Raw genomic sequence first — 48951 nt, 5'->3', positions numbered from 1 at the left:
CTTAATGAATAGTCGGGATCGAAATTTAATTTACGCGGGTCCGCAGCGTAAAATTTTAAAATCTTACTCTTTGAAATTAGATCCGCACCGGATTTAAAATTTAATATATCGCGTAAGCTTATATTTCACGCGAGCCGCTTTTTAAAATTTGCATCCAAAGCTTGCAATCACAGTATCCTGAGGGTGTCTGAGATGAAATACATAAAAACTCCGAGCCCAAACATCACGAAAAGCCCCGCGAATTCGATGTAAAGCTTCAAGCTTACGAGCCGCTTCGAGCTTAGCTCGTTTGCTTTCGCGCCGAAAAGCGCGGCTAAAAATATCACGACGCTCATCCCAAAACCGATGAAAAGCGCACTTGCGACGCTAAGCGCGAAGCTGCCGAGGCTGAAGGCAAGCACGAAAATAAGGATCGTGCCTGGGCAGGGCACGAGCGCCGCAGCAAGCGCGATAAGCCACTCCCGCCCTTTTTCGCCACTGCCACTCTCGCCATTTTGCAGCGAGCGAGATGAAGTTTGGTTTTTTAAATTTGCAGAATTTAAGGACTTTTTTTGCTCGTTTTGGCTAGACGAGTTTTCTTCTAGGCTTGCGATTAAATTTGAATTCGAATTTATCTCTGCTGTTGCGACGCCTAAATTTTGAGTATCTAAATACTGCGCGGATTCGCCGCTTTGGATATTAAATTTAGAAAATTTATAGCTCTTTGACGCTGCGCCAGCGGAATCCCCGGCGTTTGCAAACGCCGTATTTTTTAAGTGCGCGTCCGTTTCTGCGGTGTTTGCGGCGGAAGCGCAGGCGGCGCAGGAGCAGCCCACATCGTGGCGGGAGCCCGATCTTACGCGGCGAGCTTTGTCGTAGATGATGAGCGCGGTTATGACGATGATCAGAAGTGCCGAAATTTTCGTTGTGATCGAGGCGGAGTTTGCAGAAACTATGCCTGCGACATTTTGCAACACAAACATGCTCGCGCTTACCAAAACGAGCGCTCCTAGGACGTGTAGAAGCCCGATTTTAAGGGCAAATCCAAAAGCCTTGATGTAGCTGCCGCCATGGGCTAAGAAATAGCTCGCCGTTAGCAGCTTCGCGTGCCCTGGGCCTGCCGCGTGGAAAAAACCGTATATGAAAGAAAGCGCCAAGACCCATAGGATCGTGCTCGCGCTTGCATGTTCGCTGCTTGCGCGAAACGCCGTTTTGAGACTTTTCATAAAATCCACCGTCTTTTGCGCGACAAATCCCAGCGTAGCCTCTTTTTGTGGCTCGCTTGAAATATTGTCACTGTCGGATGCGGCGCCGTTTTTGCTCGCGCTATTTTGCGCTAAATTTAAAGAACTCTCCACGGGCGGCGTCGCAAAATTTTGCGTAGAATGCGCGGAATTTAAAGAGTTGCCTCGTCCCGCCGCAAAATTTTCGCTCACGCCTTTATCTGCAGGCGCCGTAGAATTTACGGAACCGCCTTTTGCCTGCGCGTCTTTTTTGGCGGCTTTATTAATCTGCGCGAGAGTATCCGAAGCGGCGATATTTTTTTGCGCCTCTGCAGCCGCTTCCGAAACAATATCGCCGACCGATCTTTGGTTTGATCTGCGTGCTGAGCTGGCATCAGGTTTAGCTTGACTGCCTTGCGCAAGCTTATCCTCTGAGCCCGCAAGGCTCTGCTCGCTAGATACAAGACCATCCTGCGCTAAATCGGAGTTCGGCGCGCTTGAAATTGGCGATTTTTTATCTGCGATTTTTGGCTTTTCGCCGCTAAATTCTATAAAAGTGGTGGCTAAATTTGAATTGGGCTTCGCTACAAAGCCCTCGCCTAGATTAATGGGCTTATCGTCAAGCATTTTGAAATTGAAAAATCCCTGATCGTCGTTAATGGAAATTTTAAGAACGCGGTTGTTTCGTAGCTCGAAGCCGACCTTTTGATCGAACTCAAACACGAGTCTGCCCTTTTTGACGAGGCTTATTGCGTTTTTAAAATTTCCCTTGATCTGCGTGCCTACGAGGTTGCTAAGCGCAGGCTTTGCGTTTTTTGGCGCTTGATCGTAGAATTCCGCCTCGCAAAGATAGTTTTTGGGGGTTAGGTAATCGGTCATCGCCTTAGTTATCTCGGCAAGCTCGCTATTTTCAAGCTTGCCGTTGGAATTTATATCGTAGGTCTGCATTATGACGTCGGTAAAATTTTGAGAGAAAAGCCACGAAAAATGCAGACTCACGATCTTGCCGTCTTGTGCGACGGGGGTAATACTAACGTGCGCAGTGGGCGTGTATAGGGCGCACAGAGCGCACGCAAATATCCGCGAGCTAAAGATCGCGGATAAAAGTAAAATTTTAATAAATTTCATCAACTACAAATTTTCTCCGAAAACGTCGATCGTCTTTTTCATCGTCTCGTACCAATCTAGCGGCAGCTGATCAATCTCTATCACCTTTGCGCCCGTTTGCGCGGCGATGGTTTGCGCTGCCTTTTTGGAAAACTGCGGTGCGACGAAAATCACCTTGATCTTTTCCTCTTTGGCTTCCTCGATTAGCTCGGCTAAATCCGCAGGCTTAGGCTCTTTGCCCTCTACTTCGACTGCGATCTGCTCCAAATCGTATCGGTGTGCGAAATAGCCCCAAGACGGATGATAAACCATAAATTTCTTTCCTTTTACGCCCGCTAATTTCTGCTTTGCGTAAGCGTCCAGCTCGTCCAGCTTTTTAGCAAATTTATCGAAATTTGCTTCGTAAATTTTAGCATCCTTAGGATACTGTTTGGTTAATGCGTCTTTAATATTTTTAGCTTGAATTTTTACAAGCTGCGGATCGAGCCAGATATGTGGGTCTAAGCCGCCGTGATGATGATGGTGCTCGTGCGCCTCGTGGTCTTTGTCGCCATGCTCATGATGCGCGTCATGATCGTGGTCATCGTGATGTGCGCTATGATCGTGTTCGTCGTGATGGTGGTGCTCTGCCATAGCCATTTTGGTGATGCCATCTTCTGTGCGGATTATCTTCATCTTCGGATACGATGCGGCAAGCTTTGGTAGCCAGACTTCATCAAATTCTATACCGACTGCAAAATACAGATCGCTATTTTCTAGCATTTTCATCTCTGAAGGCTTAGGCTCGTATGTGTGCGGATCAGCGCCTTTACCAACCATCGTATTTACCTGCAGGGTATCACCTGCGATCTGTTCAACAAAATACTTCGTAGGAAGTATGGTCGTGGTGACCGTAGGTTTGGCGAATGCTACGCAACTAGCTGCTAAAAGCGTGAAAACAAGCTTTTTCATAAAATTCCTTTCCAAAAAAAATTGCGGAAGTATATCAAAAGCAACTTAGTTGCAACTTAATATAAATTTATCTAAATTTCGCTATCATCGCTTAAATTTTAAAAAAGGCGTAAAATGGATCCCAAAGATTTTTTAGCGAGTCACGATATCGCTCCTACTGCGCTTAGAGTGCAGATCGTGCAGATCCTAAGCGAGAAAAAATGCCCGGTAAGCTACGATGAACTAGTAGAACAAACGGGTGCTAATAAAACCACGATATATCGCAATATAGCGCTTTTGGAAGAGAAAAATTTGATAATTACCAGCGAAAATAATCATAAAAGCTTTTATGAGCTCACTGACGGCGCCAAAGCGTATTTTGTCTGCGAAAACTGCCATAAAATGGAGGAGATTTCGATGCCTACTTTGCCACAAAAAAATGTCAAAAGTGTGCTTGTGCGAGGATTGTGCGAGAAGTGCGGCGGCTGAGGCGGGAAATTTAATCAAAAGCGCTCAAAAAAGCTTAGCTAAAACGCTAGGGCAAAATTTAACCGATTTTTAACGGATTTTTATAAAACAAACGATATAATCCGAGCGTTTCATATTTTAAAAGGGAAAAATTCAGTGAATAAAAACGATACGATAAAAGCAATAGAGAAGTTTGTAAGTTCTCAAGAAATGACGATGTTCCGCCTGAAAAAGGGTATCTACGGCGATGCGATGAAAAACCTGGATCAGGTTTTTACGCCGTATAAGGAGTTCGCCGAGTTTTTCAAAAATCCCGCAAATAGGCTGCAGGAGCTGTTGGGCAACATCGCGTACGAATCGATTTTAAACTACACTGAAGCAGGGCTATCGCATTGCGAGAAGATCCACTCGATCTATTTTGTGGAATCTAAAGGATTTTTCAAAAGTGGGCTAAAATATATCGAGCCTGATGCGACCGCGAGAGAAAGAGCCAAGAGCTATTACGACAAATTGCTGGAAAATAATGAGAAGCTTAACGAATATATCGATATCGGCTTGCAAAGGCTACATGGCTTAGAAGCAAAGGTTTTCGAGTAGGCTAGGCTAGCTTTGGGATTTGATTTGCGCGACGAAATTCTATCGCAAATCCTTAGCGCTTAAAATTCTATGATTAAATTTCATACCTTTTGCAGATCCGCTTATATTATTTAATTCCGCGTTAGCGCCGCTTTTAATTGTGTATATAGCAAATAGGGTGGCTTGAGTAATTTCGTGCCGGCAGGCATTATCCGATACGATCAAAGAAATAATCTAAATTTTTAAAGCTCAACGAAGCGGGTTTGAAACAAGCAAGCTTGGCTAAATTCTTTGAAGAGATTAAAGTAGGCTTTAACATAAACTATCGCTTAGTTGGAGGTATGAATTTAAAATTTCGCGGTTAGCGCGAAACGGGAATCTAAAATTCTAGCGCCAACTTTAGATTTCTACGAAATGCGGAATTTTAAAGTAGGTATTACGCCTGAAACAAGCAAAACGCAAGATTTGAAATTTACTAGAAAATGCTCGCTGCAAAGTAAAATTTAAGAGCCAGGCTGCAGGGCGACACAGCGTAAATTTTAATTTACTCTGTAGCGCAAAACGCATTCAGCAAGAGATATTTTCGGAAGCGGAAAGGGCGATAGAGAGCCGTAACGAATTATATTTTATTGCGCTAATACCGCATTGTTGGTACATGCAGTGATGTAGCCGATACGTAAAAATTATTTAGCGGTGTCAATATGGTAAAGCGTGCGGTGTAAATTTTAACTCATTTTGGCGCGCTGTTTTTATTTATCGCGCGCGGCAAATTTAAGCGGTTAAACTTATTACGATTAAAAAATTCTAAACGCGGATTAAAGCTTAGCGGCGAAATCAGCCTTGCTAGCACTCTGCTGCATCTTAATTTCGCCGCAAGCAACTTTATTTATCTGCCTTTTCGGCTTTATATTGCGCTAGCAGGGTGCCTAGCTCATCTTTTATGCGAAGCTTTTCTTTCTTCATCGCATCGATCTCCAGATCGCTCATATGCACTCTGCCGGCTTGTGCATCGGCGATTTTGTGATCTAGCTCGTCGTGCTTCTCAAAAAGCGAATCAAATCGCGCGTTTTTGCCTTTTAACTCAGTGATTAAATCTCTGTATTCATGAAACATGCCTACTCCTTTAAAAAATTTATTCAAGTATATCAATAAAGCGCTTAAAACCTAATTTCAGCTATCAAATTTAGACTGAATTTAGCGGATGAAATTCTAAATTTTAAGAGATGAAATTTTAGTCTTTAAAAATTTAAAACAGGCAATTTTAAATGATAAAATCTTAAGAGCATAGCTTTAAAGCCCTGCTGCTATCGCTATTTTCGAGACGAAATTTTTATTATGAAGCAAGCTGTGAATCTTTATGATCTATAATCGGCGTTGATTTTTACGTAGTCGTAGCTAAGATCGCAGCCGTATGCGCTAAACTCGCCCTCTCCGAGCCCTAAATCGCACCAGATCGTAAAGCTTTTTTGCTGCATTACGGCGTGAGCCGCAGCCTCGCGTGCGGCGTCCAGCTCGCGATTTTGCGCGTCATAGAGCAGCACATCGTCGTATTTAATACGCAGCTTTTCTTCGTCGCATTCGATACCGCAGGCGCCTATGGTCGAGGCTATGCGACCCCAATTCGGATCTTCGCCGAAGATCGCCGTTTTAACAAGCGGCGAATTGCTTAGCGCCTTTGCCGCCGTGCGGGCATCCCCAGCATTTGCGGCACCGCTTACCCTAAATCGCACCAGCTTAGTTGCGCCTTCGCCGTCTTTTACCAGCATCAGCGCAAGCTCATGCGTAAGGGCGTTTAGCGCGGATGCGAAGGCATCCTTTTCGTAAGCGCATTTAGCGCTGCTGCAGAGCATAATCGTATCATTAGTGGAGGTATCGCCGTCGACGCTTACGGTGTTGAAACTCTGTTCAGTCGCCTTTTGTAGCAGCTCGTCCATATCAGCGCGCGGGATTTTTGCATCGGTTAGAACGAAGCAGAGCATGGTTGCAAGCGCAGGATTGATCATACCTGCGCCCTTGCAAACGGCTGCGATGTGAAATTTCTCGCCGTTTTCTAAAGAAATTTCATACGCAAGCTCCTTTTTTATCCTATCCGTCGTCATGATGGCGGTGGCTAGGGCATCTGAGTTTCGCGCCGAGAGGTTAAAATTTTGCGCGGCGGCGATAATTTTTTCCTTTTTGAGGCGGTAGCCGATTACGCCGGTGGAGCTCATAACGGGGTTTGTCAGAGCGATTTTTTTGCCAAGCTCGCTAAAAATTTCATCGATATCGGCGATGCCTTGCTCCCCGGTCATCGAGTTTGCGTTTTTGGAATTTACGAGGATAAAATTTGTTTTAAGCTCTCCACCCGCGCCTTCTTGCGCCCTTTTGAAATGCCTAATCGGCGCGGCTTGAAATTTATTGCTCGTAAAGATCGCACTTACGGCAAAGGGTTCGTCCGCGCGGATAAATCCCAGATCGTTACCCTCTTTTTTAAAGCCCGAATTTACGCCGTCAAAATAAAAGCCCTCGACGTTTTGCAAACCGCCCTCAAGCTTAGCGATTTTAAACATATCTCATCTCCTGCGGCTTGTATTTGCTGCGGATGAGCTTTTTGGTATTGCGGATGCCCTCTGCCGTACCGATTACTAAAAATTTTACCCCAGTACCGATGAGGTAGTCGCCATCCGGCATCGGGATAAAGCGGCTGTTGGGCTCTTTGATTCCCACGACGTCGGCGTTTGTAAAATCGCGCAGGCGAGTTTCTTTTAAGCGTTTGAAGCGGATCCATGAAAAATCGGGCACCGTGATCTCCTCGATATCGATAAGCGAGTCTTTTTTATACAAAAACCGCTCCAAAATGTTTTCCATATCGGGGCGCACGCTGATCGCAGAGAGCCTTTGTGCAGCGAGTTTGGATGGCGAGACGATAGAATTTGCGCCGAGTTTTTTTAGCCTCTCGGTGTCGCTGTCATCATCGCTATTTGCCATGATGAAGTAGGGGGTGATGCGGCCAAGCTCCTTTTCGTATAGGCGCACTAGCGAGATTATCGCGATATTATCGGCTAAATTTGGACTTAGCGTGATGACAGATTTCGCAGATGACAGATGCGCTTTTAGCATCGTGGTTTCTACGTGCGGCTCGCCTACGATGAAATATGGATAGCGGTTTTCCTCGGCGATTTTGGCTAGAGCGGGATCGGGGTCGATCACGACAAAAGGCAGATGATTTTCGCGAAACTGCTTGGCAAGCTCGGCGCAATAGATGTTGTTGTAACAGATAATGTAGTGGTTTTTGAGCCTTGCGATGTTATTGATCATTCGTTGCTCCCTAAGTAAATTTTGAAGTTTGCCGTTTTTTATGACCTCGACGACGACGCCCAGGCAAAACGAAAAGGTTCCAAAGCCCATGAGGATGAATAAGACGGTAAAAATTCTACCCGCGGGCGATATCGGCGCTACTTCGGTAAAACCTACCGTCGTAAAGGTCATACCCGCCTGATAAAAGGCGTCTACTAGCGAAAAGCCCGCTATAAAGACATAGCCTAATGTGCCGATTAGCATCATCAGCACGATGGTTATCAGTGGTAAGCGAAACGGGCGTAGCTGGTCGTAAATTTCTGTGTAGAGGTTGATGTCCGGCTTAGTCGAGCCGGACCAGTCGAGGAATCGCTTGATCTTGTCCAAAACAGACATAAATTCCTCTTTAAGAGGTTATTTTGATTGTTTTTTCATAGTTCGTAGAGTTGAGGCGGCTACTTTGATTCGTCTGGTTGAGCCGTCTTCTAGCTGAACGCGGATGGTGCGTAGATTGACCTGGAATTTCTTTTTGGTTCTGTTATTTGCGTGGCTGACGTTGTTTCCTACCATCGCACCTTTGCCGGTGATTGCGCATCTTCTTGCCATAATAAATCCTTGATGATTAAAATAAATGGCAATTATAGCGAAAAAATTTCAAATTATGCTTAAAATCCGCTGCGGTTTAAATTTAGCGAAATTTATGACAAAACTAAGTAAAATTCCGCATCTTGAAATTTTAAAAGGAATCTTAATGTATGTCGCACCCAGCATTTTATCGGCGGATTTTGGAAGGCTTGCGGAGGAAATTCGCGCAGTCTGCGAGGCGGGCGCTGATCTCATCCACGTGGACGTGATGGACGGGCATTTCGTACCCAATCTCACGATCGGACCGCTCGTAGCAAGCGCCGCGGCAAAGGCGAGCAGCAAGCCTTTGGACATCCATCTGATGGTTAAAAACGTGCCGTTTTTCGTCGATCTTTTTTTGCCGCTAAAGCCGAAATTTCTTAGCTTTCACATCGAGGAGGAGATCCATCCGCTGCGCCTCATAGATCATATCCGCCGCAGCGGCGTCTCGCCTGCCGTCGTGCTAAATCCGCACACTCCGCTTAGCACGCTGGAGTTTATCTTAGGCGAGGTCGATATGGTGCTTTTAATGAGCGTCAATCCGGGCTTTGGAGGGCAGAAATTTATCCCCTCGGCGCTTGAGAAAATTAAGCAGCTACGCGAGCTGATCGATCGCAAAGGCGCAAAATGCCTCATCGAGGTCGACGGCGGCGTAAACGGGCTGAATATCGCAGATATCGACGAAGCAGGCGCCGACGTCGTGGTAGCGGGCAATTACATATTTTCTTCAAACGACTACGCGGAGGCGATCCGTGCGCTTAAAATTTAGGCGCGGCACAGGGGTAAAATTTTGACGCATAGAATCGAAAATTTAATAAATTTACTGGCTCAAAAGAGCATAAATTATTACGACTTTATCTCAAAAGCAAGCGATATTGCCGAAATTACCGAGCTTTTTGAGCCCAAAGACCTCTCGATGTGGCGCGCGCTCGGCATAGAGATAATAAAACTCGACAACGGCAAAATCACGCTCAAGACCCGCGAGACGGACATTTCAGATGAAATTTTTTGCTTTGTGGACATCGAGACGAACGGCGGGCTCTCAAACGGTCAGATCATCGAAATCGGCGCGATAAAAACGCGCGGCACGCAGGAGCTTGATCGCTTCGAGAGCTTCGTTTATGCGCCCGTCGTGCCCGAAAATATCACGGAGCTTACAGGGATCTGCGCGGACGATCTGGTGGGCGCGCCGCCGCTAGCTAGCGTGCTGGAGCAGTTCAGACTGTTTTTAGGCGATAGCGTTTTTGTGGCGCACAACGTCAAATTTGACTACGGCTTCATCGACGCAAGCCTGCAAAAATGCGGCTTTGGGATGCTTTTAAATCGCAGGCTCTGCACCGTCGAGCTCGCGCGCCGCACGATCGAGGCGCAAAGATACGGGCTCGGCTCGCTAAAAGAGCTTTTAGGCGTGCAAAACGTCCACCACCGCGCATTTAGCGACGCCGTTTCCTGCTTTGAAATTTTCAAATTCGCGCTCTCGCGGCTGCCGTGGAGCGTGCAAAGTACCGAGGATCTGATACTTTTTAGCAAAACCGCAAAAAGCCTGGCTTTGCCTAAGCCGCAGATTTCGGAGCGCGGCGAGGGCGAAATTTTATAAACCGCGCGCCGAATTGAGAGATGAAATTTTAGCGAAATTTCTCGCCGCCGTTTGAGAGGTAAAATTTGCGCTTTTAAGCGGCGGCGCTTTAATCTGCTCAGATTATGGTAGCGTAAATTCGATCCGAGCGATTTTGGCGGGCAAATCGGCGCGTATGGACCTAGATTTTAAAATTTTACCCTTGCCGTAGCGATTGAATGCACACAAATCGCGGCGGTGCAAATTTAAAGCGCTACTGCGGCGAGATGTGGTTGCGAGCGAACCGAAACGGCGCGAATTTAAGCAGACGCGGTTTTAAATCGCATTGCGATCGCACCGGATTTAAGTGCAAATGCCCGCAGCAGCACCCTCCGCGTATGCCAACCAGGCGGATCATGCGATTTTAATTTACTCGGGCGGGTGCGGCAGCGAGCGCTCGCGGAGCCTTTTTGCTTTCGCGGCTTTGATTTTTGCGGAGATAAATTTTGTGCCTGCCCGCGGTTTTACAACCTTGCTTCGGGCGAATTTTATGAGCGCTCGCAGTCGCGCGGATACGTCCGAAGCGTCGCGCGCCTTAAATTTTAAAATTTAGCCTAGACGCGCGAATTCGATGCTTTAAACTCTAAAATCAATAAATTTTGCCCGCGCCTGCGCGTCTTTTGCGTCCTAAAAGCGATAAATTTAGCGTGTCCGCACCGCCGCCGCAGATACGCTAGGCACGAGGGGCTTCTGCATTCGCCGCTTGGAATTTTGATTTTAGCTTGAACCTGGTCGGTATGCGCCCGTGCCGCAAATTTTAAAATGGAGCTTTATAAAATTTTTTGGCGCCGACCGAAAATAAAATTTCATAAATTTTTATCGCAAAACATAGCGCGATCGGAGCAAATTTAACGCAAGCCCGGCCCTATCGTAGCGGCATACGGCGGCCGCATCCGCACTAAATTTAGCGATAAGCAAATCCGCGATCTTAATAATACAAATTTACGCAGACGCGACTCACCTCTCATCAAAGCGTCATCGGAAGGCTGATGGGCTTTGTGGGCGGGCGAAGTAGTGCGCCGCCGCCGGCCGCCGTCATCTTTGCAGGAAGCGCGATCTTGCGATTGAGCAGCCTTTCTTACCTCAAAATGAACATATCGCGGGCTAAAATTTAAACGGAATTTTATAAAGAGGATCGCTGCTTTTAAATTTACGTTGCAAATTCCATAGACTGCGAATACAGCGGTTAAATTTTAAAATTCTGTCTGTCTTAATCATGCCTTGAGGTTATGTATTGCGAGGGTTCGCGAACCACTTGATTGGAAATGAGTTTTAAAGCCCGCCTTGCGTTTGTATCGCGCGTAGTAAAGTAGAATTTCACGCCGCCCGTCGCTGCGCCGCCGCTTAACCGCCTCCGCCTTTTTAAACGCGCTAAAATTTCAAACAAAGCTCCTCTCTAATTTTACTTTAATGCAAAATTTATCCGCTTGCCGCAGACTGCGGCGGATGAAATTCTGTTGCCCGTCGCAAGCTGCGTATAGTATTTGCTTGCCGCGCATGCACGTCATAGCCCGTATCCTCTTGCCGCAAGCCGCCGCTTTACTAACGTCCATCGTTGTAGGCTCTCGCCTGCTTCTTCGCGTATATTTTTGCGCCTTGTAAGCTGCGCGTCACCGCATCTGCGTCAATATCACGCCGTGCCTTTAAAGCACGCAAATAATTTCGTTTCTTCGCTGTTCTCGCCTCCTGCCGCACTTTGTCGTGCTTATATGTTGCGATCCGCCGCCGCCTTATTTCGCAACCGCACCTGTCACGCATACATACCGCGCTCGCTGCAAGTTTTAGCGCCCGCGCCTTAAAATTTCAGCCCAAAAGCTCTATTTCGCGCCGCGTCCGAGCATAAACAATCTCACCGCTTGTTCGGCGACGCGGGCTAAATTTTGTGTTGCGGTCTCTTTTTCCATCGCGCGCTCAAGGCTCATCGGTTCGTTTAGGATGCAAAAAAATGCTCCTATGCCTCGCTCGTTACAGCCACCGGCACAGGGCGAGATACCGCCTGCTAGCGCGATTACGGGCACGCCGTAGGAAGCGGCGATCTTCGCGACGCCGCAAGGGGTTTTGCCCATCGAGCTTTGAAAATCGAGCCTTCCTTCGCCTGTGATGACGAGCTCGGCGTCTTTCATATCGCGATCCAGTCCGATCTCTTCGGTAATGATGTCGATGCCCGGCTTAAGCGTCGCGTTTAGAAAGCTTACGAAGCCAAAGCCTAGCCCGCCGGCAGCTCCTGCTCCGGGGCTATTCCAAAGCTCGCGTCCAAGATGTTTGCTTACGACGCTTGCAAAATTTATAAGTCCTGCATCGAGCTGCTTTACCATCGCTGCATCCGCACCCTTTTGCGGAGCGTAAATATATGCCGCGCCGTTTTCGCCAAAAAGCGGATTATCTACGTCGCAGGCGATAAGAAACTCACACTCTTTAAGATGTGGTAGCACCGAAGTGCAATCTATCGTGGCGAGTTTAATCAGATCCTCGCCTGCTCCCGCAAGCTCTGCGCCATTTGCATCTTTAAATTTAAAGCCGAGCGCGCGCAGCATCCCCATGCCCGCGTCATTCGTAGCACTTCCGCCGATGCCGATGATAAACTTTCGCGCTCCGTGCGCAATCGCATGCGCTATCATCTCGCCAAAGCCGTAGGTGCTCGTTTTTAGCGGATTGCGGCGCGATTTTTCGATGAGCGGCAGACCCGATGCGGACGCCATTTCTAAGATACCTAGCTCGCCTTTTAAGGCGTAGCGCGCGGGCGTTTTTTCGCCTAACGGATTTGCTACGATGACGTCCATGAACCTAGCTTTTAGCGCGTCGGCAAGGGCTTCAACGCTTCCTTCGCCGCCATCTGCGATAGGTTTGACGAGCACCTCGCAGCCTAGCTTCTCGATGCCTGATTTTACGGCGTTGCCCGCCTCAAGCGAACTAAGCGAGCCCTTAAACGAGTCGATCGCGACTAAAACTTTCATATTTTTCCTTTAGCTGGTATTTTAAAATTTTGGAATTTTACAGCGCATAGGCTAAATTTACGATGACAAGATCGAAGCAAGAGTAGAATTTTAAAATCTCGTCGCCAAATTTATGGGGCAAATTTTAAAATTTCATGTCGTGGAATTTTAAAATTCTGTAAGCCACAAAATTTCGGCTAAATTTTAAAATTCCGTAGCGATAGAATTTTAAAATTTTGCTCCTTGAGGCTTTGTGTGTAAATTTAAAACTCCGCTATACGAAATTTTAATACTAGGGCATTTACGCGGTGGCTAGCTACGTAAATTTAAAGAATTTAATGTAGCTAGCCGCTGGTAGATGCCGCGTATTGCACTCCGCACTGATTTAGCGCTGTAGCGGCTAAATAAGCTAGCCTATATCAAAAACAGCGACAAAATCCACACGCTGATCATACCCGTAATGCCCATAATTAGGGTTAGCATAGTCTGTGTGCGGTAGCCTTGCTGCGGATTCATCTTGCTGAAATTCGTAACGACCCAAAAGTAGCTGTCGTTAGCGTGCGAAACCGTCATCGCGCCCGCTGCGATCGCCATTACGACGAGTGCGCCGGACATTTCGGAGGTGAATCCCAACACCTGCATCAGCGAGCCGTCCGCGTTAAACGCCCCCATAATCGAAGCTGTAGTGATGATCGCCACGGTGGAGCTTCCTTGTGCGGTTTTTAAGACGGCTGAGATTAAGAACGGGAAGAAAATCCCCGCGGCTTTAATGGCAGTCGCATTGTCCTTGATGTAGGTTACGAAGCCGGCGTCGGTGATGACCTTGCCTAGCACTCCGCCCGCTGCGGTGATGAAGAGGATCGGGCCTACGATTTTTAAGGATTCGTTGGTGATCTCGCTAAATTCACCTAATTTGCCGGTTTGCATGAGTAAAAATACCGCAAAAACTACGCCCAAGGCTAGCGCGATGATAGGATTTCCTAAAAATTGCGAAATTTCACCCGCAAACCCGCCTACTTTTAGGATCTTGGCGACGGAACCCAGCGCCATAAATAGGATCGGCACCAAAATAGGGGTTAAGCTTAAAAATCCGCCCGGCAATTTGCCGTATTGTTTAAGCAGATCGTCGTAGCTTTTAGCGATGACTTCATTCGCTTCAGCCTCGCTTATATGCACGCTCTTGGCGACCTTTTTAGAAAAAAAGTATGTAGCGATCAGCACCGGCAATGATACTACCGCGCCCATTGCGATTACGAGTAGCAGATTGCCGCCTAGACCCACGGCGCCTGCTGCGGCGATCGGTCCCGGAGTCGGCGGGATGAATACGTGCGAGGCGTAAAGTCCGCCGGAAAGCGCTACTGCAAGAGCGACCGGATTTTCGCCGATTTTTTTGCTGATCGCTTCTCGGATCGGGTTTAAAACGACGAAGCCGCTGTCGCAAAATACGGGGATACCCACGATCCAGCCCATTATGAGCATCGCAAGCTCGGGGCGCTTTTGTCCGACTACGTTTACGACCATATCGGCGAGTTTGAGCGCCGCGCCGGTCTTTTCGAGTACGGTGCCGATGAGCGCGCCGAAGATTATGACGATACCGATACTCTTAAACGTGCCGCTGAATCCGTCGCCGATAATCGCAGGGATCTTGGCTAGCGGTATGCCCGCGACAATCGCGAGCGCCAGGGAGATAAGCATTAGCGCCAAAAATGGGTGAACGCCTGCTTTGGAGATCAAAAAAATCATCACGACGACCGCTATGGCGAAGCAGATGATTAACGCAACACCGCTCATAAAAGCTCCTTGAATGGATTTAATTTGCCCGCAAGCGGTTTAAACTTAAGCTCCGTTTGCGCCTCAAATTTAATGCGGTAATTTTAGCGAAATTTTAATATAAAGCAAGAAAGGCGGCGTTAAATTTATGGAAATTTATGATTTATGCGGAAATGATGGACTAGCTAGCGGAGTTTATCGGTTGGAGCTTATCGGTGCCGCGCGGCGAGAGGCGGTTTAAATTTTAAAATTTGCGGCGTTTGACTTGACACACGTTGCGCGGCGGCGGAAATTTTATCGCGGATCGGTCGTCGTCTTGGTGCGGCAATGGAGACCGCTTGCGCTTTACGCACAGCTTTGGCGGCTTGGGGGCGTGAGCGACGCGGACGGCTTTGCGGCGCTTGCTGCGGCGGAAGCAGTGAAGATAGAGCGCAATAGCCGCGGCGGCGATAGCGGCGATGAAAGGCGATAGTATCGGCGGCGGCGGGACTTTTGATATACAATCGGCGATGATAGAATTTTGATCGAAATTTACTCCCGCGGTGATGAAATTTTAATTAAAACTATCGGCAGAAGCGGCGGCCGAATTTTATTAAAACTATTGGTACAGCGGCGAAATTTTGATTTTGGCGGCGTCAGAGAAGCTGTTTTCACAAGATGGAATTTTAATCAAAGGCAGAAGCGGCGTCGGTAGGGCTGCGATAAAACGGCGCGTAGCGGCTAGGATAAAAACCAGCGGCAATGCCCGATCTTTAAAATTTTAATCGAAAATGCTCGGGATGCAAGAATTTATAGCGACAATCTTAGCTCGCCTGAGTTGAAATTTTGATCGAGAGTATTTGACGATAGAATTTCATTCAAAAGCTAGCAATAGCGAAATTTTACGGCTTCGAGAATGGCAGAAATTTTACTATTTGAAGGCAACGGGAAGTGGGGGGGGGGGGTTACAGCTTTTTATATGATTTTTCTGAGAGTTTTTCGTGAACTTTTCGTAATTTTTTAAAATTTCAGACATATTTTATGCGGTTTATATGTGACGAAATTTCACGGCTCGGCTAAATTTACAGAGCCATTTTAAATTTAGAAGGCCGTTTTAAATTGTGCAGAGGACAAAGTAGCCGAAACGAGGTATCCGGTTTTAAATTTGCAAAGCCGTTTAAATTTGTAAAGTTACTTCCCGCTGCGCCTCTTTTTTATGTGCTCTTTGCGCGTGTAAATTTTAATCGGCAGCTCTATCTAATCCGCAAAATTTTAGTTTTTGAAATTTTATAAATTTTCGAGCTTGCATTTTGGCTGAAATTTTGATCCACTACCTCGTCTGCCGCCGCTTTCGCCCAGGCTTCATCGAAGTTTTTCCCGTTTAAATTTGCGCTGCTAGAGTAAAGCCAGTCAAATTTACGCAAAAACTCCTCGTGAGCGCACTCTTTTACGACGCGCACGGCCTTGGCGTTCGGATACAAAAACGTCTTTTTTCTCGCGCGGCGCACTAAATTTTTAAATTTAGCGGGCACGCGAGCTAGATTTTTTAGCTCGCTAAGCTTTGCCGTCGTTATGAGGCAGGGTTTATCCGCGGCTCGGCGTTTGAGCGAGTTTATCTCGCGAAAATCCTTACTCAAAAATCCCGCCGTCGTATCGGTCTGCGCCAAATAGATCATCTCTTCTCCAAATTTACGCCTTTTTCCTATCTTTAGCCAGCAAAAATATGCACGAGATAATGAGCGTAAAGCCCGCAAAATCAAGAAACACGAACTCCGTCCCCAGCCAAAAATAGGCAAACGCCGCGGCGCTCACCGGCTCGATGCACGCGATCATGCTCGCCCTGCTCGCGCCTATTATCTTTAGTCCCGTCATGTAAAAACTAAACGCACATATCGTGCCAAGTACCACTACTGCGGCAAGCGCCGCAAAGCCCTGCGCGTCGCTCACGCCGCCTAGCTGCCAAACCCGCGTGTAAAGCGCGAGCGCGCCGCCGCCGATGACCATCCCCCAGCCTAAATTTAACGCGACGGGGTTTTTTGATTTAGCTTCGTGGGAATGAGGCTGTATATCACGACGCCAAGCGCGCTAATCAGGCACCAAACCAGCGCCTCCGCGCTGATAACCAGCGAGCCAAGATCGCCGTGGGTGGCGAGCAGCACGACGCCCAGCACCGCGAAAATGAGCGCGATGAGCTCGACCTTTTTAGGCGCGCGCCGCTGTAAAAAGCAAACGACGGCGAGGATGAGCGCGGGCGCGGAGTACTGGATCACGGTCGCGACGGCGGCGTTTGAGAGCTCGACACCGCAAAAGTACGAATACTGCGTCATCATAAGCCCAAAAAACGCGTAGATGAGCAGCTGCGGCAAAAGCACGCGATCTTTTAGCGGCGCAAAGGCTAGGCGCGGCGAGCAAGCGATGTAATACGCTACCATCGCAAGCCCGGCGAGGCCTAGGCGGTAGGGCACGAGCCAGTCGGCGCTGACGCCTTTTTGCGTGAACAGATACTGCCCGCAAACACTGCTAAATCCCCATAATACGCCGCCAAGAAGAGTGATGAAAACGCCAAAAAATTCGCTCTGTGATCTCATTTGCCGCCTTAAATTTAAAGCCAAAGTATACAAGCTTATGCTTAAGCTGGGGTTAAATTTGGGCGAGAGCTAGCAGGGTAAAGCTAAATTTGATTAAGTCAAATTAAATGGCGAAAAACCTAAAATTTAAAAACAAAAAGGAGAAAATTTGGGCGAAACGACTTTTATGATTATATTTTACTGCGCTTGCGCACTGTTTTTGGCAGCGGTAGGATACTTCGCTTTGGGCGTTTTGGCGAAATTTTACGCTTTTATCAAATTTGCCACGCGCCTTTGCTTGCAAGACCCTAAATTTAGCCCCGCCATGTTTGTGCCTGCGTGCATTTTATCGCTTTATATCGCGCTGGTTTCGACGAAAATTTTTAGCATTATCTCGCCTGCACATAGATTTTATTCGTATTTTGCGTATGTTTTGACTTTTTGTGTTTGAGCACGGCGAAAGCAAATGCAAAACTGCTAGAAGGGCTAAGCGCGAAAAAGGATTTAAGAGAATCCGAAAAACTCGCCAAAGAGGCGCTAGAGTGGCTCACAAACTCGCCGAATAAAGAAGAAGCGCTACTGCAAGCAAATTTTATCAGAATAAAACTAAAGCAAATACGCCGTGCGGCTTAAATTTATGGTTTTAGCCGTTTAAATTTAGCGTTTCACGCGTCAAATTTGAGCTAAATTTGCGCTCATTTATCGACGAGTACGGTCAAATTTAAACAAGCTTTAACGAGTCGGCTAGTGTTGCCTAAATATCCGTCCGAAAAACACAGCCGTTTGGTGAGCCCTAAGCAAAATGAACGCCCGCAGCTGCCTACAAATCTGCACAATAAGATACGCCGACATCATCACGCAAAAATTTGCAATGCCAAAGCCTATCATTTCATAGTATAAAAATAATTCTAGCCTCACCTGTGCTATGAACTCTCGCGTCGGGCGATAAGAGTGCCATATGCTATAACCCGAGAAAAAATCATCAAGTCCGCCGAATACCAAAAAGCATACGATAAGCGCAAGCAAAATAATACCTTGCGAAAGCGCCTGGGCGTTGTTTTTGTTTTCCTCAAGCCTGCCGGTAGCTCCTTTTGCCACGCCGTAAAGCCCCGCAAACAGCAAACAAACGGGCATAAAAAAGCATAAATAGCTAAGATGAAACGCCGCCACGTCGCCAAAGGCGGTTTTTGTCTGTGCCGCGTTTATAGCAGGATAAAAATCCGCCATAAACGCCGTAAAGCCTCTAAAAACCGCATGAGCAGACAAAATTTCTTCGGGTATGACAAAGAGGCTAAGAGCTGCCAAAGCATAAGCGATCAGGCTAATAAAAAAAGGCGGTTTTAAGCTTCACTGCGGCTAATCTTAATCTTGCTTTTAGTCTTATCATTTTATTGCTTTATATTTTGATCGCAAACGGCACAAGCGGGAATCTAAAGAGTTTTTAAATTCCGTACGCCATGCGGTAGGATTTTAAAATTTCAGAGTCTACGGTAGCGCTCAGCCAAATTTAGAATGCGAATTTAACCTATAAATTTGGCTGAATTTACGGACGTCAAATTTACGGACTAAATTTGACGTCCGAATTTACGGTTTTAGTTTCTTAACCTCACCCGCCGCTCAGATACTCCTGCAGACTCTTAACCTCCAGCGCGCGGCTAAAGCGGCGCTTTAAATTTAGACTAGCGCCAGCTTTAGAACCTCTTCGATCCGATCTACCGGCGTTATTTTCAGATCGTTTTTGACCTCGCCCGGGATCTCCGCTAGGTCGCGCTCGTAGTTTTTGCGCGGGATCAGCACTTCGGCGATTTTGGCTTTGTGCGCGGCGATGAGCTTCTCCTTAAGCCCACCGATCGGCAGCACCTTGCCGCTTAGCGTGATCTCGCCCGTCATCGCCAGATCGGCGCGCACCTCGCGCTCGCTTAAAATCGACGCGATCGCCGTGCTCATCGTGATGCCCGCGCTCGGTCCGTCCTTGGGCGTCGCGCCCTCGGGGACGTGGATGTGAAGGTCGAATTTATTATAAATCTGCTCCGAGCTTTCGGAATTCTCCTCCTCGCCTAAATTTCGTGCCGCCGAGCTTTTAGACGCACCGCCGTTTGCGCGCAATGCGGAGTTTTTGCCCGCGCGTGAGGCTTTTGTCGCGCCGCTCTCAGCGTCTTGAGCCGCTTGTAGCTTGCCCTCGTCGATAAGCACCTTTACGACGCTAAAGGCGATCTGCGCGGATTCTTTCATCACGTCGCCGAGCTGGCCCGTGATCGTCATCGCGCCCTTGCCTTTGATCTTGACCGCTTCGATCTTTAGCACGTCGCCGCCTACCGCGGTCCACGCAAGCCCGTTTACGATGCCGATTTGATCACACTTTTCGACCTCATCGATCTCAAAAATCTTTTTATTTAGAAATTCGCTTAAATTTTTCGTCGTTACGACGATTTTTTTAAACTCTTTGTCTTTTAAAATTTTAACCGCGACCTTGCGGAAGATCGCAGCGATCTGGCGGCGCAGGTTTCGCACGCCGCTTTCGCGCGTGTACTCTTCGATGATCTCGGCAAGGGCTGCTGGGTTGATCGCTACGTCGGCTGATTTTAAGCCGTGGCGTTGCAGCTCCTGAGGGATCAGATAGTCTTTAGCGATCTGAAATTTTTCCTGCGGCGTGTATGAGCTAAGCTCGATAAACTCCATCCTATCGCGCAGCGGCGCGGGTATGAGAGATACGTCGTTTGCCGTGGCGATAAAGATAATCTTGCTAAGATCGATGTTGAAATTTAGATAGTAATCCCTAAAGCTCGAGTTTTGCTCGGGGTCTAAAATTTCAAGCAGAACCGCCGTCGGATCGCCCTTGTATGAGCTTGAAATTTTATCGATCTCATCAAGCACGATGACGGGGTTCATCTGATTTGCCTCGATGAGCCCTTGCACGATGCGGCCGGGCATCGCGCCGATATAGGTGCGGCGGTGTCCGCGCAGCTCGTTTACGTCCTCAAGCCCGCCCAAAGCGATGCGGATGAGTTTGCGCTTAAGCGCGGTCGCTATAGAGTTTGCAAGGCTCGTCTTGCCCACGCCCGGAGGGCCGTAGAAACACAGAATCGCGCCGCCGTTTTTGCCGTCCTCTTTGCTTTTCTTACCGCTTGTGCCGCGAAGCTCTAAAAGCTGCTTTAGCGCAAAATACTCCTCTATACGCGCCTTGGGCTTTTTTAGGGAGTGGTGGTCTTTGTTTAGCTGCGCCGTAACGCCTTCGATGGACATCTTATGCTTGGCAGTCTTTTCAAAAGGCACCTCCAAAACCCAGTCCAGATAGCTCTGCACTAGCCCCGCATCGGCGCTGTCGGGATGAAGGCGGGCAAATTTATCGATCTGCTTTTTGATCTCTTTGTAGGCATCCTCGCCCAAATAGGGCTTTTTGGCTTCCAGCTTTTTGCGGTATTCCTCGATCTCGACGTCGCGATCGGCATCGCCGCCTAGCTCCTTTTGGATCTGTTTGAGCTGCTCTTTTAAAAAATACTCTTTGTTCGTCTTATCGATCTTAGAATGAACCTTGCTTTTGATCTCCTTTTCGAGCCTCTGCGCTTCGATCTCGTCGGAGATGTAGTTGATGAGGTTGAAAAGGCGCTTTTGCAAATTGCTCTCGGTAAAAAATGAGTAGGCTACCTGCTTTTTTAGCCGCAGTGCGCTTAAAATCAGATCGCAGACGCGTGCGGCGTCGGTGCCGTCGTCGATGGTCTTTAGCAGATCGTTCGGGAAAAAATGCGTAAGCGTGCTAAGCGTCTTAGTTTTTTCCTTTAGCACGCTTACCAGCGCGTCTAATTTCTGGTCGTTGCCGCGCTCGTCGTGGATGATATCGATGGTAGCGACCAGCGGATCTTGCGAAATTTCTTTTACGATTTTGCCTTTTAGTGCGCCTTGGAATAAAATTTTAACCCGACCGTCGGGAAGCGGCACGGTTCTCATCACAGAGCCCACGACGCCTGCGTTGTAGATACCGCCGAAGCTTCTATCGCCGCTAAATTCCGACTTTGAGCTTACGACCATTATCATAGATTCGTTTTTGGCGGCTAGATCGAGGGCTTTTTTGTTATGTTCGTCGCCGATGAAAAGGGGCGCTATCATAAACGGATATAAAAATAGCTCGTCCTCGACGATGATAGGCAGATCGCTCGGGAAGGTTGTATTTTGCATCAGTTGCATCGCTCCTCCTACTCAAAAATCGCGCGATACCAAGGCGAGTGCGGTTTAATGACGTCGGTGCCGTTTAGCGGGGATTCTTCGATGCGCTGCTCGTAGATTTTGGCAGAACTTTCGCGGTCGGTACGCTGGTAAAGGTCTTTGATGTCGATATTTAGCTGATGCTCGGCAAGCCTAAGCTTTGTTAGCATCGTCTCAAGTAGTGGACGATACTCGCTCTGCGGGTATTCAGCTATAAATTTTCGAATTTCGTCGATGCTGTTTAGCATTAGCTTTTGGTTGCGATTTGGGCGGCTAAAGGAGTCGAAATTTGCTCTAATTTTTAGAAATCTCGCGTATTCGATCTTTTGCGTCGTGCCGTAGAGGCGGATATATTCGTCTAGGTATTTGTTTGCTTTCTCGTAGTTTTCATCCTCCACAAAAGCCCACGCCATAATGAGTGTCATCTCCTCAAGCAGAGGCGAAGCGATATGCTCGCTAGAAAAGCTAGTATAATGCTTCTCGGCATCCTCCATGCTGGCGTTATTGATATCTTCTAAAATTTTAGAATACCATGCCTCAGGGCTTAGATTAAAAAGCTCGCCGTCGCCCTTGCCGCTGCAACCGCCGATAAACGCGATAAATAGGAGAGCGTATAGAATTTTACTTAGATTTGTCATAAAAAATCCTTGGAATTTATTTAGCTCGTAATTTTATAGTCTTTGAGTAAATGCAAGCTTAAATTCCGCGTTCAAATTTAAAAATGGAATTTCTTTAAAATTTTTATGCGTTCGGGCTTAAAAATCTTTGAAAACCGAAAAAATTTACGCGATAAATTCTAAATTTAAGTTTAACAATAGTATAATTAGCGCCGATAACGCAGAGTAAGTTTGCGTTTCCGTAATTTCAAAATTTTAAAGAAAGGATGTAAGATGAAAAAAGGTTTTACTCTAATCGAGCTGATCTTTACCATCGTGATTTTAGCGATCACTACGATGGCGATCCCGCGTATCGTCGCGCAAACCACCGAGCTAAACGCCCTCGCGATCAAAGAGGAGCTCGTATATAACGCCAAAGCTTTGATGTCGCGTGTGTCTAAGGCGCAATGGGATAGCGCATACGCAGCAGATGCTACGTGCGGAGGAGATGCGAGCTGCATGGATAGAATTTTGACCGTAACTCCAGTCGTAGATGATTCGGGCAATAGTACCAAGGAAGTTAGACCGGGGATTTTGTCGGAAGCTAGTCAGCGTGGAATCAGCTCCCAAGCTCCAGCTACGAAAAAGCAATTTGGTAGAAATGGAATTTCTTTTGGCGGCGGTCGTTATAACGATGTTGATGACTACGATAAATTTACTACTCAAATGACAGTAGGCAATTTAGTAGGCTCTAGCAGTAGAGGTGATTTTATCCTCAATACTAGGATTAATGTCGATGTAGATTATGTAGCAGAGCCTTTTAACGCGGCGGAGTATGCTACGGGTACCGATATAAGAGGTGTTCTTAGAGATCTACCTAACGACGAGTCTGCTGCCCCTACTAATATAAAGATGGTTAGGGTCGCTGCTACGGATATAAACGACGCTGTAGCTAAAGATGGTACTGCTAAATCAGTTGTTTTAAAGGCATTTTTATCTAATATCGGCGTCGGCGTTCAGACAACCGTCACTAGACTACATAACTAATAGGAGCGCGAGATGAAAAGAGGCTTTACCCTTATAGAGCTTGTGTTTGTTATCGTAGTGCTGGGGATCATCTCGATGTTTGGCGCTGATCTATACACCAAGATCTATAAATCTTACGTGCATGTACGTGCGGTAAATCAGCTGGAAGCCAGAACGCAAAATGCGATGATGCTAATCACAAATCGTTTAGAGGATAGAATAAAAAGCTCTACCATAGGTAGAGATCTCGCCGTAAATGATTTTGTGCCGATTAGCGATCTTACCAATCCGAGATTTGATATATTAGAGTGGATCGGACAAAGCGTAGAGACTAGAAATATAAATCAGAGAAATCCTGGCTGGAGCGGCTTTATGTCAATGTCGCAGCTTCGAGATACTACATGGGTAGCCGACACGAATAACGCCGGTTATATCGCAGATACGAGAACCCCGTTTAATATGGTATCCTTGGGTAGTGATTTTCCGCAAGTAGCTAGGATAGTTCGGAATTTAAGGGCTACTGCTTACAATACTCCATCTAATAATACCCAAGTCGCCGTTATATTTAGAGTTGTTACTAATGATGCTTCGCCTACTAGTGTAGGCATAGGCTTCGGCTACGATAGGGCTGTTTGGGCAGACGGCAGAAACCGCGTGCTAATCGCCGTAGGCACTCCTAGTGCTGCGGGTAGCGGTAGTATACAAGGAGAAACTATTACTATCAACCAATATCCGTTCAATCCAAACAATGCCAACTCACAGGAATTTTCTGAGCAGTACTATATAGCTCATAGCGCCTACGCGATCGTTCCCGCTAATGTCGTAACTTATACGAAAGACAATGCGGGAAATTTGAGTAAGAATTTTGATCTAGTATTGAGGTATAACTATCGTCCTTGGAGCACCGTTGCAGGCGATGCACATTCATATAACAATAATAATACTGGCAGCGCATTGCTTGCTGAGGATGTGAGCTTATTTAGATTTAAGGATGATAACGGTGCCGTTGCGCTTAAGCTATGTATGAGAGACGACGGCAGAAATTTCGATCCTTCGGAGCTGGATCTAAACGTTTGTAAAGCACAGGTGGTGTACTAATGAAAACTATGCAAAAAGGCTTTGCTCTAGTAGCAGCCATATTTTTTATCATCATTGTAGCGACTACGGCTATTACGGCACTATCTATAGCATCTATGACGGCTCGCGATGTCAATAATATCCAAGGCAGAGAGCAGGCGCTACTACTAGCTCAGAGTGCTACGGAGCTAGCTGTCCTTGCTATGCAAAAGCATGAGTATCTAACTACCGATCTTAAGGCAGGAGGCGCTACAGCTGCGAGCAACCCTACACTAAATACGATTACGCTCGAGTACCCGTCAAATGATCCGGCTCAAAAAATGTTTGATATCACCGTGACGTTTGGATATTTCGATAGACAGCTGGGTGCGCCCGGCAATCATACCGTCGCTTATAGTAATTTTGGGCAGGGTTCGTCCGAAAGGCTTGCAAATGGTAGCGTGGGTAGAATTCTAAGCCATGCTGCACTCGTAGACGTATTAGTGAGATCTAACGTAGAAGTTATGGGAAGGCCACAGATCACATATCATAGGCGTACTATTCAAAAACCATAATGTAAAGGAGAGGCGATGAATTTAAATATCGTAGGTAAGCAGTTTGAGCTAACGGAATCTATCAAAAATTATGTCGAAAACGCATTTGAGACGCTAGAAAAATATAATCTCGACATCATCTCGGGGCGTTGTGTAATTTCTGCCGACGAGAAGCAAGGCAAAAAGGGCTTCGTGGTGGATTTCTCACTAAATTTAGCGCATCAAGACACTATAGTCGTGCGTCAAAAAGATAAAGATCTCTACGCTGCCGTCGATCTCATCGTCGAGCGCGCCTCAAAAGTGCTTCGCAGATACCACGATAAGGTAAATTCTCACAAAAATCGCGACGAAATGAAGCAAAACGCCGTAGATAATGCAATCGGCGTTAATGAGCCAAATTTAAACGACGAGGTCGATGAAATCGTCCCTACCGAGCTAGAGCTTTATAAACCGCTAGAGATTGATGAAGCGCTAAATAAGCTGAAAGAAAGCACTGATCAGTTTTTGGTTTTTAATGATATGGATGCCAAAATGCGTGTGCTTTACAAGCGTAAAGACGGTAAATTCGGTCTGTTTTAGCTAAATTTCATATTCGGGTATTTGAAATTTCAAGCGCTCGAGTTCTGATGAAATTCGGATCGGGTGCTTTTTTTAAATCGTCTCTGTTATAACATAGCGCCGATGAACTTTGGAAAAATAGCTGGTCATGTTTTTGCAAAGTCCAAATTGCGATGTCTTTAATTCGCTGCACTAGGAATTTTTACAGAGTAATACCGCCCGATTTTTAGTTGTGACAAGCCTTGTTGCGAGAATTATCTACGAGCAGTGAAGCCGTAAAGCGAATGTGGGTGAAGTTGCGTGAGCAAAAAATCGCGCTCAACTCGCCGTAAGCGAGCCGGCTTTTCGTAGCGGATGTAAAATTTATTTCAACATCAAATCGTAACAGAGCTTTTGAATTTTAAAATTTGCTGAAATTTTTGATAAATTTCCGTATTTTTTATATTTTATGAAATTTTTTCATCGTTAAGTTTTCATCGCGTTGTCGTTATTTGCCGTCCCATTTGAAATAAATTAAATTTTAATTATAAATCTTTCAAATTGCACTGTAATTTAAGCAAAAAAAATGTAAAATAATAGTCAAAAGTTATGTTATTGACCGGAGGGTAGTATCATGAAAGTTAAGAGTTTTAAGTTGGTGCCGATTTTGGCACTCTTCGTTTGTTGTTTGACAAACGCGTTTGCAGATGGTGACAGGTCGAACGTGAAGATAAATCCTGCTACCCCAATGAGCAACGAGTATCGTGACGATGGCGTGCTGGACGGAAAGGCAGGCAGAAGTGGTTGGACTTGGAACGGAGATCAGGGTTTGTATAATTTCACCACTATAAAAAATCGGTCTGACGAATTAAACCAAAAGCCGATAGTTAGATTCGGCGGTGCGGGCACATACGTCTTTGGAGACTACGCCGTGACCGGAAAGCCGGTGATTAGTTTAAGCTGGCCTTCTGCTCTAGGCCGTGATTACATGTGGGGAGCAAAAGGCACATACATTAAAGATGACGGCGACGGACAGTTTTATTTGAATAGTTCAAAAGCTGTTTTGAGGCTTCCTAAGGGCGTGACTAAAAACGATATAGTCTATGCGAGACTTTATTGGCAGGGAAATATATTCAGCACGACTGATTTTGACAGCGAAGCAGAATACAACAGCAAAGACGGAAAAAAATTGACCGGTTTTGCTAAGGGGTATACACGGGTGAAATTTAAAATGAAAAGCTCGAAAGGTAAAGCTAGCATAATAGAAGATGTTTATAGAGATAGATGCGAAGGAACGGCTGCTTGGAACTTTTTGGCAAAATCTCGCAAGCCCTTACGTTTGCGTTTAAAATATGGCTGCACTAAAGATATTACCGATCTAGTCAAGAAATATTTTGAACCTTATTCCGACAGCATTGAATTTACTGTAGGAGACGTAAAAACGAGTGATGGTATGGATCCAATCGGTGCAGATTTTACCAATGGAGAGTTCACCACCGCTCGTATTGGGCCGTACGGCGGATGGGGAATAATCGTAGTATATGATAAAACCGCCAACTCCAGAAGGGCTTTGCTAGATAATTTACAATCTAACGATAGCGTAACGGGTCAAAAAATGACTTATAAAGAGGCCGTAGAATATAAAAATAAATATTTTAAACCAAAAAACGTAACTATTTACGGCGATTATTTTGTCCTCACCCCTTGGGATAATGGATATACGCCTATAAACATTAACGCTACCATCAATGGATTTTATACACCTAGAAGTGGGTCCGTAAGTGCAAAGCTAGGGTTTTTAGGGTTTGGTGGCGAGAGAAAAATGACCTCCGACGAGTATTTTAAAGTTCAACACAAAGGAACCGCACAAATGGATTCGCTATACGGATCCGGTGTGGTTAATCAACGGTTAGCTAACGATCGCGCTAATATATACGACGGCTCTGTCGCTTTACTTATAAATGATAACGGCACCTATAAGTATAGCTATCCATACGGCACTGGTTATTTAGGTGGATTTGATCTGGACGAATTCGATATCGGTTCAAAGATGAAGAATGCGCAATCTAGTCTAAACATCTCTTTGGGTGCGGCGTATGAAGATCTCAACGGAGGTCAAGCCGATCAAAACTTTATAAGTATGATTGCTATTTCCGCCGATTTGTATGTCCCTCAAATGTGCTATCAGTATGAGGTATATAACGCCGCTAACTGGGTAAAATTCTTTAGAACCAAAGACGAAGATCCGCAGAATGGCAAAGTTATCGGTAGCAGATATAGTAAGACTGAGATTGACGACAATAAGCCAGAGCAGATCAAAAACCCGGTAGTTGCGGGTGAAAATATCTATTATAGAATGAAATTTGAAAATAGATTGAATGGCGGCAATAGCGAAGATGCAGCAGGTGCGGTAATATCGATCGACTTTGGTCAAGCCGGCGCTACCTATACCAAAGATAGCGCTACTATAAATAACGAGCTAGTCGTAAATGATCCTATCAATACCACTACGGATACCATACCTGCGGCGGCAGCAGAGCAAATGGTCTATCTGCGCGACGGTCAAAAGGGCGCATTTAAGACGATGAAAGACGTCATAGATAATACTAAAACTCCTGATGTTCAGGACGCTATTTATAAAGATAGACAGTTTACTGCGCTTGATGGTAATATATTGAAATTTTATATAGGTCAAGGCGCGGGAGACTTAACTCCTTCTTCAACACCGGGCGGTAGTCCTGTACCTGTAGGCGGATTAATGCAACCGGGTAAGGCGGCATACGGCGAGTTTAATGCTACCGTAAATACGGGTGCAACCATATTGCAGGCTCCTGCCGTGACATTAAGCTACAAGATGAGTATAGATATCGGCGGCGGTCAGCGAGTCTTCATAGAGATGGATAGCGCTTCTGAACTTGAGCTATGCGATGCGACAAAGGTTTCTAAAAGCGTTAATATCCTACCTTTAAGCGGTTTGCAGGTAGTCAATAAGAATTTTAGTAAAAATGACGACGACGATAGGCTATATACTCAAGTTTCCGATAAGCCTTTCGATGCGAAACTTATCTTTAGACCGGATTACGAGAGCCAATATTGTAAGTCTTATGACGATAAAACTGGTAAATGCGAGGAGTATATTGATGCGGCTGCAAATTCCAAATACTTTAAAAGGGATCCTCTTACGGGCAAGCTTGTATATATCGGTAGCGAGGCTAGAAAGCTTGAAAAATTTGATTTGAGTGGTAAATTGTATTTATCCGTTGTTAGAGCAAGAAATGCTGCTACTACCTCAGATAAAGTTGCCGATAGTGATAAGGGAAATAGTGCAGTTTACTCATGCCGATCCGTAACAGACTCTTTAAAAATTCCATTTAAACTAAATGGCGATGCTTATTCCATAGATAAGAAAGTGGATTTTAAAGACAAGTCTATTTTAGAGCTAAATAATATAGAAATAGGAGACGCGTATCAGGGTCTTACGTTTATGCTTAGCTATCGTCCGGACGAGCAAGCTACCTCAAGATCTGATTTAGATCAGTATATAAAAAATAAAGATTTAAATAATAGCGATCCTAAGGCTTATTATTTAGAGCTTAAGAAATGGGAGCTTAAGAAGCAATACGGGTATTGTGAAGCCAATGAAGATTTTGATTGGTGCAATAAAAGTCTGACTGCGGAACAAAAGAAGGATATCTGGGATAATATCATACAAAAGAAGCTAGACGAGCTTAAAAATAGTATAGATACGGCTAGCGATGAGTTTGGTATTAAAATGTCAAAAGACGGCTCATTCCACATATGTGGTAGCGATAACTTCGTGCTTCGCCCAGCATATTTTAATGTAGATACAGAAGCACTGAAGAATTTGGGCAAGTATAGCAAGATCGTAGATACCACTGCTAGCGGCGATATAACTAAAAAAGGCGTTAGTACCGATGTTTATAATCCTACCGAACTTCGCGTGGGTGGTGACTATGAGCAGAACGCAGATATCTTGGCTCATGTAATATCGGCCAGAAGCTATAGTGACAACGGCGTACCTAACTACACAGCAGAAATCGGTGGCGATCTTGGCAATCAACGTTATCATCTGCGTAAAAGTTATGGCGCAGATTCCGACGATACTCAAGATATATCAACTAAGATTCGTGGTATTCAAACCTATTTGCGTCCGTTTATATCTAATGAATGCGCGGCTAATGTCACTACTCAATCCTATTACGTAGATAGAAAGAATGCTTCCACTACATTAAAACGTGGCGTTAAAGAAGATAGTTGTTATGGCGGTACCGCAGTGGAATATTCCGGTGCTAAATACAATGCCGAAACAGGCAAATATGAGATTGATCCGGAAGCTATCAAAAAAGGCTCTTTTGGCAAGAGCGATGATGTCTCGTGCGTATTAAATGGGACAAGCTCAAAATTCGACGCATCGTATAGAAGAGTATGGGATAAAAATGCCGTAAGCTTATGGGCGAATTTTAACGCTAGAAATATCGTAGAAGCAGGAGGCGTTGCAAAATTTGATAGCAAAGGTCATGTTCAAGGTGCATATCTGATGACCCAGTCCAGAAAAGATCCGGAAGCTAAAGATAAAAGCTATGCCGTTATCTATACCGAAACCATAGGTAAAGATGCCGATAAAATTTTTAACTACTATAATGTCGGCGATGTACTCGTAAACATCTATGATAATTCGTGGACGGATGCTTATTCCGATCAGACATACTCTAAAAAGTGGAAGAGCGCTAAATGCATTATCAATTCATCTAGCAATACTCCGGACGCTAAAGGTATGGTAGGTTGCGACGTAGGCATGAGAATTGCTGCTAACAAAGATAAAGCTATAAACGACAATATTGTATTGCGCTATAAGCCGGATCGTATCAGAGTGTCGCTCGTAAGCCTTGATAATGGTATAACAACCGGCGTAGGCGATAATAATATCACGGGTGGAACATCCGCATATACATATTTTAATGATCCGTATATTGAGAATAATGTCGTAGTATATCCGGGCGAAAATCCCGCACAGAATTTAGCTGTAACGCGTCAGATAAGTCAGCTTGCCAAACTTAAAGTCAATGCTGTAGCGTATCTATCTGACAAAGTTTATAAGGATGTCATCGCTACGCTTTATGACGGATATAAGCAGGATGTTGGCGGCACTCCTCAAGCCGTGTGCGGATTTTCGAGCGATCTTGATTTTGCGCTAAATTTTGGATTTGATTGTCAAAGCAATAGTGCCGACGGACGTTGCTCCACAGCTACCGCTAGCAGGACCGGCGGAGATACAAATTACGTGCCGTATCCTAATAGACCTACCGTTGTCTACAATATCCGTGGTGGTACACAGTTTTTCGCTAGGAATTCTAACGAGTGCCTAGGCCCTACAGGATATGATAGCAGATGCTATACATATAACGCAAGAACCTTAAGCTCAACTGTTACCGGAGGTTGGGAAGAAGCTGCTTCCGCTGCTGATACGGGCTACGGCTTGCCTATACCGCTTGGAATGGCGCTTAATTATTACTCCGACGCTTCATTAATAGGCGGACTTATTAATAGACCAAAAGGCGGCACAGGAATTAAGTACGATTCTAAGTCAACGGATTTCAGGATTTTAGCACAAGGATTTAGAGAGGGGCAGACCCCTGGTTCAACTGTATATTTTAATTTCGCTAGGATGCATAAAACCCCTAGCACTCCGGTGCTTATCTACGCTAGTGACTTTAATATCGGAAATGGCACGATTAGTATCGCCGAAAATTTTTGGCCATCAAAATTTGATAAATCATACAATGCTATCTCAGATACAACTTCGGAGCAATATAAGAAAGATGATATAAAGCTATCTCATGAGAGCTTCGATGACTTTGTTACTAGGAAAGTAGAAGAGACGACGGGAGTTAAAAAAGCAAAAATGAGCGTTGCAAATAAAGCTGCTTATATAGCCGCTGCTAATTCCAATAGCAAGACATATGCAACAGGTAAAACCGTTATAGACTATAGTGACAATGTAGGCACTTATGCGCTATTCGTCTATGGTACGTCATATGACAAGAGCCTGGGATCTAGAGTGTATCAAGCCACTACCAGAACCGGGGTAACCGTGCCTATTTATACACAGATCTATTGCGGCAGAACCGATAGGTGCGCGAATATGCCTGCTCCTAGCGCAGAACTTGCTTATGAAGCCCCTAACTCGAATATATTTACCGTGCTAGCGGCTCAAGATCGTAGCCTAACTGATTTTACGAAGTTCGTAGTAAATACTAGGGCTACTCTAAATAATATAGGAGCAGAATTCGTAAGCGCTTATACTAGCTTTACACCTACTGGCGTAACTGTTCGCAGGGGTAATGTAGTAAGCGGCGGTAAGGAAGATATAGCTATCCAGGCTACCGTACCAGGTCAGGCTAGGATACGTATTGAAACTAACCCATGGCTTATCCATACGCCTGCTGAAAATCAGAGAACTATGTTTACCGTACCTCCTACTACTGGAGCTTACTCTAGCAGGTTCCCTGGTGTGCCGCAGTATTTTAATCCTCTTACTGTAAATGTAAGAGCTGTTAGACCTACAGTCTGGGGTGGAGAAGGTCAAGTCAAGTCCGGTACGGAAGACGACGTAGGATCATTCGCTGGTGGTAGTACAGCGGATAATAGTACTAGCGACACTTCGACTAGCAAGCTAGGTACGGGCGACATTCGCGATATTTACAATCAAAAGACCGATTGGTAGTATCCCACGCTAAGCTGGTAGCATATGAAGGCTAGCCTCCTGGCTAGCCTTTTTTTATGAGCGAAATTTTGGTTTTCTTGGCGACAGATATTTTGAAATTTTGCTTTGCAAATTTTTGTCTGTAAATTTCATGAGATAAAATTTTTTGGAATTTTAAATTGCGAAATTTTACTATAAGACTTGTCGATAAAATTTTACTCATTGAGATTTGTGCGCCGTAACGGCATAGAATTGCGCGCTAATCCCAAGCGGTAGAATTTCAAAGTAAAATTTTATATGGCGATCCTCCTCCCGTTTATTAAAATTTTCAGCCATCGGCATTGCGAGTTTCGCGTAGCGCGATCATGCAAGGCTTATTGTAAATTTTTATTGCGCTAGATTTTACATTTCAATACAGCCGCAAAAATCAATTAGGAAAAACTGCGCTCAATCCTCATCCTAAAATTCTATCGCGGCAAAACGCACCGCCGATAAAATTTAAAATTACTCAAAGTCGCCCGTATTTCCCCTATCCTTCAAAATTTTATTTCGTAAAATTCCAATCCGCCTAGAGCCGCCTTATAAATTTCGCCTCATAAATTCTATTCGTCCATTTACCCGTTTTTAAATGAAATTTCGGCACAATGCGGCTTAAAATTTTATCAGGGAAAGCCACTTGAAAACAAAAAATATCAGAAATTTCAGCATCATCGCGCATATTGACCACGGCAAATCCACACTCGCAGACCGCCTGATTAGCGAGTGCAACGCCGTTGAGGCGCGCCAGATGAGCAGCCAGATCATGGATACGATGGATATCGAAAAGGAGCGCGGTATCACGATCAAGGCGCAGTCCGTGCGGCTCGAGTATGAGCTCGGCGGCGAGAAATACGTTTTAAATTTGATCGACACCCCTGGCCACGTGGATTTCAGCTATGAGGTCTCGCGCTCGCTGGCTAGCTGCGAGGGGGCGATCCTCGTCGTGGATGCGAGCCAGGGCGTGCAGGCGCAGACCATCGCAAACGTCTATATCGCGTTGCAGCACAACCTCGAGATTATCCCCGTGCTCAACAAAATCGATCTGCCCGCCGCCGATCCGCAGCGCGTAAAAGATGAGATCGAGCACGTCATCGGGCTTGATTGCAGCAGTGCGATCGAGGTCAGCGCCAAAACGGGCGTGGGTATCAAGAAGCTTTTAGAGGCGATAATCACTCGCATCCCCGCGCCCAAAACGGACGACGCTGCGCCGCTTAAGGCGCTCATCTACGACAGCTGGTTCGATAACTACCTGGGTGCGCTCGCTCTAGTTAGGCTCTACGACGGCGTGCTGAAAAAGGGCGACGAGGTCTATATTATGGGTAGCGAGAACCGCCACGAGGTGCTTGATCTGATGTATCCCAACCCGCTTGCGCCCGCTAAAACCCGCGAGCTTAGCAGCGGCGAAGTGGGCATCGTAGTAATGGGGCTAAAAAACGTCGCCGACGTGCAGGTGGGCGATACGATCACTCTTTTTAAAAATCGCGCCGCCGCGCCCGTGGGCGGCTTTGAGAAGGCTAAGCCCTTCGTGTTTGCGGGCATCTATCCCGTGCAGACCGATAAATTTGAAGACCTGCGCGACGCTTTGGATAAGCTGAACCTAAACGACAGCTCGCTTAGCTACGAGCCTGAAACGTCGCTCGCGCTAGGATTTGGCTTTCGCGTCGGGTTTTTGGGGCTGCTGCATATGGAGGTCGTAAAAGAGCGGCTCGAGCGTGAGTTCGATCTCGATCTCATCGCTACGGCGCCGACCGTTACATACGCCGTGTATCTCACGGACGGCTCGTGCGTACGGATACACAGCCCCAGCGAGCTTCCTGCGCCAAATTTCATCGAGCGCATCGAGGAGCCCTACGTCAGGGCGACCATCATCACCCCGAGCGAGTTTTTGGGCAATCTCATCAGCCTTTTAAATTTGCGCCGCGGCATCCAAACCAAGATGGATTACATCACGCCTGAGCGCGTCCTGCTCGAATACGACGTGCCTACAAACGAGATCATAATGGACTTTTACGACAAGCTCAAGTCCTGCACCAAGGGTTATGCGAGCTTTGATTACGAGCCGATCGATTACAGGCGCGGTGATCTCGTAAAGCTCGACATCCGCGTCGCTGGCGAAGCGGTCGATGCGCTCTCGATCATCGTGCCCGCCTCAAAGGCCGAATCCAAGGGGCGCGACCTCGTCAAAGCGATGAAGGAGATCGTGCCGCGGCAGCTTTTTGAGGTCGCTATCCAGGCTAGCATCGGCAACAAGATCATCGCGCGCGAAAACGTCCGCGCCATGGGCAAAAACGTGACCGCCAAATGCTACGGCGGCGACATCACGCGCAAGCGCAAACTGCTCGAGAAGCAAAAAGAGGGCAAGAAGCGCATGAAAGCAATCGGCAAGGTAAATCTGCCGAGCGAGGCATTTTTGAGCGTACTGAAGATCGATTAAATTTAGCGCGCGGGTGATCTAAATTTCATCTTTTGCCGCGCGGCCGTAAAATTTGATTTTAAATTTTGACGATCGTTTGGGCGGTTTAAATTTAGCGGCTCGCCGTTCGGTATGAAATTTCGTCTTTAAATTTAACGATCTTAAGAGGCGATTTAAATTTTATGACTGCACGGCGTTTAAACTCTCGCTCGCTGCCCGATCTGATACATTCGCTTCTACGTGCCCGTTTTGCGCCGCTTTAAGCTCTATTGCTCACTACTCGGTCGTAGAATTACGCCGCTCGCCGTTAGGCTAAAATAATTTTGCCTTTAAATTTTGACGATCTCCGAGCGGTTTAAATTTTTGCCGCCCGCCGATCATTGCGGTCGCGCCCGTCATCTCCTACAGTTGCACTCGCTGTGCCCGTCGCCTTCTGCAAAATTCTATCCGGGTGGCGTTCTGTTATGAAATTTTATCCGCTGCGGATTTATAAAATTTGATTAAATTTTACTGCGCGCCGCATGAAATTTCCATAGTGCGAGTGTTTTATAGCAAAACGGCGTGCGCGGTGTATAAGAGAGCGCCGATAAATTCAGCAAAAGCGTTAAATTTATCGGTGCAAGATCAAGGGAGAAACGATGAAATTTTTAGACCGCTTGGGCGTGGATAGGAGCAGCTTTACTGATCTGTTTTCGGCATGTTTAGGCTGCGGCGCAAGGGTGCAAGAGATGGGCTCGAAGCTAATCATGAAGGGCAGGTGCCGCTCTGTGGATTTTGAGCGCGGTGAGACCCTCTTGGGCGACGATGCGCCGCGCACTATTTGGTATATCGGTAGCGAAGCAAGCGGCAGCCGCACGTGGCCGTGGGGTACGAGAACATAAACCGTCTCGATAAGCGGCTATTTACCCTTGCGCGAGATGTGCGCGACTTCGGCTTGCAGCACGGGCTAGCAGAGCTTAGCATGTCCAAGCTTGCACTAAGCGAGGAGATAAACGGGCATGCTCTAAGCGCGATCGCGTGCGGGCTATCGCAGGAGCCCGCAATCTACTACCGCTGCCCGCACGCCGGCGGAGCGGTGTTTGTGGGTTCTCGGCAGGCGAGTGCGTGGCGCCAGATAGTACGATCAAGGCCGGTATGGACGCAAGCGAGCTTATCTCTTTGGCGTGCGATTACATAGGCACATTTCAGCTAAATCACGCCGTTTTATCGGGGGGCGCTTTTGATGAGAAACGGCACGAAATTTAGCGAAGCGGTGGGCAAGATCGTAGCGAATTTTAAAAATGATGCGCTCTTTTCGTTTGATAATTTGAGGCGGCTAAGCGAGGTGGAGTTTGCCGTATAGAGCCGCAAATATCGTGCCGTGCATTCGCGGCTTTGAAATTTACGCCGTGAAATTTTGCCCTGCAAATTTTATATCGTAGAATTTTGCGCCTTGGAATTTTGCTCGGTAGAATTTGCATCGCGGAATTCCGCCAAGTGAAATTCTGTCTTAAATTTTACGCCGTAAAATTCCGCTACTCTATCCGCGCCCAAGCCTTTAAATTTTAAACCAAAATCAGCCGCCGTCGATGTCGAAGTCAAGATGCTCTTTGAAATAAGCGCGCAGCCTGCGGCGGTCGTTGCGACCGGGCGTGATCGCAAACCACAGCACGCGGTCGTTTAGATCCTTGCCGCGGATCAGCACGGTGTCGCGCAGCAAGATGTCGTGAAAGTCGCCGTTTAGCCGCCACGACGAGAGCGCCTTGGCGAAGAAAAATATCACGACGCCCGCCGCCAGCATCTCATATGCCATAGTTAACTGCTCGCTCATGGCGATACCCACTAGCCATAGCACGATCATCGATCCGATCCCGAATTTAAAGAGTCGCTCGTGTTTTACGTAGCGGGAGTGGCTAAGCGCCGTGTAGCCGGTGCAGGTGCGCAAAAAGCCTGGAGTGAGCCTAACGTAGTCGATGTTAAAGAGCAAAATTTCGCTCTTGCGCTCGTTTGAAACGAAGGTAATCGCGTGGTCGTTAAATTTAAACAGCCCGCCACCATCGCGCCCTTGATACCAAGCTATGCCGGCGATCAAAAGTCCTAAAATCCCGCCTCCACCGCGTCCGTGACCGTTTCCTAAAAAAATTTTATCTAAATCTAGCCCTGCCGACATGCCGTAAAAAAATATAAAAGCCATCATCGTAACGGAGAAGATCACGATGAAGGAATTGTCGTTTTTGACGCTAAATCCGCCTGTGCTCGTGGTTCGTGCGCCGCGGCTGCGAAGGGCGGCTTTGTAGTCTTTGGTAGTAAAAGTAGGCATCAGCTTCCTTCCTTTCGGGCTTGCAAAACAGCTTGCGCGCGCTTTTAAAGCCCGTTTAAAACAGCGGAATTTTATAAAATTTCAGATCAAATTCGGATTAAATTTTAAATTTGAAGAGGCTTTGAAATTTAAGTTGGTTTCAAATTTAAAGGATTTGAAATTTGACCGTCTAGCTTAAGATCACAATAAAGCGTTACAGAAGCTTTGCAGGCGAAGCTACTCCGTTAAGAGCGGCAAGCGCTCGATAAGCACGGCATTTTGAGTCTTACAATACTCTAAATATAAAGAATTTCGGCGCTAAAATTAAACGCACTGGCTGGTGTATGCTTGTCGGCGCGTGCTGCGGATTTTGCGGCGAAATTTAAAACGTAGTTTTGCACGATTTAGCGGGTGCGAGTTTTGCAGAAGCGCAGCTGCACGGGCGATGCGAATGCGCGCAAATTATCATAAATTTAAAGCGTAGCGGCGCTGTGCGATCTCATCAAATATACGGAAAATTTTACGGGCAAATTTAAAACGCAGTTTTTCGAAGTCAATACGGCGGATTAAAATGCGGCTTGTAGCGGTTAATGCGGTAAATTTGCTCTGTGGTTGCAGTTAAATTTTTCCGCCGCGCGGAGTAAATGCCGCGCATAAATTGAATTCGCCGCGTAGAAGCTAAATTTCGCGTCGCAGTTAAATCCACAATAAGTTAAATCGGCAGCGAGTTAAAACGCCGTAAATTTAGAGCCCATAAGCACAAGCGATTGGCTTGGGCTGCGTTGCGTCTCTTACTACAAAGCGCCTAGTTCGCATTCCTGCGGCTGTCTAAAACAAACTGCACAACGCTTTAAATTTTAAAATTTATTTGAATAAGCTGTTTACGCTCTCGTCGTGATATACGCGTCTGATGACCTCGCCGAAGAGCGGAGCGACGCTGATTACCTTGATGCGGTCGCTTTCCTGCTTTAGCGGGATCGTGTCGGTCACGACTAGGCCGTCCAGCGCGCCGCTTTCGATGCGCTCATATGCCGGGCCGCTTAGCACGGCGTGCGTACAAAACGCGCTGACACTCTTCGCGCCCTGTTCCTTAAACGCGCCCGCAGCCTTGACGATGGTGCCCGCGGTATCGATCATATCGTCGATTAGGATCACGTCCTTGCCCGCGACGTCGCCGATGATGTTCATCACCTCGCTTTTGTTCGCCTCCTCGCGGCGCTTATCGACGATGACGAGATCGAGTGAGAGCTTTTTGGCGAAGCTTCTGGCGCGCGCGACGCCGCCCACGTCGGGGCTAGCGATGATCGGATTTTTTAAATTTTTCTCTTTCAGGTAGTCCAAAAATATCAGCGAGCCGTAGAGGTTATCGACGGGCACGTCGAAAAAGCCCTGTATCTGCCCCGCGTGCAGATCCATCGTGACGACGCGGTCAATCCCTGCCGTCTGCATCATATTCGCCACGAGCTTTGCGCTGATCGGTACGCGCGGGGCTGCCTTGCGGTCTTGGCGAGCGTAGCCGAAGTAGGGCACGACCGCCGTGATTGAGTTCGCGCTGGAGCGCTTCAGCGCGTCGGTTAGAATCAAAAGCTCCATCAGATTGGAGTTTGCGGGCGCGCATGTGGGCTGGATGACGAAGACATCCTTACCGCGCACGCTCTCGCCGATCTGGACGCTGATTTCGCCGTCGCTGAAGGTTTTGATCGCGCATTCGCTAAGAGGTAGCGAGAGATATTTGGAGATTTTTTTGGCAAATTCGGGATTTGCGGTGCCGGAGAAAATTTTATATCCGCGCATTTTGATGACCTTTGAATTGAAATTTGCTCGAATTCTACATCAAAAGCGCTAAATTTTAGCTAATTCGCCCGCCGCGCTTGCGTAAAATTCATAAGCAAGCATCGCGGACCGCTGCCCGTTTGCGAGATAAATTCTTTAAAATTTCAGGGCGGATCGGCTTGCCGCGGTCTTACTAGGGTGAAATTTGGCTTTGGATTGTAACCGATACGCGCGCAGGTCATCGGAGCCCGCGTTTTCTCGCTAGTATCTGCGCGGATGCGACTAAAACCGTATTGAAAAGTTTTATGAAAGTCTGATGGAGCGCATCAAACAAGTGGTGCGGTCAAAATCGTATCGCGGAGGGCATGGTGCCGATGAGTGCGAAATTTTATATTTGCGATACAGACGGGTAGAATTTATCTTTAAAGCTGCGGAGATTGTGCATAAATTTAGATTTAAGCCTGTGCGGGACGACTGCGCGAATACTTTGCGATACGTTAAATTTCGACTACCGCGGCGCATAAATTTTATATTTCTTGGGCGGTTAAATTTAAAATGCGTTTTGCTTTGGCGAAAATTTAAAGCTCGCTATCTAGAGCTTGATCGTGTGCCGCGAAATTTTAAAATTTATCGTGCAAGCTCCATTCGTCGCGTAAATTTATATATTGCCTTTACCGCTTAAATTTTAAAATCGTGCAGGCTTGCTTCGCCGTGTAAATTTCGGAATTGCTTTTGCACGTTTAAATTTTAAAATCGCACGGAGGTAAATTTAATCCGCATAAAGCGCTATTCTGTGATTTTGGTGGGCTCGCCGAATAGCCTATTTATCTCGGAGATCAAAATTTCCTTGCCGTCCTGCGCGCCGTTTGCGAGCTCGGCAAGACCTGCCTTGGCGGCGCGCACGCTCTTGCTCGTATCGCGGGGTTTTGCGGCGTAGTTTTGCGGATCGGTGGATCTTAACAGATCGTCCTTCTCCCCGTCGTCATCTCCTACAGAAATTTCGGAATTTTGCAGCTTGGAATTTGAAGCGGAATTTTGCGAATTGGAATTCGTCGTGGAATTTCGCTGCGCAGAATTTTGCGTCGCAGAATTTTTCAAATTTTGTTGCTCGGAATTTCTTGCCGCATCCGTTTGCAATTTTGCGGCTTGCGCTTCATTTGCGGTGGAATTTATTTGCGGCGCACAGCTCTGCTCGCTCTCTTGCTCGCCGGTTAAATTCTTATGATATTGCTTGCCTGCTTGCGTAGCTGCGGGATTTTCTTGCACGCTGCTAGAAGTGGGGCTTTCAGTAAAATTTTGTGCCGCGGAATTTACAGGGCTTTGCGAGGCCGAATTTGCAGGGCGTGTAGTATCGACGCCGGATTTGGAAGCCGCGCCTTGCGTAAAATTCTTGCTTTGCGTAGCAGTTGCGCCGCGCGCGGAATTCCGATCGTGCTCGCTTTGGGCGGGATCATCGCTATTTTGCGGCGCGCCTTGCTCGATCTTGATGGCCGCGCTCTCGCCGAAAAGCGATTTTAGCACGCTATTTATCGCTCGCGAGCCCTTGCGTAGGTACTCTCTGTCCTGCCCCTGCGCGCGCGAGAGCAGATACAGCGTGCTGCGCTCGAACTTTAAAAATTCCACGCACTTGCTAAATTTCTCGCCCAGATCGTAATCGCGATCGTAAATTTTGGCTAAAAAATTCTCGTAAATTTCATTTTGAGCGCCCGTTTTGATGGCGGAACTTACGCCGTTCCGCGCCGTCTTGGTGCCTGCGGCGACGGCTGCATCTTGCTGTGCGGCGCCGCTTTTGGCGTCGTTTCGCGCCGCAAGGCTTCGCTCACTTTCTGCGGTATCAGGTGTATCGCTGCGCTTGCTCGCATCGCTAGATGTGCCGTTTAATTTATCGGCAGCCACACTGCCCGTCGCCGTATTTGAATCGCCGCCATGCGCTTTCGCCGCGCCGCTCGGCGTGAGAATGCGGTCCGTGCCTTGCTCGGCGCCTTGATTAAAATTTGGCGTGGAGTTTGCGCTCGCCCTAGAGTCTATGCCCGCTCCAGAGCCCACCGCAAAGCTTGGGCTTGATCTAAAATTTCCGTCGCCGGAGAAATTCGGTTCAGCCGAAAAGCGATCGTTCGCAAAAGAGCCCATCGCGCCAGTGCCTTGATCCAGCGATCTGCCGACCTCTATGAGCTCGTCGATTTCGCGCAGATTTACCGCCTCCATCATCATAAAAATCATCATAGAAATCGCGTAGGTGTTGTCCGGGCTGATGGCGAGCATGCTCTTAGCGCCCGCTAAAATACGGAAAAACCGCTCGTACATCAGCAGGCTAAATTTCGCGTCGCGGCGCAGGAATTTATCCTTTAAATTTGCGATCATCTCGTCGATTATCGTCTCGGCGTTGTAGTTTTCGACCTCTTTGATGATCTCGATCGCGCCCGCGCGGTCCTGGCGCAGCACGATGTCTAAAATTTCGCCGATTTTAGCGGGATCGAGCAAGCCCAGCATATCGGCGATCGCGCGCTGCGTGATTCCTTCGCGGCTAAAGATAATCGCCTGATCGAGGAGCGTGAGCGTGTCTCGTAGTGAGCCTGAGCCGCTACGCGCCAAAATTTCAAGCGCGCCCTCTTCGTAAGCGATGTTTTCGGTTTTTAAAATTTGCACGAGGTGCGCTACGACGGCGCTTTTGGCGATCGGCTTAAAGCGAAAGTGCTGCGTGCGCGATAGCACCGTGACGGGAAGCTTGAGCGGATCGGTAGTCGCAAGGATAAATTTTACGTAAGCAGGCGGCTCCTCAAGCGTCTTTAAAAGCGCGTTGGAGGCCTCTTTGGTGAGCATATGCACCTCGTCGATGATGAAAATTTTAAAGCGCGCGCTTGCGGGATGATACTTCGTCTGCTCGATAAGCTCGCGGATATCGTCGATCTTGCGGTGGCTGGCGGCATCCATCTCGATGATGTCGATGTGGCGCCCCTCGTTTGCCATTACGCAGTTATCGCAGACCTCGCACGGCTTGCCGGTAGGGCCTTTATCGCATAAAAGCGCTTTGGCAAAAATCCTAGCCATCGAGGTTTTGCCGCTGCCGCGAAGTCCGCTGAAAAGATATGCGTGGCTCAGCCTGCCCGAATCCAGCGCGTGCGCGAGGCTTGTGGCGACGGCGTCTTGACCGATGAGCTGCTCGAAGCTTTTGGGTCTGTATTTTAAAGCGAGTGCTTGCAAAATTTCTCCTTTGATTCTGCTAATGATACAAAAAAATCTATAAATTTTAAATTTAGTGCTACAATGCGCCCGAATTTCAGAAAAAGGATCGAAATGAAAGAATTTTTACTCGGCGTCTTTGCGCTATTTTTTGTCGCTTGCTCGCAAACCAGCAGCGTCATTAGCCTAAATCCGTATCTTTCTAAGGCCGATCAGACCGTAAGCGGCAAGTCGGTAAATATCAACGCGATCAACGATCAGCGCGAAAATCAGATGGTAATCGCCGTTATAAACGACAACGACGGCAAACTCGTCGATGAAGTGCTTTTAAAAAACAATCTCTCGGCGTGGTTCGATAAGGCTTTGCGCGCGGAGCTTGAGGCTCGCGGCGTAAGGATTGATCCTGCAAGCCCGAATATCGTAACCGTAAATATCAGAAGCATCTCGGCAGCGATCAACGGCTACTCGAAGGAAAATATGAGCGCAAGAGGCGAGATCGCGATTTCTATCGTGCAGGGCAACAAAACTACGACCAAGCGCGTTTCGCAGGATCAGAGCCAATTTACCGCGCTTCGCACGGCTAGATCGCTTAATCCTTTTGTGCAAAGCTTACTTGGCGACATCGTCAAAAAATCCGCCGATCAAATCATCTTGACGCTTTAGATGCGCTGCGTAAATTGCGGCGCGTTTAGCCTGCGCACGATCTGTGCCGCCTGCGCCGCAAATTTAGCCGAGTGCCGCCTAAGTATGCGGCAAGTAGAGGGCTTTAGCGTGTTTTACTACTACGGCTACTCCGAAATTCGAGAGCTTATACTTTCTAAACATCACGAATACGGCGCTGCGGTGCTTGCGCGCATAGCCTCTTTAAGCTTAGCAAAATTCCCGCTTCATCTGCAGCGCGAAATTTCAGCAAATCCGCAAAACTACGAAGCGTTTAAAACGAACGGGGTTTTTAAATTTAACGCCGTGCCGCTAGATGATGACGCACGCAGTGGCTATTCACACACGGCGATCTTAGCCCGTGCACTAAAAAGCGAGCTTGTGGGGCCTAAATTTCACTGCCTGCGCGCGCAAAACCGCGTCAAATACAGCGGGCAGAGTCTGGAATTTCGCCTAAAGCACAAGCGAAATTTTAAAATTTTAACCCCGCCGCAATTCCCCGTAATCCTAGTAGACGACATCATTACCTCGGGCCTTAGCATGCTGCAAGCGCGCGAGACTTTAATGCAGGGCGGCTTTACGCCCGTATGCGGCTTGGTTTTAGCTAATGCAAAAGAATAATTCGCTATAATCGCGCTTTAAAATTTAAAAGGATATTTATGCAATCAAATATGTTTGAAAATCAGGAGATCATCGATATCGACGTCGAAGAATCGATCAAGACGAGCTATCTTGATTACTCGATGAGCGTTATCATCGGTCGTGCGCTGCCGGACGCCAGAGACGGCCTAAAGCCGGTGCATAGGCGAATTTTATACGCGATGAACGATCTTGGCGTAGGCTCTCGCCAGCCATACAAAAAATCCGCTCGTATCGTAGGCGATGTCATCGGTAAATACCATCCGCACGGCGATACCGCCGTTTACGACGCGCTCGTGCGAATGGCGCAGAGCTTTTCGATGAGAATTCCTTCCGTGGACGGGCAGGGTAACTTTGGTTCGATCGACGGCGACGGCGCGGCGGCGATGAGGTATACCGAAGCGCGTATGACGCCGCTAGCCGAGGAGCTGCTAAAAGACCTAGACAAAGAGACGGTCGATTTCGTGCCGAACTACGACGAGAGCCTGAACGAGCCCGACGTCCTGCCTGCGCGCGTGCCGAATTTGCTGCTTAACGGCTCGAGCGGAATCGCCGTCGGAATGGCGACGAATATCCCACCGCACAGCCTAGATGAGCTCGTGGGCGGTCTTTTGATACTGCTTGAGAATAAAAACGCAAGCCTAGAGGAGATCATGGGCGAGATCAAGGGTCCCGATTTTCCGACCGGCGGCATCATCTACGGCAAAAAAGGGATTATCGAGGCGTATAAAACGGGCAGAGGGCGCGTTAAAATTCGCGCTAAAACCCATATCGAAAAAAAGGCTAGTAAAGACGTCATCGTAATTGACGAGCTGCCGTATCAGACAAATAAAGCGCGCTTAATCGAGCAGATCGCGGATCTCGTAAAAGAAAAGCAGATCGAAGGCATCTCCGAAGTGCGCGACGAGAGCGATCGCGACGGAATTCGCGTAGTAATCGAGCTTAAGCGCGACGCGATGAGCGAGATCGTGCTGAATAATCTATTTAAGCAAACTACGATGGAGGCGACCTTCGGCGTGATAATGCTCGCAATCGACGGCAAGGAGCCGAAGATTTTCACGCTTATAGAGCTTTTGAAGCTGTTTTTGAACCACAGAAAAACCGTCATCATCCGCCGCACGATTTTTGAGCTTCAAAAAGCGCGCGCTAGAGCGCACATCTTGGAGGGCTTAAAGATCGCGCTAGATAATATCGACGAAGTGATCGACGTAATTAGAAACTCCGCCGACACCAACGTCGCGCGCGAAAATTTAATGAGCAGATTCGGCCTCAGCGAGGCGCAATCGGGCGCGATTTTGGATATGAGGCTAAGCCGCCTAACGGGGCTTGAGCGTGAAAAGATCGAGGAGGAGCTAAAAGAAATTTTAGCCGAGATAAAGCGGCTTGACGCGATCCTAAAGAGCGAGGAGCTGATTGAGGGCATCATCAAAGATGAGCTTTTGGAGATCAAGGATAAATTCAGATGCCCGCGCATCACCGAAATCGTCGATGACTACGAGGATATCGACATCGAAGATCTTATCGCGAATGAAAATATGGTCGTTACGATCACTCACCGCGGCTACATCAAGCGCGTGCCTAGCAAGACTTACGAGAAGCAAAAGCGCGGCGGCAAGGGGCGCGTGGCGGTTACGACGTACGATGACGACTTCATCGAGAGCTTTTTTACGTCCAACACCCACGATACGCTTATGTTTATCACCGACCGCGGACAGCTTTACTGGCTCAAAGTTTATAAAATTCCGGAGGGCTCGCGCACCGCAAAGGGCAAGGCGGTAGTAAATTTAATCCAGCTCGGCGCGGACGAAAAGATCATGGCGATCATCCCTACGACCGATTTTGATCCGAGCAAGTCGCTCGTATTTTTCACTCGCAACGGTATCGTAAAACGCACGAATTTAAGCGAGTTTAAAAATATCCGCTCGCTCGGCATCCGCGCTATCAGCCTAGATGAGGACGATACGCTAGTAACCGCCCTCATCGCTCCAAACAGCGCCGAGGAGATGCAAAACTACAAAGGAGGCGCTCTAAGCGGCGACGATCTGGACGGCGGCGAGGCTGAAGAAATTCTAGAGCAAACTGAGCAGGATATTTTAGAGGGAAGCGAGAATGAAATTTCAGATGAAATTTCGCAAGACGAGGGCGCGCAAGAGGGCGAGCCGCAAAGCGCTAACGAAAATATGCTCTTCATCGCTACGAAAAAGGGAATGTGTCTTAAATTTAATCTAAATAAAATTCGCCAGATGGGGCGCATCGCTCGCGGCGTAAAAGGGATTAAATTTAAAGAAAAAGGCGACGAGGTCATTGGTGCCGCGTTTATTCTAAGCGATATGCAAGAAATTTTAAGCGTGAGCCAAAAGGGTATCGGCAAGCGCACGACCGCGAGCGAGTATCGCCTCACAAACCGCGGCGGCAAGGGCGTCATCTGCATGAAACTCACCAACCGCACGGGCGAGCTCATCGGCGTCGTGATGGTCGATGAGGAGATGGATCTCATGGCGCTAACCACCAGCGGCAAGATGATCCGCGTAGATATGCAAAGCATCCGCAAAGCGGGCCGCAATACCAGCGGCGTCATCGTCGTAAATGTCGAGGGCGACGACGTCGTAAGCATCGCGACCTGCCCGAAAGCCGAGGAGGGCGACGAGGGCGAAGCGGACGAGCTTGCGCAGGATGAAAATTTATTAAATTCAAATTTAGATAGTAAAAATTCGCAGAGCGACGGCCCTAGCGATGAAATTTTAAAAGGAGGAGAGGATGAGTAGTTACAATATCGCCATCGTAGGCGCTACCGGCGCCGTAGGCGAGGAGATTTTGCGCGTCTTAGACGAGATGAACTTCCCCGTAAAGGACATACTGCCGCTTGCAAGCGCAAAGAGCGCGGGCGAGAAGGTGGAATTCCGCGGCAAAGAATACGTCGTGAGGGAGCTAACGGACAGCACCTTCGACGAAAACGAGATCGACATCGCATTTTTTAGCGCGGGCGGCTCCATTTCGGCGCATTACGTGCCATTTGCGGCGGCAAGCGGTGCGGTGGTGATCGACAACACGAGCCACTTTCGTATGCAAGAGGACGTCCCACTCGTAGTGCCGGAGTGCAACCCGCAGGATATAAAACTATGGGAAGAGACAGGCATCATCGCTAATCCGAACTGCTCTACCATCCAGATGGTTCAAATTCTTAAGCCGCTTGATGACGCGTTTGATATCGAGCGCGTGGACGTAAGCACCTACCAGGCGACAAGCGGCGCAGGTAAAGAGGGTATGAGCGAGCTTGTAGAGCAGTTGCAGCAGTTTTTCGCTTTTAAGCTTGATGAGTGCGAGCCGAAGGTTTTCCCGCATCAGATCGCGATGAATGTCATCCCGCACATCGATGTATTTTTGGACAACGACTACACCAAAGAAGAGATGAAGATGGTGAACGAAACGCAGAAAATTTTGCATAAAAACTTCGCCGTTTCGGCTACCTGCGTGCGCGTGCCGGTGCTTCGCAGCCACAGCGAGGCGATCACGATAAAATTTAAAAAAGATTTTGAGATTAGCCGCGTGCGAGAAATTTTAAGAAACGCGCCTAGCATCGTGCTTGCAGACGATCCGAGCAAAAACGAGTACCCGATGCCGTTGCTTTCTAGCGATACGAACGAAACCTACGTCGGCAGGCTCCGCAGGGACAATTTCGACGATAAAATTCTGCATCTTTGGTGCAGCGCCGATCAGATCCGCGTCGGAGCGGCTACGAACGCCGTGCGCATCGCGCTTCGCTGGATCGATATGCAGCAAGATAAGTAGGATAATTTAGCAAGGCTGCCGAGTTTTTGCACGCGAATACAGTCGCGCGCGTGATTTCGGCGCCGAGATCTGGCGAATAAAATTTGCAAATCAGCCTAATTAAAATTTAACGCCGTGAGCTGAAATTTTGCGCCTTTAACCTGGCGCAAAATTTTAAAGACTCAAACGGACGCCATCAAATGGGGTAAATTTACGTGATTGCAAACGAGTGTAAATTTAAACGGACACTTCGGCATAGAGCGGCTTTTAAATTTATACATTCGTTTGCGGAGCGGATAATCCCGAATTAAAATTTAAGGAAAAAATGAAAACTCTATTTGAAAAATTTTTACTTTGCAGCAAATTTTTAACCCTCCTGCCCGTGCTTTTTTGCATCGCGGCAGGCGCAGCGATATTTGTGACGGCAAGCTACGAAATCGGCTCGGCGATCTATAAAATCGTAGAATTTTTTCTAGCTCCGCAGAGCGAGCGAGCGTTTTACGTCGATATTTTAAGCGAGATAATAACGGCGATCGATCTATATTTGGTCGCTATCGTGCTGCTAATCTTCGTATTTGGAATTTACGAGCTGTTTATCGACGAGTTTGTGGATCTAAATTTGCAAGTTTTAAAGATCGCCTCGCTCGAGGAGCTGAAGCACAAACTCGGCAGCGTCATTATAATGGTGCTCGTAGTGGATTTTTTCAAGCGAATTTTGCACACCGATTTTACTACCCCTTTGGATATGCTTTTGCTCGCAGGAGCTATCTTTGCGGTTTGTTTAGCTTTGTATATTTTGAGTAAATTTAAAGGATAAAAATGGTTTTCATCGACGCATGCTTCGGCAAAGAGACCCCATACACGCCCATTTGGATGATGCGCCAGGCGGGGCGCTACCTGCCGCAATACATGGCGGTGCGCGAGAGGGCGGGCGATTTTTTGAGCCTGTGCCGCGACTATCGCGCCGCTAGCGAGGTAACGATCCAGCCCGTGGAGATTTTGGGCGTCGATGCGGCGATTTTATTTAGCGATATTTTGGTAGTGCCGATGCAGATGGGGATGAATCTGCGCTTCGAAGCGGGCGAGGGACCGCGCTTTAGCGATCCGATCCGCTCCCGGGGCGATTTGGCGCGCCTTGATCCGCAAAAGGCCGCGGCGGAGCTCGGATACGTTTATGATACGATCTCGCTTACTCGCTCTCGCCTTGTCGCGGACAAAGCGCTCATCGGCTTTTGCGGCGCGCCGTGGACGATCGCTACCTATATGATCGAGGGCGGCGGCAGTAAAAATTACGCCATTTGCAAAAGGATGCTCTACGAAAATCCGCAGCTTCTGCATGAAATTTTGCGCCTCGTTACGGAGGCGACGAAGCTTTATCTGGCGCGCCAGATCGGCTCGGGCGTCGATGCGGTGCAGATCTTCGATAGCTGGGCGGGTGCGCTGGAGCCGAGCGCGTACGAGGAGTTCGGCTGGCGATACATCTTGGAAATCACGGAATTTTTAAAAGCGAAATTCCCGCATATCCCGCTCATCGTCTTTGCCAAGGGCACGGGCGCGCAGATGTCGCGGCTGAGCCGTATCGCGGCGTATCGCGGCGCAGCGAGCTTTGACGTATGGGGCGTGGATTGGAGCACTCCTATGGGGCTTGCGCGCGAGCAGCTCGGGGGCAAATTTGCGCTTCAGGGCAACCTGGAGCCGATGCGGCTATACGATCGCGGCACGATAGAAACGGGCGTGCGCGAGATTTTAGCAGCGATGAAGGGTGCTGCGCATATCTTTAATCTAGGCCATGGAATTTTGCCCGACGTAAGCGTGCAAAACGCCAAATATCTGGTGGATCTGGTGCACGAGCTAAGCGCGCGCTAAGATCTTATTTTGCGAGAGCTCGCTTGCAGCGCGCCACTGTGAAATTTCATAGAGCCGTAATTTAAAATTTCACTCGCCCGGGTCAGCCTGCTTTGCTTCCGCACGATCTTTTCCGCTGCCCATAAATTTTAAATTTTGCACCGCTTTCACGCCGTTAAAACAGCTCGCGGAACGCAAAGCTTTAAAATTTTAAAATTCTGCGCCGTTTTGCGCGGCGGTATCGCTAAATTTTAAAATTTAGCCTAAATTTGAAATTTTATGCCGCTTTTACATTAAGCGAGGCTTAAAATTTTACGCGCTATGTATGTGGCGGCGTAAAATACCGCGAGCTTGCGAGTTTAAATTTAGCCCGCATATTAAATTTATGGCTCCACGCCCCAAATTTAAGGATAAATTCAAAGCTCTAAGCTTAAAATTTCGTCGTAGCGGGGCGGTGCGTAGAAGTGAAATTTCGCATAAAAGCGGCGCCGAATTTTGGCATGCGGAAGCAAAATTTAAAGCGAAATTTAAAGCAAAATTCTGCGCGCGAGTAACAGACCCCGCAAATCAAATCATGGAGCAAAAATGAGATATATTTTCGGGCCCGTGACCTCGC

39 protein-coding genes and 1 pseudogene are annotated in these 48951 nt (G+C 47.4%); 23 read left to right on the top strand and 17 right to left on the bottom strand.

Annotated features, from left to right (window positions below; all coding sequences use genetic code 11):
• Positions 1-167: 167 nt before the first annotated feature.
• A complete protein-coding gene (locus Q0460_RS03035) occupies positions 168-2330 on the bottom strand; it encodes a DUF1007 family protein (protein WP_299084718.1) in 2163 nt (720 codons plus the stop codon).
• Positions 2331-2333: 3 nt separating this feature from the next.
• On the bottom strand, positions 2334-3260 hold the full coding sequence (locus tag Q0460_RS03030; RefSeq protein WP_297883062.1) for a zinc ABC transporter substrate-binding protein: 927 nt from the start codon (positions 3258-3260) through the stop codon (positions 2334-2336).
• Positions 3261-3374: 114 nt separating this feature from the next.
• Between Q0460_RS03030 and Q0460_RS03025 the strand changes: the two genes are divergently transcribed.
• Together Q0460_RS03025 and Q0460_RS03020 are read left to right on the top strand one after the other, a co-directional pair.
• Complete coding sequence (locus Q0460_RS03025) at positions 3375-3728, top strand: HTH domain-containing protein (protein ID WP_299084714.1); 354 nt, start codon at positions 3375-3377, stop codon at positions 3726-3728.
• A gap of 135 nt (positions 3729-3863) precedes the next feature.
• A complete protein-coding gene (locus Q0460_RS03020; RefSeq protein ID WP_005873131.1) occupies positions 3864-4304 on the top strand; it encodes a hypothetical protein in 441 nt (146 codons plus the stop codon).
• A gap of 861 nt (positions 4305-5165) precedes the next feature.
• Here Q0460_RS03020 and Q0460_RS03015 read toward each other — a convergent pair.
• From Q0460_RS03015 to rpmB, 4 genes are all read right to left on the bottom strand, one after another.
• On the bottom strand, positions 5166-5396 hold the full coding sequence (locus Q0460_RS03015; protein WP_177387402.1) for a YdcH family protein: 231 nt from the start codon (positions 5394-5396) through the stop codon (positions 5166-5168).
• Positions 5397-5638: 242 nt separating this feature from the next.
• A complete protein-coding gene (gene argJ, locus Q0460_RS03010; protein ID WP_299084711.1) occupies positions 5639-6832 on the bottom strand; it encodes a bifunctional glutamate N-acetyltransferase/amino-acid acetyltransferase ArgJ in 1194 nt (397 codons plus the stop codon).
• Positions 6825-7955, bottom strand: a complete 1131-nt coding sequence (locus tag Q0460_RS03005) for a potassium channel protein (protein ID WP_177387602.1) — start codon at positions 7953-7955, stop codon at positions 6825-6827. Before Q0460_RS03005 ends, argJ begins: the two co-directional genes overlap by 8 nt.
• 18 nt (positions 7956-7973) lie before the next feature.
• Positions 7974-8165, bottom strand: a complete 192-nt coding sequence (rpmB, locus tag Q0460_RS03000; protein WP_040304421.1) for a 50S ribosomal protein L28 — start codon at positions 8163-8165, stop codon at positions 7974-7976.
• Between the two features lie 145 nt (positions 8166-8310).
• Between rpmB and rpe the strand changes: the two genes are divergently transcribed.
• Together rpe and Q0460_RS02990 are read left to right on the top strand one after the other, a co-directional pair.
• Positions 8311-8952, top strand: coding sequence for a ribulose-phosphate 3-epimerase (gene rpe, locus Q0460_RS02995; RefSeq protein ID WP_299084723.1), 642 nt, complete (start codon positions 8311-8313; stop codon positions 8950-8952).
• A 21-nt stretch (positions 8953-8973) separates the two neighbouring features.
• Positions 8974-9780, top strand: coding sequence for a 3'-5' exonuclease (locus tag Q0460_RS02990; protein ID WP_299084708.1), 807 nt, complete (start codon positions 8974-8976; stop codon positions 9778-9780).
• A 1835-nt stretch (positions 9781-11615) separates the two neighbouring features.
• On the opposite strand, the gene Q0460_RS02985 is transcribed toward Q0460_RS02990, so the two are convergent.
• On the bottom strand, positions 11616-12752 hold the full coding sequence (locus Q0460_RS02985) for a glycerate kinase (RefSeq protein ID WP_299084704.1): 1137 nt from the start codon (positions 12750-12752) through the stop codon (positions 11616-11618).
• A gap of 393 nt (positions 12753-13145) precedes the next feature.
• Entirely contained in the window at positions 13146-14522 is a 1377-nt protein-coding gene (locus tag Q0460_RS02980; protein WP_299084701.1) for a GntP family permease, read from the bottom strand.
• A 298-nt stretch (positions 14523-14820) separates the two neighbouring features.
• On the opposite strand from Q0460_RS02980, the gene Q0460_RS02975 reads away from it, so the two are divergent.
• Complete coding sequence (locus Q0460_RS02975; RefSeq protein ID WP_177387612.1) at positions 14821-14973, top strand: hypothetical protein; 153 nt, start codon at positions 14821-14823, stop codon at positions 14971-14973.
• A 148-nt stretch (positions 14974-15121) separates the two neighbouring features.
• Positions 15122-15265 (top strand): hypothetical protein, encoded by a 144-nt coding sequence (locus Q0460_RS02970; protein ID WP_295152461.1) that lies wholly within the window; start codon positions 15122-15124, stop codon positions 15263-15265.
• A gap of 468 nt (positions 15266-15733) precedes the next feature.
• Here Q0460_RS02970 and Q0460_RS02965 read toward each other — a convergent pair whose 3' ends face one another.
• The gene (locus Q0460_RS02965) at positions 15734-16156 is read right to left on the bottom strand and encodes a Sua5/YciO/YrdC/YwlC family protein (protein ID WP_299084696.1); all 423 of its coding nucleotides are present in this window, start codon (positions 16154-16156) and stop codon (positions 15734-15736) included.
• 13 nt (positions 16157-16169) lie between these two features.
• Positions 16170-17068, bottom strand: a pseudogene (locus Q0460_RS02960) (DMT family transporter).
• Between the two features lie 148 nt (positions 17069-17216).
• On the opposite strand from Q0460_RS02960, the gene Q0460_RS02955 reads away from it, so the two are divergent.
• A complete protein-coding gene (locus tag Q0460_RS02955) occupies positions 17217-17498 on the top strand; it encodes a hypothetical protein (RefSeq protein WP_299084693.1) in 282 nt (93 codons plus the stop codon).
• Between the two features lie 293 nt (positions 17499-17791).
• Here Q0460_RS02955 and Q0460_RS02950 read toward each other — a convergent pair whose 3' ends face one another.
• From Q0460_RS02950 to Q0460_RS02940, 3 genes are all read right to left on the bottom strand, one after another.
• On the bottom strand, positions 17792-18352 hold the full coding sequence (locus tag Q0460_RS02950) for a hypothetical protein (RefSeq protein ID WP_299084690.1): 561 nt from the start codon (positions 18350-18352) through the stop codon (positions 17792-17794).
• 369 nt (positions 18353-18721) lie between these two features.
• The gene (lon, locus tag Q0460_RS02945; RefSeq protein ID WP_299084687.1) at positions 18722-21229 is read right to left on the bottom strand and encodes an endopeptidase La; all 2508 of its coding nucleotides are present in this window, start codon (positions 21227-21229) and stop codon (positions 18722-18724) included.
• Positions 21230-21237: 8 nt separating this feature from the next.
• Positions 21238-21885 (bottom strand): outer membrane protein assembly factor BamD, encoded by a 648-nt coding sequence (locus tag Q0460_RS02940; RefSeq protein ID WP_299084684.1) that lies wholly within the window; start codon positions 21883-21885, stop codon positions 21238-21240.
• Between the two features lie 252 nt (positions 21886-22137).
• Here Q0460_RS02940 and Q0460_RS02935 point away from each other — a divergent pair, with 252 nt between their 5' ends.
• The 8 genes from Q0460_RS02935 to Q0460_RS02900 all read left to right on the top strand — a co-directional run bounded on the left by Q0460_RS02935 (position 22138) and on the right by Q0460_RS02900 (position 35369).
• Positions 22138-22890 (top strand): type II secretion system protein, encoded by a 753-nt coding sequence (locus tag Q0460_RS02935; RefSeq protein ID WP_299084681.1) that lies wholly within the window; start codon positions 22138-22140, stop codon positions 22888-22890.
• A gap of 12 nt (positions 22891-22902) precedes the next feature.
• Positions 22903-23967 (top strand): type II secretion system protein, encoded by a 1065-nt coding sequence (locus Q0460_RS02930; RefSeq protein ID WP_299084678.1) that lies wholly within the window; start codon positions 22903-22905, stop codon positions 23965-23967.
• A complete protein-coding gene (locus Q0460_RS02925; RefSeq protein ID WP_299084675.1) occupies positions 23967-24500 on the top strand; it encodes a hypothetical protein in 534 nt (177 codons plus the stop codon). The genes Q0460_RS02930 and Q0460_RS02925 overlap by 1 nt, the downstream gene beginning before the upstream one ends.
• Positions 24501-24515: 15 nt before the next feature.
• Positions 24516-25058: a ribosome-associated translation inhibitor RaiA gene (raiA, locus tag Q0460_RS02920; RefSeq protein ID WP_298027797.1), complete on the top strand. Its 543-nt coding sequence runs from the start codon at positions 24516-24518 to the stop codon at positions 25056-25058.
• 592 nt (positions 25059-25650) lie between these two features.
• Positions 25651-31761 carry a hypothetical protein gene (locus Q0460_RS02915; protein WP_299084671.1) on the top strand — a complete coding sequence of 2037 codons (6111 nt, stop codon included), beginning with the start codon at positions 25651-25653 and terminating at the stop codon, positions 31759-31761.
• A gap of 655 nt (positions 31762-32416) precedes the next feature.
• Positions 32417-34213: a translation elongation factor 4 gene (lepA, locus tag Q0460_RS02910; protein ID WP_299084668.1), complete on the top strand. Its 1797-nt coding sequence runs from the start codon at positions 32417-32419 to the stop codon at positions 34211-34213.
• Positions 34214-34830: 617 nt separating this feature from the next.
• Positions 34831-35073 (top strand): hypothetical protein, encoded by a 243-nt coding sequence (locus Q0460_RS02905; protein ID WP_005873092.1) that lies wholly within the window; start codon positions 34831-34833, stop codon positions 35071-35073.
• Positions 35055-35369 carry a DUF6882 domain-containing protein gene (locus tag Q0460_RS02900; RefSeq protein WP_299084665.1) on the top strand — a complete coding sequence of 105 codons (315 nt, stop codon included), beginning with the start codon at positions 35055-35057 and terminating at the stop codon, positions 35367-35369. Before Q0460_RS02905 ends, Q0460_RS02900 begins: the two co-directional genes overlap by 19 nt.
• A 233-nt stretch (positions 35370-35602) precedes the next feature.
• On the opposite strand, the gene Q0460_RS02895 is transcribed toward Q0460_RS02900, so the two are convergent.
• Together Q0460_RS02895 and Q0460_RS02890 are read right to left on the bottom strand one after the other, a co-directional pair.
• Complete coding sequence (locus Q0460_RS02895; RefSeq protein WP_299084662.1) at positions 35603-35773, bottom strand: hypothetical protein; 171 nt, start codon at positions 35771-35773, stop codon at positions 35603-35605.
• On the bottom strand, positions 35748-36491 hold the full coding sequence (locus tag Q0460_RS02890; RefSeq protein ID WP_299084659.1) for a hypothetical protein: 744 nt from the start codon (positions 36489-36491) through the stop codon (positions 35748-35750). Before Q0460_RS02890 ends, Q0460_RS02895 begins: the two co-directional genes overlap by 26 nt.
• On the opposite strand from Q0460_RS02890, the gene Q0460_RS02885 reads away from it, so the two are divergent.
• The gene (locus Q0460_RS02885; RefSeq protein WP_299084656.1) at positions 36472-36669 is read left to right on the top strand and encodes a hypothetical protein; all 198 of its coding nucleotides are present in this window, start codon (positions 36472-36474) and stop codon (positions 36667-36669) included. The genes Q0460_RS02890 and Q0460_RS02885 overlap by 20 nt on opposite strands.
• 665 nt (positions 36670-37334) lie before the next feature.
• Here Q0460_RS02885 and Q0460_RS02880 read toward each other — a convergent pair.
• Positions 37335-38264, bottom strand: coding sequence for a ribose-phosphate pyrophosphokinase (locus tag Q0460_RS02880; protein WP_005873085.1), 930 nt, complete (start codon positions 38262-38264; stop codon positions 37335-37337).
• Between the two features lie 295 nt (positions 38265-38559).
• On the opposite strand from Q0460_RS02880, the gene Q0460_RS02875 reads away from it, so the two are divergent.
• A complete protein-coding gene (locus tag Q0460_RS02875) occupies positions 38560-38925 on the top strand; it encodes a hypothetical protein (protein WP_005873084.1) in 366 nt (121 codons plus the stop codon).
• Positions 38926-39029: 104 nt separating this feature from the next.
• On the opposite strand, the gene Q0460_RS02870 is transcribed toward Q0460_RS02875, so the two are convergent.
• Positions 39030-41444 (bottom strand): DNA polymerase III subunit gamma/tau, encoded by a 2415-nt coding sequence (locus Q0460_RS02870; RefSeq protein WP_299084651.1) that lies wholly within the window; start codon positions 41442-41444, stop codon positions 39030-39032.
• Positions 41445-41537: 93 nt separating this feature from the next.
• Here Q0460_RS02870 and Q0460_RS02865 point away from each other — a divergent pair, with 93 nt between their 5' ends.
• The 6 genes from Q0460_RS02865 to hemE all read left to right on the top strand — a co-directional run bounded on the left by Q0460_RS02865 (position 41538) and on the right by hemE (position 48356).
• Positions 41538-42086 (top strand): YajG family lipoprotein, encoded by a 549-nt coding sequence (locus Q0460_RS02865; protein ID WP_299084649.1) that lies wholly within the window; start codon positions 41538-41540, stop codon positions 42084-42086.
• Positions 42087-42704, top strand: a complete 618-nt coding sequence (locus Q0460_RS02860; protein WP_299084646.1) for a ComF family protein — start codon at positions 42087-42089, stop codon at positions 42702-42704.
• 50 nt (positions 42705-42754) lie between these two features.
• Positions 42755-45487 (top strand): DNA gyrase subunit A, encoded by a 2733-nt coding sequence (gene gyrA / locus Q0460_RS02855; protein ID WP_299084721.1) that lies wholly within the window; start codon positions 42755-42757, stop codon positions 45485-45487.
• On the top strand, positions 45480-46511 hold the full coding sequence (locus Q0460_RS02850) for an aspartate-semialdehyde dehydrogenase (RefSeq protein WP_299084643.1): 1032 nt from the start codon (positions 45480-45482) through the stop codon (positions 46509-46511). Before gyrA ends, Q0460_RS02850 begins: the two co-directional genes overlap by 8 nt.
• A gap of 304 nt (positions 46512-46815) precedes the next feature.
• A complete protein-coding gene (locus Q0460_RS02845; protein WP_299084639.1) occupies positions 46816-47307 on the top strand; it encodes a YqhA family protein in 492 nt (163 codons plus the stop codon).
• A 2-nt stretch (positions 47308-47309) separates the two neighbouring features.
• Positions 47310-48356 (top strand): uroporphyrinogen decarboxylase, encoded by a 1047-nt coding sequence (gene hemE / locus Q0460_RS02840; protein ID WP_299084636.1) that lies wholly within the window; start codon positions 47310-47312, stop codon positions 48354-48356.
• The last annotated feature ends 595 nt before the right edge of the window (positions 48357-48951 follow it).

The sequence above is a fragment of the uncultured Campylobacter sp. genome, from assembly GCF_937980635.1.
Lineage (GTDB): Bacteria > Campylobacterota > Campylobacteria > Campylobacterales > Campylobacteraceae > Campylobacter_B.
Note: the sequence above shows the minus strand (reverse complement) of the source record. Positions and strands in the feature narration are given on the sequence as shown.

Excerpts from the sequence above, each read along its gene's own strand:
- Q0460_RS03035 (WP_299084718.1), bottom strand. The coding sequence starts at position 2,330 with ATGAAATTTATTAAAATTTTACTTTTATCCGCGATCTTTAGCTCGCGG.
- Q0460_RS03030 (WP_297883062.1), bottom strand. The coding sequence starts at position 3,260 with ATGAAAAAGCTTGTTTTCACGCTTTTAGCAGCTAGTTGCGTAGCATTC.
- Q0460_RS03025 (WP_299084714.1), top strand. The coding sequence starts at position 3,375 with ATGGATCCCAAAGATTTTTTAGCGAGTCACGATATCGCTCCTACTGCG.
- Q0460_RS03015 (WP_177387402.1), bottom strand. The coding sequence starts at position 5,396 with ATGTTTCATGAATACAGAGATTTAATCACTGAGTTAAAAGGCAAAAAC.
- argJ (WP_299084711.1), bottom strand. The coding sequence starts at position 6,832 with ATGTTTAAAATCGCTAAGCTTGAGGGCGGTTTGCAAAACGTCGAGGGC.
- Q0460_RS03005 (WP_177387602.1), bottom strand. The coding sequence starts at position 7,955 with ATGTCTGTTTTGGACAAGATCAAGCGATTCCTCGACTGGTCCGGCTCG.
- rpmB (WP_040304421.1), bottom strand. The coding sequence starts at position 8,165 with ATGGCAAGAAGATGCGCAATCACCGGCAAAGGTGCGATGGTAGGAAAC.
- rpe (WP_299084723.1), top strand. The coding sequence starts at position 8,311 with ATGTATGTCGCACCCAGCATTTTATCGGCGGATTTTGGAAGGCTTGCG.
- Q0460_RS02985 (WP_299084704.1), bottom strand. The coding sequence starts at position 12,752 with ATGAAAGTTTTAGTCGCGATCGACTCGTTTAAGGGCTCGCTTAGTTCG.
- Q0460_RS02980 (WP_299084701.1), bottom strand. The coding sequence starts at position 14,522 with ATGAGCGGTGTTGCGTTAATCATCTGCTTCGCCATAGCGGTCGTCGTG.
- Q0460_RS02965 (WP_299084696.1), bottom strand. The coding sequence starts at position 16,156 with ATGATCTATTTGGCGCAGACCGATACGACGGCGGGATTTTTGAGTAAG.
- lon (WP_299084687.1), bottom strand. The coding sequence starts at position 21,229 with ATGCAACTGATGCAAAATACAACCTTCCCGAGCGATCTGCCTATCATC.
- Q0460_RS02940 (WP_299084684.1), bottom strand. The coding sequence starts at position 21,885 with ATGACAAATCTAAGTAAAATTCTATACGCTCTCCTATTTATCGCGTTT.
- Q0460_RS02935 (WP_299084681.1), top strand. The coding sequence starts at position 22,138 with ATGAAAAAAGGTTTTACTCTAATCGAGCTGATCTTTACCATCGTGATT.
- Q0460_RS02930 (WP_299084678.1), top strand. The coding sequence starts at position 22,903 with ATGAAAAGAGGCTTTACCCTTATAGAGCTTGTGTTTGTTATCGTAGTG.
- Q0460_RS02925 (WP_299084675.1), top strand. The coding sequence starts at position 23,967 with ATGAAAACTATGCAAAAAGGCTTTGCTCTAGTAGCAGCCATATTTTTT.
- raiA (WP_298027797.1), top strand. The coding sequence starts at position 24,516 with ATGAATTTAAATATCGTAGGTAAGCAGTTTGAGCTAACGGAATCTATC.
- Q0460_RS02915 (WP_299084671.1), top strand. The coding sequence starts at position 25,651 with ATGAAAGTTAAGAGTTTTAAGTTGGTGCCGATTTTGGCACTCTTCGTT.
- Q0460_RS02905 (WP_005873092.1), top strand. The coding sequence starts at position 34,831 with ATGAAATTTTTAGACCGCTTGGGCGTGGATAGGAGCAGCTTTACTGAT.
- Q0460_RS02890 (WP_299084659.1), bottom strand. The coding sequence starts at position 36,491 with ATGCCTACTTTTACTACCAAAGACTACAAAGCCGCCCTTCGCAGCCGC.
- Q0460_RS02880 (WP_005873085.1), bottom strand. The coding sequence starts at position 38,264 with ATGCGCGGATATAAAATTTTCTCCGGCACCGCAAATCCCGAATTTGCC.
- Q0460_RS02875 (WP_005873084.1), top strand. The coding sequence starts at position 38,560 with ATGGAGCGCATCAAACAAGTGGTGCGGTCAAAATCGTATCGCGGAGGG.
- Q0460_RS02865 (WP_299084649.1), top strand. The coding sequence starts at position 41,538 with ATGAAAGAATTTTTACTCGGCGTCTTTGCGCTATTTTTTGTCGCTTGC.
- Q0460_RS02860 (WP_299084646.1), top strand. The coding sequence starts at position 42,087 with ATGCGCTGCGTAAATTGCGGCGCGTTTAGCCTGCGCACGATCTGTGCC.
- gyrA (WP_299084721.1), top strand. The coding sequence starts at position 42,755 with ATGTTTGAAAATCAGGAGATCATCGATATCGACGTCGAAGAATCGATC.
- Q0460_RS02850 (WP_299084643.1), top strand. The coding sequence starts at position 45,480 with ATGAGTAGTTACAATATCGCCATCGTAGGCGCTACCGGCGCCGTAGGC.
- Q0460_RS02845 (WP_299084639.1), top strand. The coding sequence starts at position 46,816 with ATGAAAACTCTATTTGAAAAATTTTTACTTTGCAGCAAATTTTTAACC.
- hemE (WP_299084636.1), top strand. The coding sequence starts at position 47,310 with ATGGTTTTCATCGACGCATGCTTCGGCAAAGAGACCCCATACACGCCC.